Genomic DNA, 56241 nt, shown 5'->3' with positions numbered 1-56241 from the left:
GAAGCGGGAGGCAAAGAGCAGCTCGGCCGGCGGGGTGAACTCCGGGTCGAGCTCGTCGGCCCAGGCGAGGGTGGCCGGCCGCAGGTCCTGCTCGATCCACTGGTGCCACTCGACCGGGATCGTCCAGTCCTGCTCGTAGCCGATGCCCATCTGGTGGTCGACGAGGACGTCGACGATCTCCTCGCGGGTGCTCGCCTGGATGGGCCGGCGTACGGGTGCGAAGCGGGCCAGGTCGTTCTGCGGCTCCTCGCCGAGGATCCGGGCGGCGAAGTCGTGGGCGAGCAGCGGCGAGAGGTGCAGGCCGTCGCGGTAGGTGCCGGTCATGACCCACAGGCCCTGCATGCCGCCCTCGCCGAGCAGCGGGAAGGCGTCCATGGAGACGGGGCGGTTGCCGACCTGCACCTTGGCGACGTCGCTGTTCCACAGGTTGCGGCGGACCTGGCGGTGGGCGCACTGGAGGAGGAAGACCAGGTCGCGCATCTCGGCGGTGTCGCGGGGCTCGACCGAGATGACGTTGGTGGCGCCGACGTAGACGTGACCGTCGCCGCGCGGGACGACGTGCAGTCCGCAGGCGAAGGAGCGGTTGGGAGTGCGGACGACGCTGTCGGGAGTGGTGCCGTCGGCGGTCCTGATGAGCGAGGACACGCCGTAGCCGCTGACCAGGCGCGGGATGCGCGGGCCGACGGGCAGGCTGTCGAGGAGTTCCTGGGTGCGCGCGCCGGCGGCGAGCGTCACGTGGTCGGCGGCGAGGGTGCGCCCGGATTCCAGGACGACTCCGGTGACGCGCTCGCCGCGGTGTGCGACGCGGGTGGCGAACTCGGGGACGAGGGTGACGCCGGCCCGGACGGCGGCGGACTCGAGCCGCTCCAGGAGCGCGGCGGCGTCGACCGCGTGCTCGCCGGGTATGTGGAAGGCCCTGAGCGGGCGGGAGATGGGCTCGGCGTCCACCCAGTCGAGGTCGGTGGGCTCGAGGTCCTCGAAGGGCTCCTCGTAGCGTACGAGTTCGGCCCGGATGGCCTGGTAGTTGGCGTCGTCGATCTCGGCGGTGCCGATGGTGTTGAGGACGACGGTGGTGCCCTCGGCGGTCTTGACCGGGGCGCCTTCGGTGCCTTCCTCCAGCTCCGCCAGCCATTCGGGCCACATCCCGGTGGCCTTGATGCCGAGTTCGAGCTTGGCCCGGCCGTGCTCGGTGGCGAGGAGGGAGGTGGTGACCTCGCCGAAACAGCCGAGCATGGCGCCGGCGGCGGCGGAGCCGGCCCAGGGGCGGTGGGGCAGGCCGAGGACGGCGACGCGCTGTCCTCGGCGGGCCAGGACCCAGGCGAGCGAGAGGCCGAGGACTCCGTTTCCGGCGATGACGACGTCGTAGCCGGTACCGTCTGCGTTCCCGTGGGTGTTCGTCGACATTCCCGATCCCAATCTTCGAATCCGGTGGAAGAGCTGGTGCGGTCGGTGCGGGGTGCGGTCGGTGCGGGGTGCGGTCGTACGGAGGGCCGCGCGGGCGGCGCGGGGCGGCCCGGGCGTCAGCGGCGCGTGAAGACGTACATCGTGAAGTCCATGTGGACGGTGCCGTGTTCGTCGGTGTGGGCCCGGACCACCGGCGAGTCGCCGAAGTCCGCGGCGGGGAGCCCGACGCTCTCGCTGCGGTGACGCCGGCCCTCGAAGCCGGCGTCGGCGGCGGCACGCAGCATCTTGTCCGGGTTGCCCATGGCCTCGCTGGTGCCGAGGAAGACCCGCCCGCCGTCCGCCAGATGGCGCACGACGTCCCGGAAGAAGCGGCCGACCAGCTCGTAGCCGGGGTCGAAGACCGCGCGCTCGATCTGCCCGGCGTAGGGACGGTCCTCGGGCGCCTCGATGAACGGCGTGTTCCAGAAGACCACGTCGAACCGTTCGGCCGGGTCCAGGGCGTCGAAGAGGTCACTGGCCAGCGCGGTCACGCGGTCGGCGACACCGTGCCGGGCGGCGTTGCGCCGGGTGTTCTCCACGGCGGCGGGGTTGATGTCGGCGGCGAGCACCCGCGCACAGCCGGCGTCCGCGGCGAGGACCGCGGCGATGCCGGCGCCGCAGCCCATCTCGAGGAACCGGTCGCCCTTCTCGTACGGCACCCAGGAGGCGAAGAGGCCCGGGCCCGGGTCCGTGTAGGGCGGGAAGACCTCGGGCAGCAGCTCCCACTCCCGGTCGAGGAGCGAGAACGTGCTGCGGGCCGGGCGGTCGGGACTCCGGATCTGGTCCACGACCCAGGTGCCGAGTTCGTAACCGAGCTTGTTGTCCATGCGGTTCTCCTTCGGGAGGAGCCGCGGAGCAATTCCGTACGGGAATGCTCCGCGGCTCCGGGCAACGGAACGGCGGATGGAAGAGCAGACGGAACGACCGGGAAGGGCGGCCGGCACGGTGGCCGGGAGAGCGGGCGAAGGGATGAGCGGGCGGAAGGGAGAGCGGGCGGAAGGATGAGCGGGGGCCGGCCGGGATCAGCTGTCGCCGGCCGCCGCGTGCTCGGCGGCGAGGGCGGCGCGCTTGCGGGCCATCGACTTCTCGACGAGGACGACCGGGACGGTGAGGACGGCGATGCCCGCGCCCAGCCAGGGAATGGAGGTCAGTCCGGCTCCGGCGCCGAGGGCCACGCCGGCGAGGACGGGCACGAGGCTGATGCCGAGCTGGAACATGGAGACGGCGGTGGCGCCGGCGAGGGTGGGCGCGCCGGCCGCCACGCTGAACACCCGCCCGTAGATGGCCGGGTTGAGCACGAAGCCGGCCACGCCCAGGATCAGGACCAGGGGAACGACCGCCACGGCGTGCCGGCCGAGCAGGGCGAGCAGGACGGACGCGACGAGGATCCCGCCCGCTCCGACGAGGAGCGCGTGGTGGGGCCGCCCGTCGGAGATCCGGCCGCCGATGGACAGTCCGACGAAGGCGCCGATGCCGAACAGCACGAGGATCGCGGGCACCCAGACGGAGTCGATGCCGGTGACGTCGGTGAGGAAGGCCGCGAGGTAGTTGTACGAGATCATGTACGCGGCGGTGCTGAGCAGCGTCGCGGCGTACACCACCCACAGCTGCGGCTTGCGCATGGTGTGCAGCTCCCGGCGCACGCTGGGCTCCTCGGCCGCGCGGGTCGCGGGCACGGCGACGACGGTGGAGACCGCGCCGAGGACGGTCAGCGCGACCACCGCCCAGAACCCGCCCTGCCAGCCGGTGAAGTGGCTGAGCAGCGCGCCGGCCGGGCCGCCGCCCACCATGGCGATGCTGAGGCCGCTGACGACCACGCCGGAGGCGCGGGCGGTGCGGTCGGGCGTGACGAGGCCGATCGCGGTGACGGCGGCGACCGCCCAGAAACCGGCGTAGGCGAGGCCGCACAGGAAGCGGGTGACGATCAGGACGGTGAAGTCGTCGGTCAGCAGGCCGACGGCCACGCAGAGCGCGAACGTCAGCTGCGAGACGACCAGGGTGGTGCGCCGCGGCCAGCGCAGCGTCAGCACGGCGAGCGGCGGGCCGCCGATCACCACGCCGATCGCGAAGGCGGAGATCAGGGCGCCGGCGGAGGACAGCGAGATGTGCAGGTCGTCGGCGATGTCGGGCAGCACGCCGGCCAGCAGGAACTCGGCGCTGCCCATGGCGAACAGGCTGAAGGCGAGCAGATAGACGGCGAACGGCAGCCGGTCGGAGGTCTTGCGGGGTGCGGCCTCCTGCGCCGCGTTCCGCACGCTCTCAGGCGTGGTCGAAGACATGGGCGGGCTCCTTGTACGGAGAGGGTTCGGACGTGCGGATCGAGGCGGGTGCGCGCCGGTCTGCCGGCCTCGTCGATCCGCTCGGGCAGGGTGATCACCAGTGCCCTCATGCTGGAACCGGGTGCCTCGTGCGGACAACATTTGTTGCCGATACCGGGACGTCGTGGGCCGCTTCCGGACGCCGCCGCGCGGCTCAGTCGTCACCGGGAACGCCCTCGCCCCAGCCCCACTTCTTGATGGTGGTACGGCGTGAAGGCGCGGCGCCCGGCTGCGAGTTGGCCATCGCGCGGCGCGAGCCGAACTCGATGTAGCCGACGAAGGCCGCGCGGAACTCCGCGTCCTCGGGCAGGCCGACCTCGTCCATCGCGGTCAGCATCAGCTCGACCCAGCGGGCGCGCTGCTCGGGCCGGATGGCCCGGCCGCGGTGGCGGGAGAGCATGTGCGGGAAGCCGCCGTGGTGCTCGGTGTAGCGCTCGGGGCCGCCGAGCACCTCGCCGAGGAAGGTCGCGACGTGCTGCGGGTGGTCGTCCGCCATGCGGGCGAAGAGCGGGGCGAGCAGCTCGTCCTTGCGGACGCGGGCGTAGAAGGCCTCGGTGAGCCGTTCCAGCGCCTCGGCGCCGCCGGCCCACTCGTACAGACTGGGTACGTCGTTCGTCACTTCGTCGCCTTTCGTGGGAAGCGCGGGGAAGCGGAGGGGAAGCCGAGGGAAGCGGACCGGCTGCGGGGCCCGATCGGGCCGGAGCCGGGCGGAGCGGGCCGGCGTCAGGCCGCGTACAGGTCGAAGGTCGGTGTCGGCGGGCCGCTCTGGGCGAGGGTGTCGAGCCGCGGGTCGACGGCGAGCATCGCCTGGTGGAGGCGCTGGAGCTGCGGCGCGGGTTCCAGGCCCAGCTTTTCGACGAGGCGCCGGCGCAGGCCGCGGTAGAGCTCCAGGGCCTCCACCTGCCGGCCGGAGCGGTAGAACGCGACCATGGCCTGGGCGTGCAGGCGTTCGTGGCCCGGGTGGGTGCGGGTCAGTTCGGTGAGCTCGGCGAGGAGTTCGCCGTGCAGTCCGAGCCGGAGCTCTGCGTCGATGCGGCGCTCGGTGGCGAGCAGCCGGCTCTCCTCCAAGCGGGCCGCGAGCGCCCGCAGCGCCTTTCCCGCCCGTACGTCCACCAGGGCCGGGCCCCGCCACAGCGCGAGGGCCTCGCGCAGCAGCCGGGCGGCGGCCTCGCTGTCGCCGTCCGCGAAGGCGGCGTGGCCGGTGCGGGCCGCCCGCTCGAAGGCGAGGGCGTCGACGTCCTCCTCGGCGACCCGCAGCAGATAGCCGTCGTGACCGGTGGCGAGCAGTTCCCGCGCCGCGGCGCGGGCAGCCGGTCCGGCCGGGCCGCCGGGAGCGGCGCCGAGGGCCGCGGCCAGGCCGCGGCGCAGCCGCAGGACGTAGGTCTGCAGGGTGGTGTGGGCGCTGCGCGGCGGCACCGGTCCCCACACCTCCTCGCGCAGCGCGCCGACCGGGACGAGCTGCCCCGGGTGGAGCGCGAGGAGGGCGAGGATCTGCCGCTCCTTCGCGGCCGTCGGGACGACCGGAACTCCGTCCGTCTCGGCGTGCAGCGGGCCCAGAATCCGAATCTTCACGCGTCCTCCGTCTCTCACCCGTGCCCGGCCGGATTTCCACTTCTCGCGCCGGAGCGGCTGCCGTGAAGGAACCTAGGAGTGCGGTCGCGGGCCCCTCAATACGGTCGGACCGTAGGGCTGACCGAAGAATCTGCGGGCCGGCGGTCCTACGGTCTTACGGGGACGCCGGAGTACGCCGAAGTACGGGCCCGGTGCCCGGACTCCGGCGGGGGGGAAATCGGCACGGAATCAGCCGGTGCGCGGCCGGCACAGACGGGCGGTGTGCACGGTGACGGCCGTCAGATAGAAGGCGTCGGGGCGCCACAGAATGCTCGTACAGGCGTCGCCGTCGAGAAGTCGCTCCACGGTCAGCCGGTCGACGAGGTCGAGCCGTTCGCCGATCTCGTCGAGCAGCCGCGCGAGCCGGGTGTGCAGGTGCCGGCGGGTGGCCTCGCCGAGCGGGGCGGGCAGCTCCACGAGGAAGGTGCGGGTGCCGGCGGGGACGAGTCCGGCCGAGGCCAGCAGGCAGGGCCAGTCCTCGACGACGGAGGTGGCTCCGGGCAGCGCGGCGCGCCGGTCGGCGTAGTGCTCCTCGAGCGCCGCGTCGAGGCGGGCCTGGAGGCCGGGCCGGCCCATGCCGATGTCGCGGGGCAGGAAGCGGGGCGGCAGTCCGCGTTCGGCGACGGCGAGCAGCCCGCCGGGCCGCAGGGCGCGGGCCAGGCTCCGCAGGGCCGCCTGCTGGTCGCCGAGGTGGCGGCAGACGTTGCCGGTCCAGATCAGGTCGGCCGGGCCGAGACGGCCGAACTCCTCGGGCCGTTCGGCCCGCCGGGTGACGAGCCGTCCGGCGAGTCCGCGCGCGGCGGCCCGGGCCCCGGCCCGGGCCAGATGGGCGGGCGAGCGGTCCACGGCGACCACCTGCGCCCGCGGGAAGGCCCGGGCGAGCGCGCAGGAGGCCGCGCCCGGGCCGCTGCCGACGTCGAGGACCCGGCGGACGGCCGCCGTGACCGTGTCCTCGGGCCCGAGGAGGCCGCGCAGCCAGCGGGCGGCCTCGGTCAGGAAGCCGGTGTGCGGTTCGGCCTCGTGGTCCGGCTCGCCGTCGAGATCGTCGGGTCCGTTGCGGCCGTCGAGGCCGTCGGGTCCGTCACCGCTCGCCCCGGCGCCGAACCCGTTACCGGCGTCGACGTCCGCGTCGGCGTCGGCGTCGAGGCCGTCGTCCCGCACGTCACCTTCAGGGCCGAGGTCCGGGGCGTCGTCGCGCACGTCGCCGTCCGCCCTCCCGGCGGCGCCGAGGTGGTCGTCGAGGCCCGCGGTGCGATGGGTGGGTGTCATACCGTCACCTCCGGCGGCCAGGATGTGGCGCGCCGGAGCGGGCGGGCAACTTCCGTTGCCGAATCCGGGACGGCCGCCCGGGACGGCCGCCCCGGACGGCCCTCGGGCCGACCCGTCGGGCGGCCCCCGGGACCGCCCGCCTGCCCCGCCGGTCAGTACGAGCGCGCCGTCGCCGCCAATGCGCGGCGCACGGCCCGCGGGCGGTCCAGGTCACGGCTGAAGGTGCGCAGGACCTCCCGCCGGGCGGTGAGCGGAAAGTAGTGCCCGCCGGGGAACATGTCCACCCGCAGCGGGCGCCGGGTGCAGCGGCGCCAGCCGGCGAGGTCGGCCGCGGCGACGCCCGGGTCGTCGAGCCCGCCCATCGCCGTGACCGGGCAGTGCACGACATGGCGCGGGTCGCGCCGGTAGGCCTCCAGGACGGCGAGGTCGGCGCGCAGCGCGGGCAGCGTCCGGGCCGCCCGCCGCGGGTCGCGGGCGCCGGGAGGGATCCGGCCCCGCCGGCCGAGCCCGCGCAGCAGCTCCTCGTCCGGCAGGTGGCCGAGGGCCCGGTCCGCGGTGGGCGGCCGGTGCGGCAGGCCGGCGCCCGACACGTACAGCCGCTCGGCGACCGCGTCGTGCTCCCACTCCAGGCGGGCCGCGATCTCGTACGCGAGGAGGGCGCCGAGCCCGTGCCCGTACAGCGCGAACGGCCGGTCGCACATGCGGACCACGTACGGCATGACCTCGGCGAGCAGCGGTTCGAGCCGGCCGCAGGGGCGGGTGCGCGGATGGCGGCCGCGGCCCGGCAGTTCGACGGGCGTGACGACGACGGAGGGACCGGTCTCCTCGCTCCAGGGCAGGTACACGCCGGCCGAGGCGCCTTCGAACGGCAGGCAGAACAGCCGCACGGAGTTGTCGCCGCTCATCGGCCCACCGGACCGGCGAGCCGCCGGCGCACGGCGGCGGCCCGGCGCGGGTCGCCGCCGCGCAGCAGCGTGCGGTACGCCTCGGCGGCCCGGTCCACGGTCCGCAGTCCGGCCCGCCGGTCCATCAGCGCCCGGTCGTAGCGCCAGGCGAAGGTCCAGGTCCGTTCGTCGCGCCGGATGAGCGTGGCGCGCATCCCCGCCGGCCGTCCGGGCGGGAGCCCGTCGGAGGGCTCCCGGCCGCGGAGCCCGCCGGCGGACTCGCGGGCGAGCCGCTCGGCGAGCCGGGCGTCCTGCACCGCCGTGCGGGTCGCCCGCCAGTCCACGACCTCCAGCCGGAAGCGGGTGCCCAGGACGCTCTGCCACGCCTGCTCGTAGACGTAGGGCAGGATTCCGGTCAGGGACAGCACGAACTGTTCGGTGGACACCGCGGACACCGGTCCCTCCATCTGATTTCCGCCAACAGGTCGGTGGTGAAATCGCCGCGGACGCGACGGTGGATTTCCGCGCGGCTCACCGGCCACCACCGCGAAAGCGTGCCGACCGTACCCGTGCGGTCCCCGTGTTCATCAATACGGTGGGACCGAAGCAATGGCCGAAGGAACACGTTCGGAAACCGTCATGCGGAATCGGCTGTACAAATACCGTGGTGGCCCGTGCTAGCGTCGGGATCCATCGGAGGTGTACGCCGTTCAGCGGTGCTCGGGGGTTCTCCGTGGCGGAAGTTGACCATTCCTCCACGTGCTTCGACGAAGCCTTTTCTGCCGTGGCGGCGACGTCATTACTGTTCGGCAGGAGGTCAGGGCGGTGCCCCAGGAACTGTTCGGCAGGACCGAGGAGTCGAAGGTCATCACGCGGATGCTCGACTCGGCGAGGGGAGGGGCGGGCGCGGTCGCGCTGGTGGAGGGGATCATCGGCACGGGCAAGACCTCCCTGCTGCGCTGGGCCGAGGAGACCGCCAGAGAGCAGGGCATGGCCGTACTGTCCGCCACCGCCTCCCCGACCGAACAGGGCTTCGCCCTCGGTGTGGTGCACCAGCTGCTGGGCACGCTGCCCGAGGCCGCGCGAGGCTGGGAACGGGCCTTCGCGACCTATGGCGCCCCGCACGGCGGCCGGCCCGCCGAGCCCGACTATCCGCTCCTCGCGGAGCTGTGCGCCTGCGTGGGCAGGGCCGCCCGGCACACCCCGCTGCTGCTCACGGTCGACGGCGTGCAGCACGCCGACCGTGAATCCCTGCTGTGGCTGGGCTTCCTGAGCCGCCGTCTGGAGAATCTGCCGGTGGTCCTGCTCACCACCAAGCGGTGCGGCGAGCCGGCGAGCGACCAGCACCTGCTGGTGGAGTTCCTGGAGGGACTGCGGCCCGACCGGCACATCCACCTGCGCGATCTCAGCCCCAGCGTGGCCCTCGACCTGGCCGCGGCGATCTGCGGCCACGACCACGGGCACGACCACGCGTCCGTGGACGCCCTGGTCGCCGGCACCGGCGGCAATCCCTACCTCCTGACCGAGCACTTACGCACCGACGTGCTGGCCGGCCGCGCGCCGGCCGAGCCGAAGGACGAGGGCAGGCGCCTCCAGCCGGTCAAGGAGCGCATCCTGTGCATGCTCCGGCGGCTCGACCCGCACGGCCTCGAGGTCGCCAGGGCCGCCAGCATCCTGTGCGCGCCGGTGGACGCGGCGCTGCTCGCGGACCTGTGCGGCGTGCCCACGGAGGACGCCTGCCGATGTCTGGGCCGACTGACCGACTCGGGCCTGCTCTGTCCGCACGACATGAAGTTCCGCCACCCGCTCCTCGCCGGCCTCCTCTACCAGGACATACCGTGCGCCGAGCGCGCGGAACTGCACCGCCTCGCCGCCCGCTGCATGTGGCGCCGCGGCGCGCCCTGCGAGGACATCGCCGGCCATCTGCTGCGCTCCCACCGGCTCGACGAGCCGTGGATGGGCCGGCTGCTGCTCGACGTGGCCCAGGGCATGGTCGGCCGCGATCCGGCCGGGGCGCGCCGGCTGGTCGAGAAGGCGGTGCTGCACGGCGTGCCGGCGGAGCTGGCCGACCGCGCCGAGGGCCTGCGGATCCAGGCGCTCACCGGGCTCGACCTGCCGGCCTCGGCCCGCGCGCTGACCGCGCACGCCGCCGGCGCCGCCGGGCCCGACGAGCGGGTCGGGCAGGCGCTGCGGCTCTCCGACGTGCTGCTGCGGCTCGACCGGCCGGCGTCCGCCCGCGAGGCCTTGGAAAAGGCCCGGCGGGAGGCGGGCGGGCTCGAACCCACGGCGGCGGCCCGGCTGCGCGAGGCGCTGCGGCACGTACGGCTGCACGAGGGCACCTACCGGCCCGCCGACGAGGCGCTCGCCGACGGCGGTGAACGCCTCGAACGGGTGCTGCTGCTGCGGACGGCGGCCGGGGAGTCGGCGCCCGCGGTGCGGCGGATCGCCGACCGTCTCCTGTCCGTGCCGCGTGCCCCGTACGGCTCGCCGACCTGGTACCACGCGCTGCTCGCCCAGCTCTGGGCGGGCGACGTGGCCGAGGCCCAGCGGCACATGGACACCGAGGTGCGGCTCGCCCGCGCCGACGGCGCCGTGACCCGGATCGCCGAGGCCCTCGCCGTACGCGCCCTGGTCCAGCTCCACCGTGGCCTGCTCGGCCCGGCCGAGGACGACGCCCGCGAGGCGACGGACCTGCTCGGGCGGATCGGCGCCGCCGAGCACCACGCCGGGGCGCTGGCCCGCGCCGTGCTCATCGACGTCGTGCTGGAGAAGGACGACATCGCGGCGGCGGGCGCCCTCCTGGACGAGGCGCCGCCGCTGCCCGGCGAGCAGCCCGTGACCTGGTGGCGGCTCCATCTGCTGCACAGCGCCGGGCGGGCGCTCGGACGGCTCGGCCAGGCCCGGCGCGGGCTCGCGCTGATCGACCGGTGCGCGCAGGAGCTGGCCCGCCGTGGTGTCGCCAATCCCGCGATCCTGCCCTGGCGTTCGACCAGGTCGACGCTCCAGCTGGCCCTCGGGAACGTGGCCGCGGCCCGCCGCGGCGCCCAGGAGGAGACCGAGCGGGCCCGCCGTTGGGACGCACCCGCCGCGCTGGGCCGCGCGCTGGTGGCGCAGGCCGCGGCGAGCCCGGGCCGTGAGGCGCTCCGGCTCGCCGAGCGGGCGGTGGAGCTGCTCGAACCGGCCCCGGCACCGCTGCTGTTCGCCCACGCCCTGTACGCGGCGGGGCGCGCCCACCGGCAGCACGGCACGGCCCGGCGCACCCGCGAGCTGCTGCACCGCGCCAACGAGGTGGGCATCTCGCTCGGCGCGGACGCCCTGGTGGAGGCGGTGCAGCGGGAGCTGCGGTTCGCGGGCGGCCGGCCCGATCCGCGCAAGGACTCCACGGAGTCGCTGCTGACCCCGACCGAGCGGCAGGTGTCCGAGTTGGCCGCCCAGGGCATGAGCAACCGGGACATCGCGCGGCTCCTGAAGGTGAGCCTGCGCAACGTGGAGTCCCATCTCACCCACTCGTACCGGAAGTTGCGCATCAGCGGCCGGCACGAGCTGGCCAGGTTCTTCCCGCCGCAGGCGGTACCGGCCGCGGCGGTGGACGCGGCCCCGGGCCCGGCTCCGGCCCCGGTGCTGCTCTACCAGCCGAGGACGCCGCTCGCCGCGCCGCGCCACCTGCGGACCGGCTGACCGGCCGAGCGGCCGAGCGGCCGGGAGCCGGCGGGCTCACTGCCCGTCCGTCAGGGCCAGCAGGTTGTCGAGCAGGCCCGGGAAGCGCCGGTCGAAGTCCGGCCGCAGCCGCAGCAGCATGCCCGTGCCGGAGCTGCGCTGGAGGACCAGGCCGGCCTCGCGGAGCACCTTCCAGTGGTACGAGCGGGTGGACTTGGCGCCCGGCAGGTCGAGCGCCGCGCAGGGCACCTCGGCCTGCGGCGTACGAGCCAGCCGGACGACCGCGGCGCGCCGGTGCCGGTCGGCCAACGCCGCGTACACCGCGTCGAGTTCGACGGCGTCCAGCGGCGGATGGAACAGCTCGACGGGCATCGCGGACCTCCCGGTTGCGCGGACGGATGACAGACATGTGACGGGCGCCCGCGAAAGGTTGCGGGCGCCGTCGCCGCCGTGCCTAAGGTAGCCCGGTACGAAAATTTTCGAACCGCGTGCCTCATCCGCCGCGTCCCTCGAGCCACCTCTCCAGGAGTCCGGACATGACCTCCGCACAGCCGGTCATCGCAGTCCTCGGCACCGGCGTCATCGGCGCCCCCGTCGCCCGCAACCTGGCCGCCGGCGGCCTGACCGTCCGCGCGTGGAACCGCACCCGCGCCAAGGCCGAAGCCCTCGCCGCCGACGGCGTCCAGGTCGCCGGCAGCCCGGCCGAGGCGGTCGACGGCGCCGACGTCGTGCTCACCGTCCTCAGCGACGGGCCGCGCGTCCTCGACGCCGTCCGCGCCGCGGCGCCGAAGCTCGCCCGCGGCACCGTCTGGGTGCAGGTCAGCACCGTCGGCGAGGCCGTCGACGAGCTGGCGGCCTTCGCCGAGGAGGCCGGCCTCGTCTTCGTCGACGCGCCGGTCCAGGGCTCGCGCCAACCGGCCGAGCTGGGCACGCTGGTCGTCCTGGCCGCCGCGCCGCCGAGCGTGCGCCCCACCGTGCAGCCGCTGTTCGACCTCGTCGGCGCGCGCACGGTGTGGGTCGGCGAGGACGGTGCGAGCGGCGCCGCCAGCCGGCTGAAGCTGGTCCTCAACGTCTGGGTCGGCGCCCTCACCCACGGCGTGGGCGAGGCCCTCGCGCTCGCCGGGCGGCTGGGCGTCGACCCGGAGCACTTCGTGGACGTCGTCTCCGGCGGCCCCCTGGACAGCGGCTTCTTCCAGGGCAAGTCCGCCGCGGTCCTGAACCGCGACTGGACGCCCCAGTTCACCGTCGACAACGCGGAGAAGGACGCCCGGCTCGTCCTGGAGGCCGCCGAACGCTCCGGCGTCCGGCTCGACGCCACCGAAGCCGGCCACCGCCGCTTCCGGCGGGCCGCGGCCCAGGGACACGGCGACAAGGACATGGCCGCGGCCTGGTTCGCCGGCTTCGACGCCTGACCGGGATCATTCGACGCCTGAGCGGGATCATTCGACGCCTGAGCGGGATCACCCGCGGAGAACCGCGGGTGATCCCTTCCGAGCCCGTGTCCTAGGGATACGAGACGACGGTCGACGGAACGGTGTCGGAGCCCGAGGTCGGGGCGCCGGTCGTGTTGATCACGTGCTCGTACTGGCCCTTGCCGCCGAGGGACACGACGAGCAGGCTGTGGAACCGCACGCCGGGCCTGACCGGTGCGCGGAAGCCGTGGTCCTGCCGGATCGTCGGGTCGACGTTGTAGTAGCAGTAGCTGCCGAGGCCCCAGCCCTCGTGCGTGGTCACGGAGTCGTCCACGCGGTAGGCGGCGTAGCCCTTGTACGGGCCGTCCTGGACGGCGGCCTGGTTGGGTGCGTCGTACGCCTTCTCGTTCTGGAAGAAGACGGTGCGCCCGCGCTCGCCGAACCACTCCACGTCGTACTTGTTGAAGTGCTCGACGAACAGGCCGGTGGCGAGGACGTCGTCGCCGTACACGCGCACGCCGTAGTCGGCCCGGTTGGTCTCCCAGCCGACGCCGTCGCCGTGGTCGGCGCGCCAGACCCAGGTGTGGTCGACGATCGTGTCGTCGCTGTGGACCGCCAGGGCGGTGGTGGCGCGGCCGGCGCCCGCGCCGCCGACCCGGAGGTAGACGTCCTGGACGGTGATCGGGTCGGCCGCGTGGTCGGCGGCGGCGCCCTGCGGGCCGATCTCCAGGAGGGTGGGCGAGTTCACCGGGCCCGCGTCGATGAGGAGCCCGGCGAGCCGCACGCCGTCGACGTCGCCGACCCGCAGCGCGGTGACGCCGTTGTCGGGGACGAGCGTGGCGAGGCCGAGTCCGAGGACGATGGTGCCGGGCCGGTCGATCACGACGGTGCGGTCGACGTGGTAGACGCCCGGGGTGAACAGCAGGTGCAGTCCCTGCGCCACGGCCTGGTTGAGGGTGGCGGCGGTGGTGCCCGGCCTGACCACGTAGAAGCGGCTGAGCGGGACGGTCTCGCCCTGCGGCGTGCCGGACCAGCTGACGCCGCGGGCGCCGACGCGCTTGGCCGGCGCGAAGACCTTGTACTGCCCGCCCTCGTAGAAGAGGAAGGGCTTCTCGCGGGAGATCGGCGTGGTGTCGAGCGACGTGTACTTCGGCTCGGGGAAGGCGGTGGCCGGGGCGCCTTCGACGCCCGAGAAGACCTGGTTCCACACCGAGTTGGACCAGCCGCCGATCGCGCTGTCGCGGGTGTACCACTGCTGCTGCGAGTAGTTGCCGACCTGGCCGTCGATCCGGCTGTCGGCGATGTAGCCGCCGCTGGCCCAGCCGTAGCCGGTGGGCGCGAGGTTGAGTCCGCCGCGCACGTGCATCCGGCGGAAGGAGGAGGCCTGGGACACGGCCCAGCGGTCGGTGCCGTTCACCGGGTTGAGGGCCAGGTTCTCGGCCGAGCGCCAGAAGTTCTGGGTGGCGTTGCCGTTGAACCAGCCCGCGTCCACGGTGACGTCGCCGTTGATCGTGGTGTCGTCGGGCCGCAGGCCGAGGCCGGCGATCTGGGTGTAGAAGCCGAGTTGGGCGTTGATCCCGTTGTAGGTGCCGGGCTTGAGGAGGAAGGCGTGCCGGCCGGTGCCGAACTGGGCCGACTCCTGCTGCCGGAACACCTCGTCCAGGGTGGCCTGGAGGCCGGGTGTGGACGGGTCGAAGACGTGCACGTTGGGCCCGAGGTCACCGCCGCCGGGCAGCGTCGTGCCGCCGCCGGCCGTGCCGTACACCTGGAACTCCCAGAGCGAGTAGCCCCAGCCGGTGGCGCGGGTCAGGCCGTGCAGGCGTACGTAGCGGGCGGTGCCGGACACCGGCAGGGACTCGGTGCCGCCGGGCCCGGTGGTGGTGGTGTAGGCGGTGGTCCAGGCGGCGCCGTCGGTGGAGGTCTCGATGCGGTACGCCGTCGCGTACGCGGTCTCCCAGCGCAGGTCGACCCGGCTGAGGGCAGCCGGGGCGCCGAGGTCGACCTGGATCCACTGCGGGTCGGCGAAGGCGCTGGACCAACGGGTGCCGAGGTCGCCGTCGACGGCGGCGGCCGCGGGGGTGCCGGCGTTCTCCTGGCTGGAGGCGGTGACGGGCCGGCCCTGCGACAACAGGGCCGGTGCGGCGGCGCCGGCCTGGCCGGCCGTGGCCGGGGCGACGGCCAGCAGTCCGCCGAGCAGGGCGGTGACGAGGGCGAGCATCCGGCCGCGGGAGCGGGGCGGACGGATCCTGGGGCGGTGTGCACGCGTGCGGGAGCGGAACATGACGGCTCCTTCTCGGTGGGGGGAACGTACGAGTCAGCCGGCCTGCGCCCGGTGGGCGCGGATGAGGTCCGCGTACCGCCGGCCGCTGGCCTTGACCGTCCGGCGCTGGGTCGCGTAGTCGACGTGGACCAGGCCGAACCGCTTGTCGTAGCCGTAGGCCCACTCGAAGTTGTCGAGCAGGGACCAGGCGTAGTAGCCGGCCAGCGGTGCGCCCTTGCGCAGGGCGCGGGCGCAGGCGGCCAGGTGCTCCTCCAGGTACCGGGTGCGGTCCGGGTCGTCGACCCGCCCGTCCGGCCGTACGGAGTCGGGGAAGGCCGAGCCGTTCTCGGTGACGTAGAGGCGGCGCACGCCGTACTCCTCGGTCAGCCGCAGCAGGAAGGCCTCGAGGCCGCCGGCGTCGACGGGCCAGTCCATGCCGGTACGGGGCAGGCCGGGCGGCCGTACCTCGCGGGCGTGCGGGACCGGCCCGTCCGGGTCGTCGGCGACGGTGACCGGGAAGTAGTAGTTGAGGCCGTGCCAGTCGAGCGGGGCCGCGATGGTCTCCTCGTCACCGGGACGTTCGGGCAGCTCGACGCCGTACAGCTCGCGCAGGTCGGCCGGGAAGCCGCGCCCGTAGACCGGGTCGAGCCACCAGCGGTTGGTGTGGCCGTCGGCGCGGACGGCGGCGGCGACGTCCTCGGGCCGGGTGGTGGCGGGTTCGACGGTGGAGTGGTTGGTGACCAGGCCGACCCGGGCGCCGGGCGCCTCGGCGCGGACGGCGGCGGTGGCGAGGCCGTGGCCGAGGAGCAGGTGGTAGGAGGCGCGGACGGCCGCCGTGAGGTCGGTGAGGCCGGGTGCCATCCGTCCTTCGAGGTGGCCGATCCAGGCCGAGCAGAGCGGCTCGTTGAGGGTGGCCCACTGGGTGACGCGGTCGCCGAGGCGGGCGGCGACGACGGAGGCGTAGCGGGCGAGGTGTTCGGCGGTGGCGCGTTCGGTCCAGCCGCCCCGGCAGTCCTCGGCGCGGTCCTGCAGGGCCTGCGGGAGGTCCCAGTGGTAGAGGGTGACGGACGGGGTGATGCCGGCCTCGAGGAGGCCGTCGACGAGCCGGTCGTAGAAGTCGAGTCCGGCGGCGTTGACCGGGCCGTCGCCGTCCGGGACGATCCGGGGCCAGGCGACGGACAGCCGGTAGGCGTCGGTGCCCAGCTCCTTCATCAGCGCGATGTCCTCGGGCCAGCGGTGGTAGTGGTCGCAGGCGGTGTCGCCGTGGTGGCCGTTGTCGACGGCGCCCGGGGTGTGGGCGAAGGTGTCCCAGATGGAGGGGCCGCGGCCGTCCTCGGCGACGGCGCCCTCGATCTGGTACGCGGAGGTGGCCGTGCCCCAGGCGAAGCCGGGCGGGAAGGCGCCGAGGTCGAGGGGTGCGGTGCGGTCGTCGGACACGGACTGCCTTTCTCGGATGGGTCGCTGACGGTCTGTCATTTGACGGCGCCCGCGGTGAGGCCGGCGACGAGGTAGCGCTGGAGGAGGAGGAAGCCCGCGACGACGGGGACGCTGACCACGAGGGAGGCGGCCATCACCTGGTTCCAGTACACGTCGTTCTGGCCGGCGTAGCCCTGGAGGCCGACGGCGAGGGTGCGGGTGGTGTCGGTGGTCATGACCGAGGCGAAGAGCACCTCGCCCCAGGCGGTCATGAAGGCGTAGACGGCGACCGCGACGATGCCGGGTACGGCGGCGGGGACGATCACCCGCAGCAGCGCGCCGACGGGTCCACAGCCGTCGACCCGGGCGGCCTCGTCGAGGTCGCGCGGGATCGAGTCGAGGTAGCCGACGAGCATCCAGACGGAGAACGGCAGCGAGAAGGTGAGATAGGTGAGGATCAGTCCGCCGCGCGAGCCGAACAGCGCGATGCCGGTGGCGTTGCCGATGTTGACGTAGAGCAGGAACAGCGGCAGCAGGAAGAGGATGCCGGGGAACATCTGGGTGGACAGGACGGTCACCGTGAAGACCCGCCGGCCGCGGAAGTCGTAGCGGCTGACGGCGTACGCGGCGAAGAGGGCGACGGTGACGGAGCAGACGGTCGCCGCGCCCGCCACGATCGCGGAGTTGACGAAGAAGTCGGCGAGCGGCACGGTCCGCCAGATGTCGGCGTAGGGCCGCAGGGTGAGTCCGGAGGGCAGCCAGCGGAACTCTCCGGAGACGTCCTGGAGCGGTTTGAGGGAGCTGGACACCATCACGTACACCGGCAGCAGGACGAATCCGGTGAGCAGCGTGAGGAAGATCCGCCGGGTCCACAGGAAGGAGCGGGCCGGGGCGGTCGGTGACGGTGGGGCGGTCCGGTTACGCACGGGTCCTCCGTCCGCGTGAGGTGAGCAGCAGATAGCCGCCCGTGACGAGGAGCAGGAAGAGCAGCAGGAGCACGGACATGGCCGAGCCGGTGCCGAAGTTCCAGGTCTGGAAGGACGACTGGTAGATGTGCAGCGAGATCAGGTCCGCCGCTTCGGGCGCCGCCTTGCCGAAGAGCACGAAGGGCGTGTTGAAGTCGTTGAAGGTCCACAGGAACAGCACGAGGACGAGGACCTGGTTGACCGGGCGCAGGGAGGGCAGGGTGACGTGCCGGATCTGCCGCCAGACGCCGGCCCCGTCGAGGGCGGCCGCCTCGTAGGTCTCGCGGGGGATGTTCTGGAGTCCGGCGGTCAGGGTGAGGAAGGCGAAGGGCCAGCCCTTCCAGACGGAGACGGTCAGCAGCGCCCAGAAGCTGTTGTCGCCGATCAGCCAGAACGCGGGTGTGTCGCCGATGCCGAGCTGGTCGTGCAGGACGTGGTTGATCACGCCGTTGTCGTGCTGGAACATGAAGGCCCAGGTGATGACGGCGGCGTAGACGGGCAGTGCGTACGGGACGAGGAAGAGGGTGCGCAGCAGTCCCCGGCCGCGGAAGCCGTCCTGGAGGAGGATCGCGGCGGCGGTGCCGAGCAGCCAGCACAGCGCGACGGACGCGAGGGTGAAGACGCAGGTGGTGCCGAAGGACTTCAGGAGCGCCTGGCCGACGGGCGCGTCGACGTCGACGGACACGGCGTAGTTGTCGAGGCCGGCCCAGGGCGCGGCGGTCCAGTCGCGGATGAAGAACTGGGTGAGCTCCTTCAGGCTCATGACGGCGCCCATGAGCATCGGCACCAGGTGGACGAGGAGTTCGAGGAGCAGGGCGGGCAGCAGCAGGAGGTACGGGAGGGCGAGGCGCCTGCGGGTACGGACGCGGGCGGGCGCGCCGGTGCGGGCGCGGGTGCGGGAGGCCGGGAGGGCGGTCATGTCGGGGACCGCGGCTACTTCCTGGGCATCTGCTGCTGGGCCTTGTCGAGCTTGGCGCGCACCGACTCGGTGGTGACGGGGCGGCCGGCGGCGGCGTCCGCGAACAGCTCCTTGACGGCCGTGCCGACGACGGTCTCGAACTGGGACTCCTCCGGGACCTGCGGCAGGGCGGCGGCGCTCTTGGCGAGGGTGTCGCGGATGACGGCGAGCGCCGGGCCGGCGAAGGCGGGGTCCGCCTGCGCGGTCTTGACCGGCGGGACGGAGCCGTAGGCCTGGTTGAGGGTCTTCTGTTCGGCGTCCGAGGTCATGAACTTCACGAACTTCAGGGCGCCTTCGCGGTTGCCGGTGTTCTTGAAGACGGCGAGGTTGATGCCGGCGACCATGGAGTTGATCCGGGTGCCCTGGCCGGGCGTGCCGGAGGGCACGGGCGCGGGCGCGACGCCCCACTCGTCGGGCTTCATGCCCTGGGCGGCGAAGGTCTGGGCGGGGGTCTGCCACAGGACCATGGCGGTGCGGTTCTTGGCGAAGTCGCTGAGGGACTGGTTCTGGGCGTATTCGGCGTTGCCGGGCGCGACGATCTTGTGGGCGGCCATGAGGTCGACGTACTGCTTGACGGCGGCGACGGCGCCGTCGTTGGTGAAGTCGGCCTTCCCCTCGGGTGTGAAGAAGTCGGCGCCGTGCTGCTTGGCGAGCACGAAGACGTGGTGGATGTTCTCGGCGGGGTTGGCGCCCTCGACGCCGAGGGCGGAGTGTCCGTCCTTGGCGAGCCTGCGGCCGGCCGCGGTGAGTTCGTCCCAGGTGGCCGGCGGTGCGCTGATGCCGGCGTCGGCGAACATCTTCTTGTTGTAGTAGAGCGCGTAGGCCATGGAGTAGAGCGGGACGGCGGCCGGGTCCTGGCCCTGGGCTCCGGTGGAGCCGAGCGCGGACTCGACGAAGCGGTCCTTGCCGCCGATGGCGTCGAAGTTCTTCTCGTCCCAGGGCAGCAGGGCGCCGCTCGCCTGGAGGGAGGCGCTCCAGGTGTTGCCGATGTTGAGGACGTCGGGGCCCTGGCCGGAGGTGGCGGCGGTGAGGATCCGGTTGAGCAGTTCGGACCAGGGCACGACCTCCAGCCTGACCTTGATGCCGGTCTCCTTCTCGAACCGGTCGAGTTCGGGCTGGAGCACCTTCTTGTCGGCCTCGACGCTCGGTCCCTGGTTGGACGCCCAGTAGGTGAGGGTCCTCGGCCCGGAGGCGGAACCGCCCGAGCCGTCGGTGGTGCCGCCGCCGCAGGCGGTCGCGGTGAGGGCGAGCGAGAGGACGGCGACGCCGGTGACCGCGGCTCTGATTCTGCGCATGACTCCTCGGAACCCTTTCGGTGAGGTCGCTTAATTCACGGCGTGAGTTAAGCTCCAAGAGAAGGGCGCGTCAAGGCTTCGCGCCGGGTGTATGTTGCCGAACAGGCCGCGAGAAACGGGGGGTTGAGGTGCGAGCAACGAACGGGCGCACGGTGCGCGACCTGCGAAGGGAGAACCGCACGGCGGTCCTGCAACGGCTGTACTTCGACGGCCCGACGAGCCGGCTCTCGCTCGCGCCCGCCACCGGTCTCAGCTCCGGCTCGGTCAGCAACGTCGTCGCCGAACTGGTCGCCGAGGGCCTGGTCGAGGAGGCCGGCAGCGTCGACTCCGCGGGCGGACGCCCGCGCACGCTGCTGCGGATCAGTCCCGGCAGCGGCTGCATGATCGGCGTCGACGTGGGCGAGACCCGGATCAGGATCGAGCTGTTCGACCTCACCCTGACCGAACTCGCCCGCACCGAGCGGGCGTTGGCCGTCGACAGTCCCGAACCGCACGACCGCTACGAGGTCGGGCTCGTCGTCGGCCACATCCGCGACGGCATCGCCGAGGTGCTGCGCGCGGCGGACATGGACGCCGGCCGGCTGCTCGGCGTCGGTGTCGGCGTCCCGGGCATCGTCGCCCACGGCCCCACGGACGGCGGCTCGGAGCGGGGTGAGGGCGGCGGCTCGGGCGGCGCCGTCGTGCACGGGCAGACCATCGGCTGGGACGCCGTGCCGCTGGAGCGGATGCTGCGCGAGACGGTCGACCTGCCCGCCTCCGTCCCGTACCGGATCGACAACGGCGCGCGGACGCTCGGCCAGGCCGAGCTGTGGTTCGGCGCCGGTCGCGGCGCCGGCAGCGCGGTCTTCGTGCTCTTCGGCTCGGGCGTCGGGGCCTGTGTCGCCACCGACCCGCTGGGCCCCGGCCGCGCCCTGGAGTGGGGCCATCTGACCGTACGGGTGCGGGGACGCCGCTGCCGTTGCGGGGCCCGCGGCTGCCTGGAGGCGTACGCGGGCGCGGAGGCGCTGCTCGAGCGGTGGCGCGAGGCGGGCGGCCGGCCGCCGGCCGGCGCGGACGAGGAGACGGCGCTCACCGCGATGCTGGCCGCCGCCTACCCGCCGGACGACGCCGGGCGCGCCCCGGACCCGACGGCCCTCGCCGTCCTGGACGAGACCGCCGAGTATCTCGGTGCGGGCTTCGCCGACCTGATCAACCTCTTCCAGCCGGAGCGGATCCTGGTCGGCGGCTGGGCCGGACTCCAGCTCGGCCACCGCTTCCTCGACGGCGTGCGGGAGTACGCGCGGGAGTACGCCCTGCGCTATCCGGCGGCCCGGGTCACCATCGGCCTCGGCACCCTCGGCCCGGAGGCGGTCACCATCGGCGCCGCCATCCTCCCGCTCGCCGACTTCTTCGCCCGCGGCGGCCGCCGGGCCGAGCCGCCGACCGTGGAGAGCCCGCCGCGGGAGCAGCCGCCGTGGACGACGACGGTCCGGGAGCGGGCGTACTAGACCTGGAGGTACGGCCGAGGCGGCGGCACCGCCTCATGAGCAGTCGGCACGTGCCCGTGGCGCGCGGCGGCCGGGTCCGACACGATGGCCCGGTGACGAGACGCCGGCGCCGTGACGACGGTGGCGGCGGTGATGACGGTGAAGTAAGGGGAACGGCATGAGCGGTGTCGCGCGCAGGACGGTCGTCGCGGCGGCGGGCGGGGCGGGTCTGACGGCGGCCCTCGCGGCCTGCGGGACGGAGCAGGGCACGGGCGCGGACGGCGGGGCGGGAGGCGGCACGGGAGGCAAGGACTCGGCCGGCGGTACGGATTCCTCCGGCGGTACGGAGCAGAGCGCGCCGCTCGCGCGGACCGGCGACATCCCGGTCGGCGGCGGCAAGGTGCTCGCCGACCAGGGGCTCGTCATCACCCAGCCGAAGGCGGGCGAGTTCAAGGCGTTCTCCTCGCGCTGCACGCACCAGGGCTGCAGCGTGTCCCGGGTGAGCGACGGCGTCATCGTCTGCCCGTGCCACCAGAGCCACTTCGACTTCTCGGACGGCAGCGTCAAGCAGGGTCCGGCGACCCGGCCGCTGGAGCCGGCACCGATCGAGGTGACCGGGGACGCGATCAGGCTCGGCTGACCGGCCCGGGCGCCTTCCAGCAGGCGAGGACGTCGTCGGTGGTCGTGACGGTGGCGACGAGCGCGAGGCTGTGCCGGAGCACGGCCGGCGTGTAGTCGGCCGGCACTCCGGCGACGGCGTCACCGGGCACGACGACCGTGTAGCCGAGGTTGACGGCGTCGAAGACGGCGTTGGGCACCGCGACGTTCGCGGAGACACCGGTGACGACGAGGGTCCGGCAGCCGAGGTTGCGCAGCAGGGCGTCGACGTCGGTGCCGGCGATCGGCGACAGGCCGTGCAGGCGCCGGACGACGAGGTCCTGCTCGGCCGGCTCGATGGGTTCGGCGATCCGCACGGCGTCGCTGCCGCTGAGCTGCTGGACGGGAAGCCGGGCGGCGGCACGGAAGAGGCGCGCGTTGCGGTTGGCGCCGCGCCCGTCGGGGCGCCGTTCGGCGACGGCGTGCAGCACCTGGACACCGGCCTCGTGGGCGGCGGCGACGAGCCGGGCGATCCGCTCCAGTGCGCCCGAGGAGCGGGCGACGGCGGCGAGTTCGGGCAGGGCGCCGTCCTCGCCGACGACGCCGCGCTGGCACTCGACGGTCAGGAGCACGGTGCCCGCGGGATCGAGCTGCTCCGCGAGCCGTTGCGACGCTTGTGCCGCCAGCCGTTGCGACACTTGTGACGCGGGCCGTTGCGTTGCGAGCCGTTGCGTTGCGAGCCGGTCCTTCTGCTCCACGGTGTCCTCCTGCTTGCACCTCGGCTGCCGAGCCCCCATGATTTCTGACACTCCATCAGAAATCCAGAAGGGTGCGGACGATGACCGTCGCACAGCGCCGTGGACGCCGGATCATGATGAGCCCGGCCGAGCTCGACACCTTCCTCGCCGAACAGCGCACCTGCCGGGTCGCGACCGTCTCGGGCGGCGGACATCCGCACGTGAGCCCGCTCTGGTTCCTCTGGGACGGCACCTCGCTCTGGCTCTACTCGCTGACCCGCAGCCGCCGCTGGGCCGAGCTGCGGGAGCGGCCCCGGGTGGCGGTCGTGGTCGACGACGGCGAGGACTACGGGGAGCTGCGCGGGGTGGAGCTGTCGGGCACGGTGGAGTTCGTGGGCGAGGCTCCGCGCACCGGCGAGCCGTGCGACGAACTCGACGCCGTCGAGCGGCTTTTCGCGGCCAAGAACTTCGGCCTGGACGCCATGCCGCACGACGGCCGGCACGCCTGGCTGCGGCTCACCCCGGACGCGATCGCCTCCTGGGACTTCCGCAAGCTCGGCCTTCCGTAGACCCGGGCTCCCCCGGTCGACCCGTCGGCCCGCGCTCCGGTAGGCGCGGAGCCCCGGGGTCCCGCCGACTCCCGAGGCCACCGCCGGCCCGGCCCGGCACACGCGCGCCGCGGCGGTGGTCAGCCGTCGAGGGGCGCGCCCGCCGCCCGCAGCGCCTCGACGACCGCGCGGATGGACGGCCGGCGGCCCGCGTCGGTGCGCCAGGTCGCGTAGATGTGCCGCCGCACCGGCTGCCGTACGGGCACGAACGCCACACCGTCCCCGACCGGCAGCCGGCCGAGCCGCGGGGCGACACAGACGCCGAGCCCGGCGGCGACCAGGGCGAGCTGGGTGTGGTGGTCGGCCGCGACATGCGCGATCCGCGGCTCGACGCCTTTGGAGCGCAGGGTGAACATCAACCAGTCGTGGCAGAACTCGCCCTGCGGCCAGGACACCCACTCCTCACCGGCGAAGTCCTCCAGGTCCACCGCCTCCCGCCCCGCCAGCGGATGGTCGGCGGGCATGGCCACGTCGGCGGAGTCGTCGAGGAGATGGGCCCGCTCCAGGCCGGGCGGGACGGGGGCCCGCTTGTTGTTCCAGTCGAGCACGACCGACAGGTCGCAGTCCCCGCGCAGCACCTCGCGGACGCCCGGCTCGGGCTCCAGCTCCGTGGTCTGCACCCGCAGCTCCGGGTGGGCGGCGCGCAGCGCGCGGATCGCGGCCGGGAAGAGCCCGCGCATGGCGGTCGGGAAGGCGGCGATGCGCACCTCTCCGACCACCTGGCCGCGCTGCGCCTCGATGTCCGCCTGGGCGAGCTCCACCTGGGAGAGGATCCGGGCCGCGTGCTCCGCCAGGAGCAGCCCGGCGTCGGTGAGCCGGATCCCGCGGCCGTTCTTGGCGAGGAGCCGCTGGCCGATCTCCCGCTCCAGCTTGGACAGCTGCTGCGAGACGGCCGAGGTCGTCACGTGCAGCCCTTCGGCGGCGCCGCTCACCGAGCCGTGCCGGGCGACGGCGTCCAGGGTGCGCAGGCGCTCCAGGTTCAACATGTAAGCGATACTAAGACATCGACTCCAGGAATTCTCGCTTGTGCTACGAGGTGGGCTCGGCGACCCTGAGTCCCATGAGCCGTCCCGCCACCCTTTCCGCTCCCCGCCGGCCGCACGCGGTCGACTGGCGCATCCGCTTCGGCGTCCTCGCCCTGATCTGGGGTTTCAGCTTCCTCTTCATCAAGGTCGGCACGGCGGGCTTCGCCCCGTTCCAGGTGACCTTCGGCCGCCTCCTGTTCGGTACGGCCGTGCTGGCCGTCGCCCTCGTCGTCAAGCGCGACCGGCTGCCGCGCGGCGCCCGCACCTGGGGCCATCTGACGGTGGCGGCCTTCCTGCTCAACGCGCTGCCGTTCTCGCTCTTCTCGTACGCGGAGCTGACGATCCCCTCGACCCTCGCGGGCATCTGCAACGCCACCACGCCGCTGTGGGGCATGGTCCTGTCGCTGGTCGCGCTGTCGGAGGACCGCCCGACGCGGGTGCGGGCGGCGGGTCTGGGCATCGGCTTCGTCGGCGTCCTGACGGTCCTGGGCGCCTGGCAGGGCTTCTCCGGTCTGGACGTCACGGGCACGGCGCTCGCCCTGCTCGCCTCGTTCAGCTACGCGGTCGGCTGGATCTACGTCCGCCGCACCCTGGCCGGCACCGGCGCGTCGAACCTGTCGCTCGCCACCGGCCAGGTGGGTCTCGCGACCCTCCAGCTGGCGGTGGTCACACCACTGTTCACGTCCCTGCCGACCGACGTCGACCTCCTGCCGCTGCTCGCGGTCGTCGCGCTCGGCGCGCTGGGCACGGGCTGGGCGATGCTGCTCCAGTACGGCGTGGTCGCCGAGGTCGGCCCGACGACGGCGTCCATGGTCACGTACTTCATCCCGGTCATCGCCACGGCCGCCGGTGTCGCCCTGCTCGACGAGCACCTCACCTGGAACACACCGGTCGGCGCGATCGTCGTCCTCGCCGGCGCGGCCCTCACCCAGACCCGCACCCCGAGCCGCCGCCGCCCACCGACACCGCAGCCTGCGGCCCCCACCGCCACATCCCCGAAGCAGGTCGCGGCTCCGGCTGCGGCTCCCGCGAGCCGCTCCTAGCGCTGCGACCCGTAACAGCTCGGTCGAGCCCAGGAGGCCGACCGGGGACGACTCCCCGGCCGGCCTCCGCGCGACGTGCGGTGCTCCCGCGCGCGCCGGCTCAGCTCAGCGGGAGGGAGTCGACCACCCGCCGGGGAAGGGTCCACGCTCCGGTGACCACGTCCGTCGCGGTCCGCCGTCCCTGGGTGACCAGCCAGACGGTGGGCGATTCCGGTGACTTGATGCGGGTTCCGTCGGCGATCTTCGTGCTCATGGCGTCCCACACCCGGGCCGGAACGATCTGCAGAGGCTTGTCGCCGTAGCCGGCCGCGTTGCGTTCTTCTGCGGACCAGAAGTCCACCCGCGCCCCACCGACCACAGCCGCCTCGGACGTCGACCCGCTCTTCCCCAGCCGCGTTCCGTCCGCGATCTTCGTGGGCAGCGCCTGCCAGACCCGGTTCGGCACGACCTGCATGGGGTCGTCGGCGTAGCCGCTGGCCGTCAGTTCGTCCATGCTCACGAACGCGATCTTCGCCCCACCGACGATCGCCCCCTGACCCGAAGAACCCGCGTCCTTGATACGCGTTCCGTCCGCGATCTTCGTGGGCAGTGCCTGCCAGACCCGGTTCGGCACCACCTGCATGGGGTCGTCGGCGTAGCCGCTGGCCGTCAGTTCGTCCATGCTCACGAACGCGATCTTCGCCCCACCGACAATCGCCCCCTGACCCGAAGAACCCGCGTCCTTGATACGCGTTCCGTCCGCGATCTTCGTGGACATGGCCTCCCACACCCGGGCCGGCACGATCTGCAGAGGCTTGCTGCCGTAGCCGGCCGCGTTGCGTTCTTCTGCGGACCAGAAGTCCACCCGCGCCCCACCGACCACGGCCGCCTCGGACGTCGACCCGCTCTTCCCCAACCGCGTCCCGTCCGCGATCTTCGTGGACAGCGCGTCCCAGACCCGGGCCGGGACGACGCGCAGGGGCTTGTCGCCGTAACCGGCCTCCTGGAGTTCCTCGATGCTGATGAAGGGGATCTTCGCCCCGCCGACGATCGCTCCCTGCGAGGTACTGCCCGTCCTGCCGACCAGTGTCCCGTCGGCGATCCTGGTGGTCATGGCGTCCCACACACGGGCCGGGACGGTCTGCAGAGGCTTGCTGCCGTAGCCGGCCGCATTACGCTCCTCCTCGGACCAGAAGTCGACCCGCGCCCCACCGACCACGGCCGCCTCGGACGTCGACCCGCTCTTCCCCAGCCGCGTCCCGTCCGCGATCTTCGTGGTCATGGCGTCCCAGACACGGGCCGGGATCATCTGCAGAGGCCTGTCGCCGTAGCCGGCCGCGTTGCGCTCCTCCGCGGACCAGAAGTCCACCCGCGCCCCACCGACCACGGCCGCCTCGGACGTCGACCCGCTCTTCCCCAGCCGCGTCCCGTCCATGATCTGCGTCGGCAGCGCGCTGAACGCGCGAGCCGGCACGGCCCGCACCTTCGCGCCCCAGTCGGTGCCGAAGCCGGCGTCGACCACTTCCTGCGGACTCGCGAAGTTCACCCGTCCCCCGCCCACGATGGCGGCGACAGGCGTGGAGCCCGAAGAGCTTTGGAGGAGGGTTCCGTCCTGCGGGACAGGAGGAAGCAGATCGAAGTGGCGTGAGGGGATGCCACGCACCTTCGCGCCCCAGTCGGGGCCGTACCCGGCGTCGATCACTTCCTGCGGGCTGGCGAACGGGATGGCAGCACCGCCGAGAATCATCGCGACGGGAGTGGACGTGCCGCCAGAAGCACCCTGGACGAGGGTTCCGTCTTCGGGGATGGTGCCGATGCCGTGGTAACTGCCGGGAGAGATCGCCACGACGCGGCTGGCCCAGTCGGTGCCGTACCCGGCGTCGATCACTTCCTGCGGGGTCGCGAACGGGATCCGGGCGCCGCCGACCGTGACCGACACGGGCAGGTCCGTGGATCCGGACTTCGCCTGGACGAGTTGTCCGTCCGCCGGCCGGGCGTTCATGTGGTCACGGGCGTCGACGGACCACGACGACACCTTGACCGGCGTGCCGCAGGTGACGGGGGCGTCGCAGCTCTCCTGCCACAGCGGGGCACCGCCCACGAACAGGTAGACGCGGCCCTGCTGGTCGACGGCGGAGACGCCGTTGCGCGGAGTACGCGGCCCGGCGTCGATGACCGCCTGGGTGGTGGGTCGCAGAGCCGTGTCGCAGATGTCGTCGGCGCAGGTCGCCTGCCACACCGGAGCACCGCCGACCATCTTGTAGACGCGCCCGGTGTCACCGGTCGACAGGAGCGTGCCGTCGGCAAGGCCGTACACCGACGTCACGGGCTGAGGGCCGGTGGGCGGCGCCGGCGTCCCACCGGGCTGGCCGCCGCCGCCCCTGCCGCCACGGCCCTCGCGAGGACATTCCCCGTCTTCCGGCGAACCGGTGAAGATGCACACCCACGACTTCACCGGAATGACGGCCCAGGCCTTGGTGACGTCGGGACTGCGCTTGCACCAGTACGTCCCTCCGAAGTAGGCCATCTCCGGCGGGCCGAACCTGCTGTAGTTGATCTCCAGGAACCTGACGTACGGCTGGGCGTAGAGACCCGAGTGCGGTGGCACCGTGTAGGTCTCCTCGTTGAGCGTCACCGTCTTGTCTATGACGGTCTGGGTCCAGCCTGCCTCGAGGGTCGCCGCGATGACGGAGCTCACCTCGATGGAGCCCGACACGGATGTCGCCGTCTCGACGGCGTACTCCTTCGTGTAGGAGATCTTGTGGGTGCCGGTTTGATCCGTCGTGTTGAAGACGCCCGTGGAGGGTCCGACAGGACGCGTCACGTACTTCCGGCTCAAGAGGTTCACATCGACGTGAGGCAGGTCCTGACACACGTACCAGCCGAAGATATCGGCGCGGGCCGGTGAGCTGCCTGCCAGCAACCCGCTCACCGCCAGCGCCAGAATCACCGCCACGTTCAGAACCGCGGCAGGCACCCGATGTCTCGCCCGTTTCATGTTCCCCCCGAACTCGTACTGCCTTCAGCGGCCGGTACGACGCATTCCGATGCCCCCTCATGGACATGAGGGGGCGAGGCGAAGGCGATCCTCGCCGGGACGTCGCACGAGGGGCAAAGCATTCGAATATCTTCGACATGTCGTCAGCCACCACCCAGGAACGGTGCGCTCCCCCTCTACGTCTCCTGCGGTCGCATCAGGTGGAGATCCTCTCCCCACGCGTCCAGCACCGCGCCGTGTCCGGCCTGTCGGGCCGCCGTCTCGACGAGAGCGAAGAGGCGGCGCTGTGCGGATACGTCTCCGGTGGCCGAGATGAGGCCCACCGTGTCCAGCAGAGGTGAGCTGTCCCAGCCGGGCAGCGGGAATCGGGCAAGCTCCCACTCCAGGTACTTGTTGTAGGGGCGGGGCCGGCGGTCCAGGGCGAAGAGCAACTCAAGCAGGAACCGGACGCTGTCCGCGGCGTCGAGCCGGGCCGCGAGGGCATGTCCGTCACGCGCGTTCTTCACCGAGCGGTAAAGGGAGTTGGCATAGGCGTCCAGCCACTCGGCCGCCTCCCGGAATGCCTGATCGGCGTCCAGACGGGCTTTGCGGGCCAGGATGTGCGCTATCCCTCCGTCGAGCCGGTCGAGCACGATGCGTGAGCGGGAGAGTGCGTACCTCTCGAAGCCGGGCATGCCGAGGGCACGGAACTCCTCCAGGGAGAGGATGACGAGATCGAGCTCGGGGCTGCGGTGCCCGGTGAAACGGACGAGGTCGGTCGTCGCGTCATCCGCGAGGACCACGTAGAGATCGTGGTCGGAGTGCTCGGTGGTCATGCCCTCATGGGCCTGGGAGCCCTTGAGGACGAGGCCGACCACGGCCGGGTCGGCCGTGGCGAGGTCGATGAACGCGTCATAGGTCATGAGCTGGGTCATGGTGCTGTCTCCGGCGAGAGGTGACGGGCATGGCAGCCGGGCATCCCCCGCGTGGCGGGGTCGCCTTCACCGTCCGCGGTGGCGCGTGGCCACCGCCCGGATCTTCAACGCACGTACGGACTCTACCGACTTGCTCGTCGCGCGGTCCTGCCTTTGGGTCGGGTCACGGTCGGCGGCTCGTGCGGGCGGTCGTTCCCCGCCGCTCACCCGTCGGGCCACGCCCACCGGTGCCGGCACCGCTAAGGCCGGCCCCGGCGGGCGCGGCCCCGGGCCCTACCCGTAGCTGCGGGCGGGCGCCGGGCCCGCCGCGTAGGCGACCGCGTCGGCGAGCGGCTCCAGGTCCTCCTGCGTGAGCGTGGAGACGGTGAGGCGGACGGCCGGGCCCGCCTCCATCCGGAAGCGGGCGCCGGGCGCGACCGCCCAGCCCCGGGCGAGCAGCCGGGCGACCGCGCCGGTCTCGTCGGCGACCGGCACCCAGACGTTCATGCCGCTGCACCCGTGCGACTCGACGCCGCGCCGGGCGAGCGCACGGACCAGGCCGTCGCGCCGCGCCCCGTACGAGCCCGCCACGACCGCCGGATCGACCGCGCCGGCGGCCCACAGGTGGACGACCGCGCGCTGGAGCAGCCGGCTGACCCAGCCGGGCCCGAGGCGCTGGCGGCCGAGGACCCGGTCGACCGTCTCGGCGTCGCCGGTGAAGGCGGCGATCCTCAGGTCCGGTCCCCACGCCTTGGCCACCGACCGCACGAACACCCATCGGCCCTCTCCTCGGGTGAGCGGGTGCAGCGGCTGGGAGACGATCCCGTGTCCGTGGTCGTCCTCGATCAGCAGCACGTCGGGGTGCGCGTCGAGGACCGCGCGCAGCGCGGCGGCGCGCCGTTCGCTCACGCAGGCGCCCGTCGGGTTCTGCGCCCGGTCGGTGACGATCACCGCTCGCGCGCCGGCCCGCAGTGCCCGCGCCACCGCGTCCGGCAGCGGCCCTTCGTCGTCCACGGCGACCGGCACGGGGCGCAGCCCGAGCGCCGGTACGAGATCGAGGAGGCTGCCCCAGCCGGGGTCCTCGACGGCCACGGCGTCTCCCGGCCGCAGGTGGACGGCGAGGACCCGTTCGATCGCGTCGAGCGAGCCGGACGCGACGCCGACCGGCCCGGCCGGTACGCCGCCCTCGTCGAAGGCGGCCCGGGCGAGCCGTGCGAAGTCCTCGTCGACCGGCGCCTCGCCGTACATCGGCGGCCGCTCGGCGTACTCGCGCGTGACCTCGGCGAAGACGGCGCCGAGCGGTGGCAGCAGTGCGGGATCCGGGCTGCCCTCGCTCACGTCGCGGACGCCCTCGGGCGCCTCGACCCGGATCGATCCGCGCGCCGTCGTGGCCGGCGCCGACCGCACGCGGCTGCCGCGCCGCCCGTCGGTCTCGATCACTCCGCGCTCGCGCAGGGTGCGGTAGGCGGCGGCGACGGTGTTCGGGTTCACGCCCAGCGTGACCGCCAACTCCCGCATGGGCGGCAGGGATTGGCCGGGCGCGAGCTGCCCGGAGCCGACGCCCCGCTCCACGCTGGCGGCGATCTCCGATGCGCGACGGCCTTCGATCCGATACTCTCCTAGCACAAAGCTAAGTATGCACTAGTGCAATGGAGTACGCAATGGCGGACGCGACGACCGACACGATCACGGAGACGGCGACGGGCGCGGCCCCGGAGACAGCGGGGACGACGACCGGGTCCTACGAGCCCACCGAGCGCACCGTCCCCACCCGCTCCCGCGAACGCGCCTCGTACGACCGCGCCCTGGTCCACTCGATACTCGACGAGACCTACCTCTGCCACCTCGGCTTCGTCCGCGACGGCGCGCCCGTCGTGCTGCCCACGCTCTACGCCCGGGTCGGCGAGCACCTGTACGTGCACGGCTCGACCGGCTCGCGGCCGCTGCGCATGGCGGGCAGCGGCGAGGCGGCGCCCGGTCTGCCGGTCTGCCTCACCGTGACCCACGTCGACGGCCTGGTCCTCGCCAAGTCCGCCTTCCACCACTCCATCAACTACCGCTCGGTCGTCGTCCACGGCACCGCCCACCAGGTCACCGATCCCGAGGAGCTGCGCACCGCGCTCGACGCGCTGGTCGACCACGTGGTCCCGGGCCGCTCCGCCGACTCCCGCCCGGGCAACGCCAAGGAGCTCGCCGCCACCGCCGTCCTGCGCCTCGACCTCGCCGAGGTCTCCGCGAAGGTGCGCGCCGGCGGCCCCAACGACGAGCCGGAGGACGCCGCGCTCCCCCACTGGTCCGGCGTGGTCCCGGTCCTGCGCGGCTACGGCACTCCGGTCCCGGCCGCCGACCTCGACCCGGCGCTCGCCCTGCCCGACTACCTCGCCGCTCTCTGAGGACGCGGAGGACACCGCCATGCTGATCCATCCCTGGGACGCGCCCCACGACGAGCACGAGTGGCGGAGCTGGCTCGCCGCCCACGACTTCGGCCAGCTGGCGGTCAACGGATCCGCCGGCGAGCCGCCGTGGGTGCAGCCGGCGCACTTCCGCTACGAGCCCGAGCCCGGCCCGTACGGACAGGTGATCACCCACCTCGCCCGCCCGAACCCGCTCTGGCGCGACCTGGAGCGCAATCCCGTCGTGCTGCTCGGCGTCGTCGACGACTACGCCTTCGTACCGGGCCACTGGACCGCGCCCGACGGCGCTCCGAGCGAGCACGGCACACCCACCTCGTACTACGCGGCCGTCCAGCTGCGCTGCCTCGCGCACGTCGTCGACGACCCGGCCGAGAAGGCGGTCCTGCTCAACCGGCAGGTCGCCCACTTCCAGCCGGAGGGCGGCACGGCGCCGGTGGTTCCCGGTGAGGCGCCGTTCGGCCGCATGCTGCCGGGCATCCGGGTGCTGCGGCTCGAGGTGACCGACGTCCGGGCGAAGTTCAAGTACGCGGGCAACAAGCCGCAGGAGGTCCAGGACCGCGTCGGGGCGCACCTGGCCGCCCGCCGGGGCCCCGGCGACGCGGCGGCCCTGGCCCACCAGGCCCGCCGCCGCGCCGCCGGAACCGCCCGCTGACCAGACCCTGGCCCGCGGCGGGGCGCTCCCTCTCCCAGGAGCTGCCTCGGACCAGGCGCTACACCGTCACCGTCTCCGTACGGCGGCGGCGTTCCGCCGCCGTACGGGCCTCGGCGAAGGCGAGGCCGGTGACGGCACACAGCAGGAGCAGGGTGCCGGCCACGGTGGCGGCGGTGAGCCGTTCGCCGAGCAGCGTGACCGCGACGACCGCCGCGCTGACCGGCTCCAGGAGCATGATCACGGAGACGGTCGCGGCGCGGACCACGGCCGCGCCGGCGAAGTACAGGGCGTAGGCGAGGGCGGTGGGCACGGCCGCGACGTAGACGAGCAGCGCGAGCACCTGCCCGGGCGCGTCCGTGTGCGGGACCAGGCCTTCGGCGGCGGCCATCGGCAGCAGGCCGACCGCGCCGACGGCGAAGGCCCAGGTGGTGGTCGACAGTGCGTCGCCGCCGCCGGCGTCCCGGCCGAGCCACCGGGTGAGCAGGGTGATCGCCGCGTAGCCGGCGGCGGACACGACGGCGAGGAGGACGCCGAGCGGCCGGACCTCGGCTCCGCCGCCGCCGAGCACGAGGACACCGAGCCCGGCGAGCGCTCCGGCGACGGCGGTGGCGCCGCCGGCGCCGATCCGTTCGCCCATCAGCAGCCGGGCGCCGACGGCGATGAGCACGGGTCCGGCGCCGAGCGTGACGACGGTGCCGACGGCGAGGCCGGTGGCCTGGACGGCGGCGAAGTAGGCGCTCTGGAAGACGGTGAGGCCGATCCCGGTGCCGAGGACGCGGACGAGCCGCCGCCCGCGCGGTTCCGGTGTGCCCGGCGCCTTGGGTCCGCGCCGCAGCGCGAGCGCGCCGAGCAGCAGCACGAGCCCGCCGACGCAGCGCCAGAAGGACAGGGCGAGCGGGCCCATGTCGCTGGTCCGGAACACCAGCGAGGCCGCGGCGCCGGCCGTGCCCCAGGCGATTCCGGCGACGATCAGATAGGTGAGGCTCCGCCCGGTGGACAGGGCGGAGGCGGAAGTGTTCGACACGTACGTTCTCCACGGGGAAGACGAGGGGTTTCGGTGGTCGCTCGGCTCCGCGGGCGGGCGGCGACGAACCGCTCGGGGGCCTGGAAACGGCCCGCCCGAGCCCGGTCTTCGTCAGCGGATGGTGCCGCCCGCGCTAGGCGGCGGGAGGCGGAAGAACGGTCGCGTGCATGATCGGCACCCTACGAGGCGTCGCGCTCGCCGGGCAACCCGGCCCGCTCGCCCCGCGCCGCCGCCGACCCCTTCCCGACCAGCGCCTCCGCCGACGCCTCCGCGCCCGCGTCCGCCGGACCCTTCCCTGCCAGGGCCTCACCCGCCTCCGCCGACGCCTCCGCGGCCCACCCCGCGACCGGCTCGGCCGCCGCCGTCTTCGGCGCCGACGACTGGGCGATGAAGGCACCGACGAGGACGACCGCGCCGCCCACGATCTGCGGGGCGGCCAGGTGCTCGCCGAGCAGCACCCAGGCGAGGACGGTCGCGACGACGGCCTCCAGGCAGGCCACCACGCCGGCGACCTGCGGGGAGAGCCGGCGCACCGAGACGACGCCGGTGACGTACGCGAGGACGGTGGCGATCAGCACGATCCAGCCGAGCAGCAGCCAGGCGGGCGCCCGGGTGCCGTCCAGGTCGGCGGTGCCGCCGAGGACCGACCAGTCCATGCCCCACGGGCGGGCGACGGCGGTGAGCACGAGCGCGCCGCCGAGGAGTCCGTACGCGATGACGCCGAGCGGGTCGGCGGGCTCGGCCTCGTCGCTGCCCTGGTCGGACAGCACGAAGTAGCCGACCTGGCAGCCGGCTGCGGCGAGCGCGAGGAGCAGGCCGAGCAGATCGAAGCTGAGGCCGGACCAGACCTGGACGACGCAGGCGAGTCCGCCGACCGCGAGGACGACGCCGAAGGCGGCGGCGCGGGTCACGGGGCGCCGCTGGACGAAGCGGACCCAGCCGAGGACGAGGGCCGGGGCGAGGTACTCCACGAGCAGCGCGACGCCGACCGGGATGCGGGAGATGGCCGCGAAGTAGAAGGCCTGGACGCCGGCGACGGCGAGCAGGCCGAAGCCGGCGAGCAGGGCGGGCTTGCGGCGCAGCAGGTCACGGTGGCGCCAGGCCACGGGCAGTATGACGAGGGCGGCGCCGGTCACCCGGAGCCACACCACATGGAGCGGGTCGAGTCCCGCCTCGATGAGCGGCTTGGCCGCCACTCCCGAACCACCGAATGCGAAGGCCGAGGCCAGGGCGATTCCCAGGCCGGCGCTTCTCCCCTGAGACGCGTGCATCGGGCCATCATGACAGGACCCGGTCAGCAGCGTAAGGACCGTTACACCTGTTGAGACGGCTCCTCGATCCGGGCGGCCAGGGCGACCGGGTCGACGCCGGCCCGGCGCAGCACTTCGGCGGCCCGGCCGGCCGGGTCGGCGGCCAGCGCGGCGAGCAGGTCGAGGCCGCGGACCCGGCCCTCGCCGCGCCGCGCCGCCCGCTCGAAGGCGCCCGCGAGGGCGGTGGCGGCGGCCGGCGACCAGCCGGCCGCGGTGGTCTCGGTGCCGCGCAGGACGGGCAGCGCGGAGCCGGTGTCCTCGACCGAGCGCTGCCAGCGCAGCCCGTATCCGATGGACCGCTGGACGAGGTAGCCGAGGATCCGGGCGAGCTGGTGGCCGCTGTCGAAGGCGGCGGCGACCTCCGGGTCGGTCTCGACCAGCGAGTGCAGCAGGTGCGCGGTGTCGATCTGCCGGTCGCCGTCGCGCAGGGCGCGGCGCCGGGCGGCCGTCAGGGCCGTCAGGAGCTGCGGGCTCAGTCCGTCCTCGAGCTCGGCGCGGCGCGCGGCGGGCCGCGGCCGGGGCAGCCGCGGGACGGGAGCGAGGCCGGACGGGGCGGCCGGGTGGCCGGGTCCGGGGCCGGGCGGGACGGGGGCCGGAGGGACGGGAGGGTGCACCCTTCCACCTCATCAGCCGCCGGGGCGCCGGACATCCCCGGCGAGGAGCATGTGCGCATCCCACCGGGGTTGGGCACGGGCGAGCGGTTCCTCCTCCTTACGGATGAGATCGCGCGACTTCCCGCCCAGGGGCGCGCGCCGCCTTGCTTTGCGCCCCGTACGCAACCACAGGCCCGTCCCGTGTCGTCCTTCAGACATGTTCTGGATGGTGGCCCTGCTCGCGCTCGACGGGCGGCAGTACGTCTACCGCGTGTACGCGCCGCGGGAGGCGCTGCCGGCCGATCTCTTCTGGGCCGCGTTCCACTGCCACGAGGACACCGGAGGTCCGCGCGCCTCGGACTGGTTCGACTCGGCGCAGATCTGGTGGATCGGCGGCGAGCCCGCAGAACTGACGGTTCATCAGTATTGAATGTTCACGCCGCTGCGGCTACGTTCCGCGACACCTGAAGCCGACTGGTACGCGTGAAGGGGTGGACCCATGGCCGAAGTCAGCGCGGAGGCACGGATCGAGGCACCGGCGGAGAAGGTGTGGGCACGGCTCACCGACTTCGGCTCGTACGGCGAGTGGAACGCCACCCACACGAACTTCCCCCACGGCGGCCCCGAGACCCTGGAGACGGGCGCGACCTTCGCGGAGAACATGAAGCTGATGGGCTTCCCCGCCGAGGTGACCTGGACGGTGGAGGAGCTGGAGACCGGCCGCGTCCTCGCCATCCGGGGCAAGGGTCCGATGGGCGTCAACGTGGGCACGCGCTACTCGCTCGCACCCGACGGCCAGGCCACGACCGTACGGATCGACGGGGAGTTCACGGGTGCGGCCGTGTCCCTGATGGCGGGCAAGCTCAAGGACTCGGCGACGGCGGCGCTGACCGAGTCGCTGCGCAAGCTCGCCGGTCTGGTCGGCTGACCGGCCGGCCGCTCCGTACGGCGAAGGGCCCCGCGGCGATCTGCCGCGGGGCCCTTCGTCGTACGGCTCGACGACCGCTCAGTGCTCGTCGGCCAGGATCAGGTACAGCTTCTTGCGGGCCTCGTTGATGACCTCGACGGCCTTCTGCCGCTGCTCCGCGCTGCCGGTCTTCCAGACCTGCCCGAAGGCCTCCATCAGGCCGAAGCCGGCCTGCCGGATCTCGTTCACGGCGTCCCAGTCGACGCCGCGCCCGGCCTCCTCCCACGGGGCGTCCGGCCCCGCGTCGGCCTCCGCGCGCCCGGCGTCGGTGAGCGTGAACAGCTTCTTGCCGCCCTCGCTCTCGCTGCCGATCAGACCCTCGTCCTCCAGCATCTGCAGGGTCGGGTAGACCGAGCCGGGGCTCGGCTTCCACGCCCCGCCGCTGCGCTCGACGATCTCCTGGATCATCTCGTAGCCGTGCATCGGGCGGTCCTTCAGGAGGGCCAGGATCGAGGCGCGCACATCGCCGCGCCGCGCCCGGCCGCGACCGCCGCCGCGGCCCCGTCCGCCGAAGCCGCCGCCCCAGGGCCCGCCGCCGAAGCCCGGCCCGAAGGGGCCGAAAGCGGCCCGCCGTCCCTCGAAGTCTCCGCGAGGGCCGGGTCCGCAGTTCCCGCGTCCGGCACCCGGGCCGTGGCCGTGTCCGAATTCGTGTCCGTAGGTACGCATCGCAACGCTCCTTCCATCGGGTTCCATCGTTGAACTGTCGCGATGCTTCAACGATATATCGGGACAGTTCGTTGAGCAAGGGCGACCGAACACGGACCCGGGTGGCTGCGGCCCGGCCCGGCCCGCGCCGCAGCCCGCCAGAGGGATCAGCGACCGGATCATTCGGCGGCGGGCCGGATCGGTCCAGTCGCGCCGAATTGGCCTTGGCCTGCGGTTTTCCCGGTCCGGTACGTTGCGGACCATGCGGATTCGAATCGTCGACGCCTTCACCGACCGGCCCTTCGCCGGCAACCCGGCCGGAGTCCTGCTCCTCGACGCCTTCCCGGAGGACGCCTGGCTCCAGCGGGTCGCCGCCGAGGTCAACCTCTCCGAGACCGCCTTCGCCCACCCGCTGCCGCCCGGTGGCGAGGCGGACTGGGCGCTGCGCTGGTTCACGCCGGCCACCGAGGTCGACATGTGCGGCCACGCGACCCTGGCCACCGCCCATGTGCTGCACAGCACCGGCATCGCGACCGGCACCGTCCGGTTCGCCGCCCGCTGCGGCGTCCTGATCGCCACCGCCGAGGCGGACGGCACGATCACCCTGGACTTCCCGACCTCCTCCCTCACCCCCGTGCCCGCGCCCGAGGGCCTCGCGAAGGCGCTGGGCGCCGAACCCGTCGCCGTCCTCGACACGGCCGCCCACATCGGCGACCTGGTGGTGGAACTCGCCGACGAGGCCACCGTGCGCGGCCTCACCCCGGATTTCGCGGCCCTGGCCGCCCTCTCCGAGCGCGGGATCATCGCCACCGCCGTCGCCGAGCGTCCCGACGGCGACTACCAGTTCGTCTCGCGCGGCTTCTTCCCCGCCGTCGGCATCGACGAGGACCCGGTCACCGGCAGCGCCCACACCGCCCTCGCCCCGTACTGGTCCGCCCGCTTCGGCCGCGACGAGCTGACCGGCTTCCAGGGCGGCGCGCGCACCGGCCTCGTGCGCACCCGGCTGCGCGGCGACCGCACCCTGCTGAACGGCCACGCGGTCACCGTCATCGACGGCGAACTCCACGCCTGAGCACGGCCCCGGCACACGCGAGGGGCGTACGGCCGATGCCGTACGCCCCTTTCTGAAGGTCCCGTGCTCACACGGTGGGCAGCCAGTCCACCTTCCCGGCGAGCAGCCCGTAGCCGACGAAGGCCACGATGTCGAGCAGCGCGTGCGCCACCACCAGCGGCCCGACCCGGCCCCAGCGCCGGTACAGCCACACGAACACCACGCCCATGACCATGTTGCCGACGAAGCCGCCGACGCCCTGATAGAGGTGGTACGAGCCGCGCAACACGGAGCTGGCCGCGAGCGAGGCCTTCGGCGACCAGCCCAGCCCGTCGAGCCGGCGCAGCAGATAGCCGACGACGATCACCTCCTCGACCACCGCGTTCTGGATCGCCGAGAGGATCAGCACCGGATACTTCCACCACACGTCCGGCAGCGACTCCGGCACCACGGTGAGGTTGAACCCGGACGCCCGCGCCGCCAGATAGAAGGCCAGGCCCGCGCTGCCGATGCCGGCCGCCACCAGGGCGCCGCGCCCGAGGTCGGGCCACGGCCTGCCGCGGTCGAAGCCGATCACGCGAAGGCCGCGCGCCGCCGGCAGCGCCCGCGCCGCCAGGCCCTCGCGCAGCAGCAGGTGCGCGACGAGGGCGACCGGCACGAGCGCGGTGGCGATGCCGAAGAGCTGCCAGGCCAGGTCGAGCCAGGGCCGCCCCGGCGCGTACGAGCCGTTGAGCGTGGCGGCCTGCTCCTTCAGGGAGCCGGGCTTGGTCAGCGAGCCGATGAAGCTGATGAGCGCGGAGAGCGCGCTCGCGCCGAGCGAGAGCGCGAGCACGAGCAGCATCTCGGAGCGCAGGATCCGGCGCGGCAGGCCGTCCGGAGGCAGGGAAGCGTCCACCACTCGTTGCTCCGACACCACACCTGTCTCCCGTTCCCCATCGTCGTGCGGGTACGGGAACCCTACCTACCGGGCCGGCACCCCGCTCTCGACCCCCACGGGCCAGGTGTGCACCGGCTCGCCGGTGTGCATCAGCTCGCGGTAGCGCAGCGTGGTCGCGGCGAGCGCGGCGGAGCGGTCCAGGCCGGACTCCAGGGCCTGGTGGAAGGTGTCGGCCTGCCAGGAGGCGCCGTTCACGCGCCGCCGGCAGCGCTCCTCGATCACACCGAGGTAGAAGTCCCGGTCGCGCGGCTCGATGTGCCAGGCGTCCAGGCCCGCCGCGGCCAGCGGAAGCAGTTCGTCGAGGACGAGCCGTACCGCCGGCACGGCCGCGACTCCGCCGCCCCGGCCCGGCCGGGGCCAGCGCAGCTCCGCCTCGATGCCGTGGCGGCACGCGGTGTCGAAGTTGTGCTCGGCGTCGGCGAAGTCCATCCGCCTCCACACCGGCCGGGACTCCTCGGCGAGCGCCCGTACGAGCCCGTAGTAGAAGACGGCGTTGGCGATGACGTCGGTCACGGTCGGCCCGGCCGGCAGCACCCGGTTCTCCACCCGCAGGTGCGGAACGCCGTCGACCCAGCCGTAGACGGGGCGGTTCCAGCGGTAGACGGTGCCGTTGTGGAGCACCAGCTCGCCCAGCCTCGGCACGCCGCCCTCGTCCAGGACGCGCAGCGGGTCCTCGTCCTCGCAGATCGGCAGCAGGGCCGGGAAGTAGCGCAGGTTCTCCTCGAACAGGTCGTAGACCGAGTCCACCCACCGCTCGCCGAACCAGGTGCGCGGGCGCACGCCCTGGGCCTGGAGCTCGGGCGGGCGGGTGTCGGTGGCCTGGGTGAACAGCGGCGGCCGGGACTCCCGCCACAGCTCCCGGCCGAAGAGGAAGGGCGCGTTGGCGCCGACGGCTATCTGCACGCCGGCGATCGCCTGTGCCGCGTTCCACACCGCGGCGAAGCGCGGCGGGGTCACCTGGAGGTGCAGCTGCACCGACGTACAGGCGGCCTCGGGCACGATCGAGGACGAGGTGCAGTGCAGCCGCTCGACGCCCTGGATGTCGAGGGTGAAGTCCTCGCCGCGCACGGCCAGGATCTGGTCGTTGAGGAGCGTGTAGCGGTCGGCGGCGGAGAGGTTGGCGAGGACCGCGTCGTCCTGGGTGAGGGTCGGCAGTATTCCGATCATCACCACGCCGGCGCCGACTTCCGCGGCCTTGCGGTCGGCATATCCCAGTCCGGTACGGAGTTCCTCCGCGAGCCGGTCGAAAACGTGACCGTCGAGCCGGTGCGGCGCGATGTTCACTTCCAGGTTGAACATTCCGAGTTCGGTCTGGAAATCGGGGCTGGCGATACGGTCGAGCACCGGCGCGTTCAGCATCCTGGGCAGGCCGTCGTCACCCGCGAGATTGAGTTCGATCTCCAGGCCCATGAGATTGCGCGGCCGGTCGAACCGCTTCTCCGCGAGCAGCCGCGCGAGAGCGGCCAGACATTGCTGGAGTTTCCTGCGGTAGCGCTGACGGTCGGACGGGCCGAACCCGTCGGCCACGACCTTCTCCCCCATCGAAGCGTCCCTCCCGAGTGGGCAGCCGCCACGACGGCCGCGAGCGTCTCGGACCATGATGCCCCACCGACTGATCGACAACGCCTGCGGGAGTGAGGTGTTGCCGGATACTCTGGTGCGCGTTCCGCGGGGCAGTCTCCGCGGGCACGAGGCAATCGACATATACCAATGTCATATTGTTCCGTACGTGTTCTCGAGGTACGGGAGTGGCCGGGGTCAAGATTCGGCCGACCGCTCCGGCACGGAAACCGCAGGCGAGAGTTCCGCCGGACGCACGCATTCCATGGAATCAGCCTGGGAATACGTCTGAATGACGCCTTGTCAGGAATATCGGCGGCGCCTACCGGAAACACTGTGTGAACACGTGTCGTATAAACTCCGCGCACGAGGCAGAGTGTTGGCGTACGGCCATGCCACCCATGGCCCCCCTCTCTGGCCCCGTCGCTGACAGCGCCGTCGTACCCGCCCAGCATCACCGTGTCTCCTGAGTGAGAGGCGACCCACCATGCTCCGACCCTCCCCGGCCCCTGCGCCGGCCCTCCGCAGTGTTCTCGCGGCCCTCGGATCGCCCACCGCGGTCCGCGAGCCCCGAACACCTGCCCTGCGGGCCGCACAGGGACCGCTGAGCCCCGAACTCCCGCTGCCCGTCCATGTTCTCGGCGTGACCGGGGCGCCCGGAGCGGCCGGCGTACCCGGCGTGACCGGTGACGTCACCGGCGTGGCCGGACAGCATCAGCCGCCGCGCACCCGGCTGGCCGGCTGGCGCTTCCTGATCAGGAACGGGGACCGGGCGATCGCCGCCGCCGACACCATGCTCACGCCCGACGGCTGGTCCTTCTCCCACTTCTTCGAGGGGCCCTACGTCTCGGCCACCGAGCGGGCCCTGATCCAGGCCGAGGCGCTGCCCACCGCGTACCAGCCGCGGCTGCTCTCCGTCCCGGGCCTCTACATGCTGACCCTGTGGCTGCACACCGACACCGAGGCGGACGGCGCCACCACCGAGCCCGGGCCGGACGACCTGCTCGTGCCGCTCGCGCCCGCGCCGCCCGGCATCGCCGCCAACCGTCCCTACCGGGTCGCCGATCTGCTGCCCGTGATCGTGCCGCGCCTCTCGCCGCCGCCGCTCTTCGGCTCCGCGGCCCTCGGCGAGCCGACACCCGCCTGATCCACGCGACGGGCCGCCGCGAGCGTACGGACACCCGTCCACCGCCACCGTACGGACACCGGTCCACCGCACATCCGTCCGCGCCCCGGGGCCTTCCGGTCCCGGGGCGCACGGCCGTCCGAGGCCGCTCCCGATCGGACTAGCCCACCTGGGCCACCCCGAACCCCCCGAAGGGACAGGGAGGTTGACCTGAACCGCCCCTGCGGGTGATGCGTCTTCCCAGGAGAGGACGAGCTGACGCGAAATCCCTGCGGAAGCCCGTCCATGGGGCAAGACTGGGGACCGGAACCGAACCGACCGACGGGGGCGGCCATGCCTACGAAGAGCCGCAGGACATCCACTTCGACGCAGCGAAAGAATCCACCCATGTGCCAGCACCAGCCTGCCTGTCCCACCGCCGACTCCGCCGACCGGGAGGCCGCCCGACCCGTGGCGCACCACCCGGAGCAGGGCTGGAGCCTGCTGTGCAACGGGGTCTTGCTGTTCGAGGACACCGGTGAGCTGCTGCCGGACGGGCAGGTCATCGCGCCGCACCGGCCGCTGACGCCGGCCGGTGTGACCACGGCGGCCTGAGCGCCGCTCACGAGGGAACGGCCGAGGGCCGGCCCGGAGAAGTTCTCCGGACCGGCCCTCATCGCGCCGTGGCCGTCGCCGGCCGAAGGCGTCAGTTGTCGTACTCGTCCAGCGGCGGGCAGGAGCAGACCAGGTTGCGGTCGCCGAAGGCGCCGTCGATGCGGCGGACCGGCGGCCAGTACTTGTCCGCGGTCGACACACCGGCCGGGAAGACCGCCTCGTCACGGCTGTACGCGTGGTTCCACTCGCCGCCCAGCGCCGCGGCGGTGTGCGGGGCGTTGCGCAGCGGGTTGTCGTCGGCCGGCCACTCGCCGGACGCGACCTTCTCGATCTCGGCCCGGATCGCGATCATCGTGTCGCAGAAGCGGTCGAGCTCGGCCAGGTCCTCGGACTCGGTGGGCTCGATCATCAGCGTGCCGGCCACCGGGAACGACATGGTCGGCGCGTGGAAGCCGTAGTCGATCAGACGCTTGGCGATGTCGTCGACGCTGACGCCGGTCGACTTCGACAGCGGGCGCAGGTCGACGATGCACTCGTGGGCGACCAGGCCGGCCGGTCCGGTGTAGAGCACCGGGTAGTGCGGCTCCAGGCGCTTGGCGATGTAGTTCGCCGCGAGTACGGCCACCTGGGTGGCGCGCTTGAGGCCCTCGCCGCCCATCAGGCGCACGTACGACCAGGAGATCGGCAGGATGCCCGCGGAGCCCCACGGGGCGGCCGAGATCGGGCCGACGCCGGTCTCCGGGCCCGCGGTGGGCTGGAGCGGGTGGTTCGGCAGGTACGGGGCGAGGTGCGCGCGGACCGCGACCGGGCCGACGCCGGGGCCGCCGCCGCCGTGCGGGATGCAGAAGGTCTTGTGCAGGTTCAGGTGCGAGACGTCGCCGCCGAAGTGGCCCGGCTTGGCGAGGCCGACCAGGGCGTTGAGGTTGGCACCGTCGACGTACACCTGGCCGCCGGCCTCGTGCACCAGGCCGCAGATCTCGGAGACGTGCTCCTCGAACACACCGTGGGTGGACGGGTAGGTGATCATCAGCACGGCGAGCTCGTCGCGGTGCTGCTCGATCTTGGCCCGCAGGTCGGTGACGTCGACCTCGCCGTCCTCGGCCGTCTTGACGACGACGACCTTCATGCCGGCCATCACCGCGGAGGCGGCGTTGGTGCCGTGCGCGGAGGACGGGATGAGGCAGACCGTGCGCTGCAGGTCGCCGTTGGCGCGGTGGTAGGCGCGGACGGCCAGCAGACCGGCCAGCTCGCCCTGGGAGCCGGCGTTCGGCTGGATCGACACCTTGTCGTAGCCGGTGACCTCGGCGAGGCGCTCCTCGAGCTCGGTGATGAGCGTGACGTAGCCCTGCGCCTGGTCGACCGGGGCGAAGGGGTGCATCTGGCCGAACTCGGGCCAGGTCACCGACTCCATCTCGGTGGTCGCGTTCAGCTTCATGGTGCAGGAGCCGAGCGGGATCATGCCGCGGTCGAGCGCGTAGTCGCGGTCGGCCAGCTTGCGCAGGTAGCGCAGCATCGAGGTCTCGGAGCGGTGCGCGTGGAAGACCGGGTGGGTCAGGTACGCGTCGGTGCGCAGCGCGTCGGCGGGCAGCGCGTCCTCGGTGGCGGCGTCCAGGGCCTCGACGTCGGCGGTGACGCCGAAGGCGGTCCAGACGGCGGCGAGCTGGGCGCGCGTGGTGGTCTCGTCGCAGGAGATCGAGACGTGGTCGGCGTCGGCGCGGTAGAGGTTGACACCGGCCTCGCGGGCGGCGGCGACGACCTGGTCGGCCTTGCCCGGGACGCGGGCGGTGATCGTGTCGAAGAACGCGCCCTGGGTGAGCTCCACGCCTCCGGCGCGCAGGCCCGCGGCGAGGATCGCGGCGTAGCGGTGGGTGCGCCGCGCGATGCCCTTGAGGCCCTCGGGGCCGTGGTAGACGGCGTACATGCCGGCCATGACGGCGAGCAGCACCTGGGCCGTACAGATGTTGCTGGTGGCCTTCTCGCGGCGGATGTGCTGCTCGCGGGTCTGCAGGGCCAGGCGGTAGGCCTTGTTGCCGTCGGCGTCGACGGAGACGCCGACGAGGCGGCCGGGCAGCGAGCGGGCGTGCTTGTCCTGGACGGCCATGTAGCCGGCGTGCGGGCCACCGAAGCCCATCGGGACGCCGAAGCGCTGGGTCGTGCCGACCGCGATGTCGGCGCCGAGCGAGCCGGGCGAGGCGAGCAGCGTGAGGGCGAGCAGGTCGGCGGCGACGGTGACGATCGCGCCGAGCTCGTGGGCCTGGTCGATGACCGGCTTGATGTCCCGGATGGCACCGGAGGCGCCCGGGTACTGCAGGAGGACGCCGAAGACACCGCGCTCCGCGATCTCGGCGGGGATGCCGGCGCTCAGGTCGGCGACGACGACCTCGACACCGGTCGGCTCGGCGCGGGTCTCGATGACGGCGATGGTCTGCGGCAGGGCGTCGGCGTCGATCAGGTAGACACCGCCCTTCACCTTGCCCACGCGGCGGGAGAGCGCCATGGCCTCGGCGGCGGCGGTGCTCTCGTCGAGCAGCGAGGCGCCGGAGGTGGGCAGACCGGTCAGGTCGGCGACCACGGTCTGGAAGTTGAGCAGCGCCTCGAGGCGGCCCTGCGAGATCTCCGGCTGGTACGGCGTGTAGGCCGTGTACCAGGCCGGGTTCTCCATGACGTTGCGCAGGATCACCGGCGGGGTGAAGGTGCCGTAGTAGCCGAGGCCGATCATCGGCGCGAGGACCTGGTTGCGATCGGCGAGCGCGCGCAGCTCGGCCAGCACCTCGGCCTCGGTGCGGGCGCCGGGCAGCTTCAGGGCCTCGGCGTTCTTGATGACGTCCGGCACGGCGGCGGCCGTGAGCTCGTCCAGGGAGCCGTAACCGACCTGGGCGAGCATCTTGGCCCGCGCCTCGGCGTCGGGTCCGATATGCCGCTGCTCGAAGGGAATGCCCTGCTCGAGCTCGGAGAGCGGAGTGCGGTTGGCGGTCATGTACGGGGGCCTCCTGGTCGTCACGACCTGCGAGGGGCACCACGGCGCGGGTGCCCGGACGGCCTCCCCCTCTGTCATCCAAACCTGAGAGCTTCACCGGCCCGCCTTGCGGAGGACCGGCTTTCACCGTCGGTGAGAGCGGATGCCGTCCGACACCCGCTCTGCTTTCCAGAGTGACCTCGTCCACGCGGTACAGGGGCCTGAGAGATTCCGGGGAGGATTTGCTCCTTCGGCGCCTCCGAAAGCTTTCTCCGGAGGACTCTCCCGCGCGGGGTCGACGGCCACAGCCAGCCTACCAGCGCCGTTCCTTCTCTCATCGCTCAAGTGGCCGACATCCCAGATGTGCACTTTCGTAGGGGTTGTAGAGCAGTTGCGACCAGTTGGAGGGACCGTGCAGACCGATATCGATCCGCGCAGCCTGATCGGCCGCAAGGCGTACGACCGGAACGGGAACAAGATCGGCACCGTCGACGAGGTGTACCTGGACGACGCGACGGGCGTCCCCGAATGGGCCGCCGTCCGCACCGGCCTCTTCAGCCGGGACGCGTTCGTCCCGCTGGAGCCGAGCGAACTGGTGGAGGACGGCCTCCACATCCCGTTCGAGCGCTCCTTGATCAAGGACGCTCCCGACTTCGGCGTCGGCCGGCACCTGTCCCCGGAACAGGAACTCCAGCTCTACCGCCACTACAACCTCACCCTCCCTCCGGCGCCCCCGCCCCCGGACCACGACTTCGGCCACCTGGCGGGCCACGAAGAGCCCTGACGCCTCTCCGCCGCGCGGTCCCTCTCACCCACCCGGCCGAGCGCCGACCACCGGCGACCGCGCAGGTCGGTCCACCCGCCCGCAGGGCGGCTACGCGGCGGCGCCCGTCGCGCCGCCCGGGACCAGGGGCAGCGGGTCCGCGGGCTCGAGGTCCGGGTCGTCGACCGGGAAGGTGCGGACGCGGCCCGGTGCGGAGGTCGGTTCCTCGAAGCGGACGGTGACCCGCCCGACCCCGCTGCCCTGCACCCACCCGGGCCCGTGCACCGCGTGCCGCACGTCGTTGCCGGGCGCCCAGCGCCGCTCGGCGGCGGGCTCGGTGGCCGCAGAAGGCGCGCCCGGCACCTCCGCGGCCTCCTCCACCCGGGGCCCCGCCTCCGCCGCCTCCACGACCCCGTCCGGCCCCGCCGCTCCCGCCGCTCCCGCCGCCTCCGCCTGCGCGAACAGATCCTCCTGCGTGTAGTCCGCGAGCCCGCTCACGCCCACGCCCAGCAGCCGCACGCCACCCGTCGTGTCCACGCCCTCCAGCAGCCGCGCCGCCGCCTCCCGCACCACCACCACGTCGTCCGTGGGCCCCCGCAGCGTCTCGGACCGCGTCAGCGTCGAGAAGTCGTACCGCCGCACCTTCAGCACGATCGTCCGCCCCGAGTGCCCGGAGCCCCGCAGCCGGCCCACGCACCGCTCCGCGAGCCGTTCGACCTCCATCCGGATCCGCAGCCGGTCGTGCAGGTCCACGTCGAAGGTGTCCTCCACGGAGACCGACTTGGCGTCCCGCTCGGCCACCACGGGCCTGTCGTCGTACCCGAGGGCCATCCGGTACAGCGAGGCCCCGTGCGCCCGCCCCAGGAGCCGTACGAGCTCGTCCTCGCCCGCCTCGACGACCTCCGCCACGGTGGTGATCCCGGCGCGCCGCAGATGCTCACCGGTCGCCGGGCCGACGCCCGGGATGATCCGTACCGACCGCGGTCCGAGCAGCTCCCGCTCCGTGCCGGGTTCGATCAGCACGAGCCCGTCGGGCTTGGCCTCCTCCGAGGCGATCTTCGCGAGCATCTTGGAGCCGGCCAGGCCGACCGAGCCGGTCAGCCCGGTGGTGGCGAGGATGTCGCGGCGCAGCCGCTCACCCGCCGCCCGCGCGCTCGCGCCGTCGTCGGCCACTCCCCCGGCCTCCAGGTCGACGAAGGCCTCGTCGAGGCTGAGCGGCTCCACGAGCGGCGAGAGGCGGCCCAGGAGTTCCATGACCTGGCCGCTGATGGCCCGGTAGAAGGCGAAGCGGGGCACCAGATAGGCGGCGTTCGGCGCGAGCCGGCGCGCCTGGGCCATCGGCATCGCGGAGTGCACCCCGAAGCGCCGCGCCTCGTACGAGGCGGTGGCGACCACGCCGCGCGGCCCGAGCCCGCCCACGACCACGGGTTTTCCGCGCAGGCTGGGCTTCGACGCCTGTTCGGCGGCGGCGAAGAAGGCATCCATGTCGAGATGCAGGATCGTGGGCGCGGCTCTCACGGTTCCGATGCTGCCCTACGCCACTGACAATCGGCTCGCACACCCGTGCCACCGCCCGTACGCGCCCGAATCCGGCCCAGGCCGCCGCCTCGCCCACGAGCCGCCCCGCATACCCTTCCGGTCCCCACGCGTACGGCTCAGACGGCCCTGTCCCGGCGCCTGCGCGCCAGCTCGTCGGCCGGGTTGTGCCCGATCAGCGTCTCGCCGGTGTCGACGCGCTCGCCGTGCAGCTGCGACAGCGCCGCCTCCACGTCCCGCCACACCACGCCCACCGCGATGCCGAAGACGCCCTGCCCGCCCTGGAGCAGGTCGACGACCTCGTCGGGCGAGGAGCACTCGTAGACGGTCGCGCCGTCGCTCATCAGCGTCATGCGCTCGAGGTCGCGGAAGCCACGGGCCCTCAGGTGCTGCACCGCGGCGCGGATGTTCTGGAGCGCGACGCCGGTGTCGAGGAAACGCTTGACGATCTTGAGGACGACGACGTCCCGAAAGCTGTAGAGCCGCTGCGTCCCGGAGCCGTACGCGGGCCGCACGCTCGGCTCGACGAGACCGGTGCGCGCCCAGTAGTCCAGTTGGCGGTACGTGATGCCGGCGGCCGCGCAGGCGGTCGGGCCGCGGTAGCCCACGGCCTCCGTGGCCACGTCCGCGGCGGGTCCCGGGCCCGCGCTCACGTCCGTAGCGGAGTCGCCCACACTGCCGTGAAGCGGATACGGGCCCTTCTCCCCGGAGGCACGCCCCAGGAAGCCCCCTGCCGTACCGTCGCCGCTGCTCATCACGCCGACCCTCCGTCCTTGACCTGCCCACACGAAGGTAGGCAGTCACTCGGGGTGCGTCAACGATCGCCACACTCGGCACGCCGAGTGATAATCACCCTGAGAGTGGTTTCACGTGCCCCTCTCCGGGGAAAGGCTACTGGTTCCGCGGTGCCGGTTACGCCTACTGGTTACCGGTCCCGAAGTCCTCCGGCGAGATCTGGTCGAGGAACTCGCGGAACTTCTCCACCTCGTCCTCCTGCTCGTCCGGAATCGCGATGCCCGCGTCGTCCAGCACGCCGTCACTGCCGTAGATCGGCGTGCCGGTGCGCAGGGCGAGCGCTATCGCGTCGGACGGCCGGGCACTCACCTCGACACCGCTGGCGAAGACCAGCTCGGCGTAGAAGACCCCGTCGCGCAGGTCCGTGATGCGGACTTCGGTCAGCTCCTGCCCCACGGCCTCGAGGACGTCCTTGAAGAGGTCGTGCGTCAGCGGCCTGGCCGGGGCCATGCCCTGCTGGGCGAAGGCGATCGCGGTCGCCTCCCCCGGTCCGATCCAGATGGGAAGGTAGCGGTCGCCTCCCACTTCCCGCAGGAGCACGATCGGCTGGTTGGAGGGCATTTCCACCCGGACACCCACAACGTCGAGCTCGTTCACACAGCAACCCTAGGACGTGCCCGACCGGTTTGGGTAGTCGGGCCGGCCGGAGATCACTGCAGACGGAGTCCGAGCGCGGTCTGGACCAGTGCCGCGTGCAGCCGTACGGAGAGCCCGGCGAGCTCCTTGGCGGTGGCCTCCGCATGGGCCCGGGTCTGCGGATTACGGTGCCGGCGCAGCGGCGCCACCACCTGCTCGACCAGCCCGGCCTCCCGGTCCGCGGCGGCCTTGACGGACCGCAGGTGCCGCGGCTCCAGACCGAATCGACCCAGGTCCGCCACCAGTTTGGCCACGGTGACGGTCTCGGCGTCGTAGCCGCCGCCGTCGGCCTCGCCGACCAGGCCGTACGACTCCCATTCGGCCAGCTCGGCCTCGCTCACCTCCGCCGCCGCGAGCAGCTCGGCCCGGCCGACCCGCGACGCCGTCGGACGGTCGGCCTCCTCCTCCAGGGCCCCGTCGAGCAGGTCGCGCTGGGGGCTGGGCGAGGGAAGTCTGATCTGCTCGCCCCGGGCGAGGGCGTCCAGATGCTCGCGGATGACCTTGAGCGGCAGGTAGTGGTCCCGCTGCATCCGCAGGATCTGCGCGAGGCGCTCCACGTCCTGCGGACTGAACTTGCGGTAGCCGGAGGCCGTCCGCCGGGGCTCGACGAGCCCCTCGGCCTCCAGGAACCGGATCTTGGAGATGGTCACTTCGGGAAACTCGTCGCGCAGCTGGCTCAGCACCGAACCGATGCTCACCAGCCGGTCGTCCGCGGCGGCGGTGCCGAGACCGGCACCGCCCGTCGGTGTACGCAGCATGGACCTTCCCTGAAGGTGCTTTGGAGCGTCACACGCCCCGCTGGCTCGCGAAGAACACGAGCCTGTACTTGCCGATCTGCACCTCGTCACCGTTGGAGAGCACGACCGAGTCGATCGGCTCCCGGTTGACGTAGGTGCCGTTGAGGCTGCCGACGTCCGACACCGTGAAGGTGCCGTCCGGCTGGCGGCGGAACTCCACGTGACGGCGCGACACGGTCACGTCGTCCAGGAAGATGTCGCTCTGCGGGTGCCGGCCGGCCGTGGTGAGCTCGCCGTCCAGCAGGAAGCGGCTGCCCGAGTTCGGGCCGCGGCGCACGATCAGCAGCGCCGAACCGGACGGGAGCGCCTCGACGGCCGCGAGGGCCTCCGCCGACAGCGAGGGCAGCGCGGTCTGGCCGGTGACCTCCGAGTCGTACGCCTCGAGCCCCGAGATGGAGATCGTGGACGTCGTCTCGGAAGCGCGCTCCGGCGCCACACCACCGCGCAGCGGAGCGCCGCAGTGGGAGCAGAAACGGCTGTCCGCCGTGTTGCGGTGACCGCACCTCGTACACACCGGCATGCCAGCGTCCTCCTGTCGCGGCTGACCCGCGGAGGTCTGGGTCGCGTACGGGTCGGAGGCAAACCCTCCACCCGCACCTGAGGTTGATGGTTCTCCGAAACCTATGCGCGCGGCACCGGCAGGGTCAACAGACGACGCGCCCGGTGCGCCCGGAATGTCGCCTCCCTGGCCACCGACCTCGTCGCGGAAGAGCGGGCGCTCCGCGCCCTGTTCCTCACTCTGGGTGTGACGCGGCGCGCGGTGTCGGGCGTTGCCGCCGTCCTCGCGTCCGCTCTTGCCGAACAACTTCGCAAACAACTTCACGGGCGATTCCCCTTGACCGAAACAGACCCGCCCGTGGGGCAGGACGAACCCTGACTGAACACACCTGCCGACCCGGACATCTTCACAACGTCCGTAGCCACTCGACAGTTTCCACCACGCACCACCGTTGTGGTGCGCCGACCCCCCGCAAGGTCATGCCCTTGCCGCGCGACGGTCACCGTGGCCCGCCTCACTGCGAGGACGACTGAGCGTAGTCAGGCCGCTTCGCAGGTCGCAAGGCGTCGACCACGATCTTCCCGGAACGCTCCACCCTGGCCGTGGCCTGCTCCTTCTCCAGTGTCTGGACGATGCCGCCGGGGATGTTGAGCGCGGGCTCGAGATCCTCCGGCTTGCCGATGACCTTGAAGACGTACGGAGCGGCCACCTCCGTTCCATCGATCCGCATGTCGCGCCCGCTGCCGGAGAAATAGCTGTCCGCGACCACGCGCACGTCGTTGACCTGGATCGCCTCCGCGCCCGCGGCCCGCAACTCCTGGATGGCGTCGAGCAGCATGTCGGACTCGACGGCGCCGGTGGAGTCCGTGATCGTCAGCGTGATGCCCGGGCCCTCGGCGGCGACCGTGCCGGCCAGGATGCCGAGCTGCCGCTCCTTCTCCTGGGTCTGCTTACGGGCCTCCTCGGCCTGGTCCGAGCTGGACTCCAGCTCGGAGCGCTGGTTCTCCAGACGCGTCTTCTCGTCCTCCAGGCGCTGCGTGCGGTCGTCGAGCTCGTCGAGGATCCGCACCAGGTCCTCCTGGCGCGCGCCGCGCAGCGAGCTGTTGTCGCTGGTCGACCGCACCTGGATGGCGAGCCCGAGGCCGAGCACGAACAGCAGCAGGGCGACGACGAGTTGGGCACGGCTCACCCGCGGCGGCCACAGGCTGGCGGCCAGCCGCTGCCGCCCGGTCACTCCGCCCCCGGCCCCGGCTCCCGCACCGGCCCCCGCACCGGCCTGCGGCGCAGGCGGCACCTGCGGCTGCGGCTGCGGCTGCGGCTGCGGCTGCGGCTGCGGCTGCGGCTGCGGGCCAGGCTGACCCTGGGGTACGGGACGCGGCTGGGGCCCTGGCTGCGGGCGCTGCAGCGGGTGAGGCCGGGCGCCCGGCTGCGGCTGCGGCCGGTGCGCGGGCTGCGGCGTCGGCCGCGGACCCGCGGGCGGCTGCGCCTGCGGCCGGGGCTGCGGCCCGGCCGGCGGTCCGGTCTGCGGCCGCGGCTGCGGACCCGCGGGCGGTCCGGTCTGTGGCCGGGGCTGCGGACCCGCGGGCGGTCCGGTCTGCGGCCGGGGCTGCGGCTCCGGACGCGGTGCGGGCCTGGGCGCCGGCTGCTGCTCGGGACGGGGGCCCGGCTGCTGCTCGGGGCGGGGCGCCGGCTGCTGCTCGGGGCGCGGTTCGGGTGCGGGGCGCTGCTGCCCGGCGCCCTCCTCCGGCTCCGGCCGCCGGTTCCTGTCCTCGTTCTCGCTCATCGGCCTCACGCCCGGAAGACGTGCCGCCGGATGGCGGCGGCGTTGGAGAAGATCCGGATACCGAGGACGACGACCACACCGGTCGACAACTGCGCGCCCACACCCAGCTTGTCGCCGAGGAAGACGATCAGCGCGGCCACGACCACGTTCGACAGGAACGACACCACGAAGACCTTGTCGACGAAGATCCCGTCGAGCATGGCGCGCAGGCCGCCGAAGACCGCGTCGAGGGCGGCGACCACGGCGATCGGAAGATAGGGCTCGACCACCGCCGGAACCTCGGGCCGGACCAACAGTCCGACCACGACTCCCACGATCAGGCCCAGTACGGCGATCAAGATGTGCCCTTCCCTGTGTCGGCCGTGGCCTGCCCGGTGGCCTTCGCCGCCCCGGCTCCCCTCGGCTCTGCTGTACGTACGATCAGGCTCGGCGCGGCCGGCAGACGCACGTCGCCCTCGGCCGAGATACTGGTACGGATCCCGAAGTTCTCCTGCAGCGCGTGCAGATACTGACCGTCGGCGCTGTCCTGGAAGGCGGTGCTCAGCCGCTGCCCGTCGCCGATCGCGAGGATCGTGTACGGCGGCACCAGCGGCTTGTTGTCGACCAGTATGGCGTCACCCGCCGCGCGGATCGCCGAGAGCGCCGTCAGCCGCTGCCCGTTGATCGCGACCGCCTCGGCGCCGGACTCCCACAGACCGTTCACGACCCGCTGCATGTCGCGGTCGCGCACCCGCCCGGTGTCGGAGAAGCCGCTGCTCTCCCGCGGACCGCCGCCACCCGAGTCGGTGCCCTTCGCGTCGTCCACGACGAGCTTCACGCCGGGACCGTGCACCGGCGTCGCACCGGACAGGAGCGCCACCAGCTCGGCCTGGTCGCCGCCGTGCTGCTCCAGCGCCTTGCGCTGCCGCTCGCCGACCTCGTCGCGGATCCGCTCGACGTCCTGCTCCAGCTTGTCGGCCGTCGAGGTCTCCGACTCGATCCGGTTGATCAGGTCCTGCCGCTCCTTGGCCACGACCGGCGCGGACACCCGCGCCTCGGCCGCGCCCAGCGTCACCACGGCGGCGGCGAGCACCAGGCCGGCCGCGAGTCCGAGCTTCGCCCGGATCGTACGGGGCAGCCTGCCGCCCTCCTCGGCGCGCCGGGCCGAGGCCTCCGCGTACCCGTCGTCCAGCGCGTGGTCGATCACGTTGTTCAGCAGCGACATGGACGCGTCCGGGCGCGGAGGAGGCGTTCCTGTGCTCCGAACGGGGGGCTGCTGCGACATGCCGCACATCGTCGCACGTCGCACGGCCTACCGCCGAATGGCCCCACCGGAGAGCCGGGAGGCGGCGACCCGCACCTCCCGGCTCTCCGGCCTCATCCGTGGGCCGTCCGCTCAGTGACCTGCGCTGTCCACCACCGCCGACCACTCGTCGAGCAGCGCCTGCGCGGAGGTGTCGTCGGGGCCCTCCGCCCACAGATGGGTGACGGCCTCCGCCGGGTCGGGCAGCACCATCACCCAGCGGCCGTCGGCCTCCACCACGCGCACGCCGTCGGTGGTGTCCACGGACCGGTCACCGGCCGCCTCCACCACGCGGCGCATGACGAGCCCCTTCACGGCCCATGGCGTCGCGATGTCCCGCTTGAGCACATGGGCCCGCGGGATCCGGGCGTCGATCTGGCTCAGGGTGAGCTGGGTCCGCGCCACCAGACCGATCAGCCGGACGAACGCGGCCGCCCCGTCGAAGACGCTGCTGAACTCCGGCACGATGAAGCCACCGCGGCCGTCGCCGCCGAAGATCGTCGACTCCTCCCGGCCGACCCGGGTCAGGTCGTCGGGCGAGGTCGTCGTCCACTCCACCTGGGTGCCGTGGTACGCCGCCACCTGCTCGGCGATCCTCGTGGTGGTCACCGGCAGCGCCACCCGGCCCGAGCGCCGCTCGGCCGCCACCAGGTCGAGCAGGACCAGCAGGGCCCGGTCGTCCTCGATGATCCGGCCCCGCTCGTCGACGAGCGACAGACGCTCGCCCACGGGGTCGAAGCGCACGCCGAACGCGGCCCGCGCCGAGGCCACGATCTCGCCGAGCCGTACGAGCCCGGCCCGCCGGCTCTCGGCGGACTCGGTCGGCCGCGACTCGTCCAGACCCGGGTTGATCGTCAGCGAGTCCACCTGGAGCCGTCCGAGCAGGCTCGGCAGAACGAGGCCCGCGCTGCCGTTGGACGCGTCGACGACCACCTTCAGACCCGCCTCGGCGATCCCGGACGTGTCCACGGTCCGCAGCAGCGAGCCCGTGTACGAGTCGAAGACGCTGGACGGGAAGGACAGGTCACCGATCTCACCGGGGAACGCCCTGCGGTACTCCTGCCGCGCGAACACCCGGTCGAGCTTGCGCTGCCCGGCCTGCGACAGGTCCGCGCCGCGCTCGTCGAAGAACATGATGTCCACGGAGTCCGGCACACCCGGCGAGGTACGCACCATGATCCCGCCCGCGCTGCCGCGCGCCGTCTGCTGACGCGCGACCGGCAGCGGCACGTTCTCCAGGTCGCGTACGTCGATGGCGCTGGCCTGCAGCGCCGAGATGACGGCCCGCTTGAGCGCCCGCGCGCCACGGGAGTGGTCACGCGCCGTGGTGACGGTGGAGCCCTTCTTCAGCGTGGTCGCGTACGCGCCGGCGAGCCGTACGGCCAGCTCGGGCGTGATCTCCACGTTGAGGATGCCGGACACACCGCGCGCACCGAAGAGGTGCGCCTGTCCGCGGGACTCCCAGATCACGGAGGTGTTGACGAACGCGCCGGCCTCGATCGTCTTGAACGGGTAGACCCGCACGTTGCCCTGAACGATCGATTCCTCACCGATGAGGCACTCGTCGCCGATGACGGCGCCGTCCTCGATCCGGGCCGCCCGCATCACATCGGTGTTCTTGCCGATGACGCAGCCGCGCAGATTGCTCTGCTGCCCGATGTAGACGTTGTCGTGGATCACGGCCTTGTGAAGGAAGGCGCCGCTCTTGACGACGACGTTGGAGCCGACGACGGTGTGCTCCCGCACCTCGGCGCCGGCCTCCACCTTGGCGTAGTCGCCGATGTAGAGCGGCCCGCGCAGCACGGCGTCGGGATGGACCTCGGCGCCTTCGGCGACCCAGACGCCCGGGGAGATCTCGAAGCCGTCGATGTCGACCTGGACCTTGCCCTCCAGGACGTCGGCCTGGGCCTTCACATAGCTCTCGTGGGTGCCCACGTCCTCCCAGTAGCCCTCGGCGACATAGCCGTAGATCGGCTTGCCGTCCTTCATCAGCTGCGGGAAGACGTCACCGGACCAGTCGACCGGCACGTCGGCCTCGACGTAGTCGAAGACCTCGGGCTCCATGACGTAGATGCCGGTGTTCACCGTGTCGGAGAAGACCTGGCCCCAGGTCGGTTTCTCCAGGAAGCGTTCGACCTTCCCTTCCTCGTCGACGATCGTGATGCCGAATTCCAGCGGATTGGGCACCCGGGTCAGGCAGACCGTGACGAGGGCGCCCTTCTCCTTGTGGAAGCGGATCAGATCGGTGAGGTCGAAGTCGGTGAGCGCATCCCCGGAGATGACGAGAAAGGCGTCGTCCTTCAACGCCTCCTCGGCATTCTTCACGCTCCCCGCGGTGCCGAGCGGCTTCTCCTCGTTGGCGTAGGTGAGCTCCATTCCGAGCTCTTCGCCGTCGCCGAAGTAATTACGGACGAGAGAGGCGAGAAACTGCACGGTGACGACGGTCTCGTTGAGACCGTGCCTCTTGAGCAGCCGCAGGACATGCTCCATGATCGGCCGGTTGGCGACCGGCAGAAGAGGCTTGGGCATGCTCGAGGTCATGGGGCGAAGACGGGTGCCTTCGCCGCCGGCCATCACGACGGCCTTCATGTCGGAAGCGTCCTCCTTGAAGAGACGACGGTCCTGCCGACTTTGCCTGTCCGTTCGATGGCCACGGGGCGTCCTCGTTCCTGCCGGCGTCGTTGCTCGGCACGGACGGACGGGCTCAGTCGGCCGCGGTATCCGCCTTCACGAGTCGACGGACCTGGACCACGTAGAGGATCCCTGCCCACCAATACAGAGTTGTACCCCATCCGGCGAAGGCCCACCCGAAAACTTCAGCGAGTGACGCCACCCATGTGTTTCCGTCACTGAGGAGGAGCAGCGGGAAGGCGTACATCAGGTTGAAAGTGGCAGCTTTCCCGAGGAAGTTCACCTGCGGCGGCGGATAGCCGTGCCGGCGGAGGATTCCCACCATGACGAGGAGCATGAGCTCCCGCGCCAAAAGGGCTGCGGTCAGCCACAGTGGCAGGATCTCTCGCCAGGTGAGGCCCACGAGCGTGGAAAGGATGTACAGCCGGTCGGCGGCCGGGTCGAGGAGCCGGCCGAGGCTGCTGATCTGGTTCCAGCGCCGGGCGAGCTTCCCGTCGAGATAGTCGCTGACACCGCTGAGCGCGAGCACGAGCAACGCCCAGCCGTCACTGTTGGGCCCACCGAACTCGGGCCGGAGGATCAACCACAGGAACAGCGGTACGCCGGCGAGGCGAGCCATGCTGAGGATGTTGGGGATGGTGAGCACCCGGTTCGTCTGAACGCGAGTCTCCTGGACCTCCACCCGGGGGCCTCCTGTGGGAACGGGCTGACGATGCCCCCTGACCTTACCCTCAGCCTCTGACGTGTTCCGCACAGGGGTCCGGCAGAACGCAAAAATGCCTCAACCCCCGGACCAGGTCCAGGGGTTGAGGCTAAAAATTGTTCGGCGGCGTCCTACTCTCCCACAGGGTCCCCC

At 72.8% G+C, this 56241-nt stretch carries 50 protein-coding genes and 1 riboswitch (1 of these 51 only partly in view); of the genes, 14 read left to right on the top strand and 36 right to left on the bottom strand.

Annotated elements, in window-relative coordinates:
* The 8 genes from ACIGO8_RS32870 to ACIGO8_RS32835 form a co-directional block, all read right to left on the bottom strand.
* Positions 1-1404: the 5' portion of an NAD(P)/FAD-dependent oxidoreductase gene (locus ACIGO8_RS32870; RefSeq protein WP_399738304.1), read on the bottom strand. 60 nt of this gene lie to the left of the window's left edge; the window shows 1404 of its 1464 coding nt (coding positions 1-1404); the start codon lies at positions 1402-1404; the stop codon falls past the left edge of the window.
* Between the two features lie 116 nt (positions 1405-1520).
* Entirely contained in the window at positions 1521-2270 is a 750-nt protein-coding gene (locus ACIGO8_RS32865) for a methyltransferase (protein WP_399738302.1), read from the bottom strand.
* Positions 2271-2465: 195 nt separating this feature from the next.
* Entirely contained in the window at positions 2466-3722 is a 1257-nt protein-coding gene (locus ACIGO8_RS32860; RefSeq protein ID WP_399738300.1) for a Cmx/CmrA family chloramphenicol efflux MFS transporter, read from the bottom strand.
* A 193-nt stretch (positions 3723-3915) separates the two neighbouring features.
* Positions 3916-4380, bottom strand: a complete 465-nt coding sequence (locus ACIGO8_RS32855) for a group II truncated hemoglobin (protein WP_399738298.1) — start codon at positions 4378-4380, stop codon at positions 3916-3918.
* A 104-nt stretch (positions 4381-4484) separates the two neighbouring features.
* A complete protein-coding gene (locus ACIGO8_RS32850) occupies positions 4485-5333 on the bottom strand; it encodes a BTAD domain-containing putative transcriptional regulator (protein WP_399738296.1) in 849 nt (282 codons plus the stop codon).
* Positions 5334-5561: 228 nt separating this feature from the next.
* The gene (locus ACIGO8_RS32845) at positions 5562-6641 is read right to left on the bottom strand and encodes a class I SAM-dependent methyltransferase (protein WP_399738293.1); all 1080 of its coding nucleotides are present in this window, start codon (positions 6639-6641) and stop codon (positions 5562-5564) included.
* 152 nt (positions 6642-6793) lie between these two features.
* Complete coding sequence (locus ACIGO8_RS32840) at positions 6794-7546, bottom strand: thioesterase II family protein (protein ID WP_399738291.1); 753 nt, start codon at positions 7544-7546, stop codon at positions 6794-6796.
* A complete protein-coding gene (locus ACIGO8_RS32835) occupies positions 7543-7980 on the bottom strand; it encodes a hypothetical protein (RefSeq protein ID WP_399738290.1) in 438 nt (145 codons plus the stop codon). The genes ACIGO8_RS32840 and ACIGO8_RS32835 overlap by 4 nt, the downstream gene beginning before the upstream one ends.
* Positions 7981-8350: 370 nt before the next feature.
* On the opposite strand from ACIGO8_RS32835, the gene ACIGO8_RS32830 reads away from it, so the two are divergent.
* Positions 8351-11203 carry an ATP-binding protein gene (locus ACIGO8_RS32830; protein WP_399738288.1) on the top strand — a complete coding sequence of 951 codons (2853 nt, stop codon included), beginning with the start codon at positions 8351-8353 and terminating at the stop codon, positions 11201-11203.
* A gap of 36 nt (positions 11204-11239) precedes the next feature.
* On the opposite strand, the gene ACIGO8_RS32825 is transcribed toward ACIGO8_RS32830, so the two are convergent.
* The gene (locus ACIGO8_RS32825; RefSeq protein ID WP_399738286.1) at positions 11240-11554 is read right to left on the bottom strand and encodes an ArsR/SmtB family transcription factor; all 315 of its coding nucleotides are present in this window, start codon (positions 11552-11554) and stop codon (positions 11240-11242) included.
* Between the two features lie 164 nt (positions 11555-11718).
* On the opposite strand from ACIGO8_RS32825, the gene ACIGO8_RS32820 reads away from it, so the two are divergent.
* Positions 11719-12594: an NAD(P)-dependent oxidoreductase gene (locus tag ACIGO8_RS32820; protein WP_399738284.1), complete on the top strand. Its 876-nt coding sequence runs from the start codon at positions 11719-11721 to the stop codon at positions 12592-12594.
* A gap of 91 nt (positions 12595-12685) precedes the next feature.
* Here the strand turns inward: ACIGO8_RS32820 and ACIGO8_RS32815 are convergent, their stop codons facing one another.
* The 5 genes from ACIGO8_RS32815 to ACIGO8_RS32795 form a co-directional block, all read right to left on the bottom strand.
* Entirely contained in the window at positions 12686-14812 is a 2127-nt protein-coding gene (locus ACIGO8_RS32815) for a discoidin domain-containing protein (protein ID WP_399738346.1), read from the bottom strand.
* A 96-nt stretch (positions 14813-14908) separates the two neighbouring features.
* Entirely contained in the window at positions 14909-16330 is a 1422-nt protein-coding gene (locus ACIGO8_RS32810) for a GH1 family beta-glucosidase (protein WP_399738282.1), read from the bottom strand.
* A complete protein-coding gene (locus tag ACIGO8_RS32805) occupies positions 16327-17196 on the bottom strand; it encodes a carbohydrate ABC transporter permease (RefSeq protein WP_399738279.1) in 870 nt (289 codons plus the stop codon). Before ACIGO8_RS32805 ends, ACIGO8_RS32810 begins: the two co-directional genes overlap by 4 nt.
* Complete coding sequence (locus tag ACIGO8_RS32800; RefSeq protein WP_399738277.1) at positions 17189-18154, bottom strand: carbohydrate ABC transporter permease; 966 nt, start codon at positions 18152-18154, stop codon at positions 17189-17191. Before ACIGO8_RS32800 ends, ACIGO8_RS32805 begins: the two co-directional genes overlap by 8 nt.
* 14 nt (positions 18155-18168) lie before the next feature.
* Complete coding sequence (locus ACIGO8_RS32795; protein ID WP_399738275.1) at positions 18169-19488, bottom strand: ABC transporter substrate-binding protein; 1320 nt, start codon at positions 19486-19488, stop codon at positions 18169-18171.
* Positions 19489-19616: 128 nt separating this feature from the next.
* Here ACIGO8_RS32795 and ACIGO8_RS32790 point away from each other — a divergent pair, with 128 nt between their 5' ends.
* Positions 19617-20975 carry an ROK family protein gene (locus ACIGO8_RS32790; protein ID WP_399738273.1) on the top strand — a complete coding sequence of 453 codons (1359 nt, stop codon included), beginning with the start codon at positions 19617-19619 and terminating at the stop codon, positions 20973-20975.
* Positions 20976-21132: 157 nt separating this feature from the next.
* Positions 21133-21594, top strand: coding sequence for a Rieske (2Fe-2S) protein (locus tag ACIGO8_RS32785; protein ID WP_399738271.1), 462 nt, complete (start codon positions 21133-21135; stop codon positions 21592-21594).
* Here ACIGO8_RS32785 and ACIGO8_RS32780 read toward each other — a convergent pair.
* Entirely contained in the window at positions 21581-22249 is a 669-nt protein-coding gene (locus ACIGO8_RS32780) for a cysteine hydrolase (RefSeq protein ID WP_399738269.1), read from the bottom strand. The genes ACIGO8_RS32785 and ACIGO8_RS32780 overlap by 14 nt on opposite strands.
* Positions 22250-22389: 140 nt before the next feature.
* Here ACIGO8_RS32780 and ACIGO8_RS32775 point away from each other — a divergent pair, with 140 nt between their 5' ends.
* The gene (locus tag ACIGO8_RS32775) at positions 22390-22857 is read left to right on the top strand and encodes a pyridoxamine 5'-phosphate oxidase family protein (RefSeq protein ID WP_399738267.1); all 468 of its coding nucleotides are present in this window, start codon (positions 22390-22392) and stop codon (positions 22855-22857) included.
* 119 nt (positions 22858-22976) lie between these two features.
* On the opposite strand, the gene ACIGO8_RS32770 is transcribed toward ACIGO8_RS32775, so the two are convergent.
* A complete protein-coding gene (locus ACIGO8_RS32770) occupies positions 22977-23882 on the bottom strand; it encodes a LysR family transcriptional regulator (protein ID WP_399738266.1) in 906 nt (301 codons plus the stop codon).
* A gap of 74 nt (positions 23883-23956) precedes the next feature.
* Between ACIGO8_RS32770 and ACIGO8_RS32765 the strand changes: the two genes are divergently transcribed.
* Positions 23957-24964, top strand: coding sequence for a DMT family transporter (locus ACIGO8_RS32765; RefSeq protein ID WP_399738264.1), 1008 nt, complete (start codon positions 23957-23959; stop codon positions 24962-24964).
* 100 nt (positions 24965-25064) lie between these two features.
* Here ACIGO8_RS32765 and ACIGO8_RS32760 read toward each other — a convergent pair whose 3' ends face one another.
* From ACIGO8_RS32760 to ACIGO8_RS32750, 3 genes are all read right to left on the bottom strand, one after another.
* Positions 25065-27767, bottom strand: coding sequence for a hypothetical protein (locus ACIGO8_RS32760; protein WP_399738262.1), 2703 nt, complete (start codon positions 27765-27767; stop codon positions 25065-25067).
* A gap of 350 nt (positions 27768-28117) precedes the next feature.
* Positions 28118-28855 (bottom strand): hypothetical protein, encoded by a 738-nt coding sequence (locus ACIGO8_RS32755; protein ID WP_399738260.1) that lies wholly within the window; start codon positions 28853-28855, stop codon positions 28118-28120.
* Between the two features lie 273 nt (positions 28856-29128).
* Positions 29129-30460 carry an aminotransferase class I/II-fold pyridoxal phosphate-dependent enzyme gene (locus ACIGO8_RS32750; protein WP_399738258.1) on the bottom strand — a complete coding sequence of 444 codons (1332 nt, stop codon included), beginning with the start codon at positions 30458-30460 and terminating at the stop codon, positions 29129-29131.
* A 23-nt stretch (positions 30461-30483) separates the two neighbouring features.
* Between ACIGO8_RS32750 and ACIGO8_RS32745 the strand changes: the two genes are divergently transcribed.
* Positions 30484-31227 (top strand): pyridoxamine 5'-phosphate oxidase family protein, encoded by a 744-nt coding sequence (locus ACIGO8_RS32745; RefSeq protein ID WP_399738256.1) that lies wholly within the window; start codon positions 30484-30486, stop codon positions 31225-31227.
* A gap of 19 nt (positions 31228-31246) precedes the next feature.
* Positions 31247-31900: an FMN-binding negative transcriptional regulator gene (locus ACIGO8_RS32740; RefSeq protein ID WP_399738254.1), complete on the top strand. Its 654-nt coding sequence runs from the start codon at positions 31247-31249 to the stop codon at positions 31898-31900.
* Positions 31901-31958: 58 nt separating this feature from the next.
* Here ACIGO8_RS32740 and ACIGO8_RS32735 read toward each other — a convergent pair whose 3' ends face one another.
* From ACIGO8_RS32735 to ACIGO8_RS32725, 3 genes are all read right to left on the bottom strand, one after another.
* Positions 31959-32924: a DMT family transporter gene (locus tag ACIGO8_RS32735; protein WP_399738252.1), complete on the bottom strand. Its 966-nt coding sequence runs from the start codon at positions 32922-32924 to the stop codon at positions 31959-31961.
* A gap of 179 nt (positions 32925-33103) precedes the next feature.
* Positions 33104-34195 (bottom strand): EamA family transporter, encoded by a 1092-nt coding sequence (locus ACIGO8_RS32730; RefSeq protein ID WP_399738250.1) that lies wholly within the window; start codon positions 34193-34195, stop codon positions 33104-33106.
* A 41-nt stretch (positions 34196-34236) separates the two neighbouring features.
* A complete protein-coding gene (locus tag ACIGO8_RS32725) occupies positions 34237-34758 on the bottom strand; it encodes a Clp protease N-terminal domain-containing protein (RefSeq protein WP_399738343.1) in 522 nt (173 codons plus the stop codon).
* Between the two features lie 286 nt (positions 34759-35044).
* On the opposite strand from ACIGO8_RS32725, the gene ACIGO8_RS32720 reads away from it, so the two are divergent.
* Entirely contained in the window at positions 35045-35257 is a 213-nt protein-coding gene (locus ACIGO8_RS32720; protein ID WP_399738248.1) for a hypothetical protein, read from the top strand.
* A 69-nt stretch (positions 35258-35326) separates the two neighbouring features.
* A complete protein-coding gene (locus ACIGO8_RS32715; protein WP_399738246.1) occupies positions 35327-35755 on the top strand; it encodes an SRPBCC family protein in 429 nt (142 codons plus the stop codon).
* Positions 35756-35833: 78 nt separating this feature from the next.
* Here the strand turns inward: ACIGO8_RS32715 and ACIGO8_RS32710 are convergent, their stop codons facing one another.
* Positions 35834-36460 (bottom strand): PadR family transcriptional regulator, encoded by a 627-nt coding sequence (locus ACIGO8_RS32710; protein ID WP_399738244.1) that lies wholly within the window; start codon positions 36458-36460, stop codon positions 35834-35836.
* A 241-nt stretch (positions 36461-36701) separates the two neighbouring features.
* On the opposite strand from ACIGO8_RS32710, the gene ACIGO8_RS32705 reads away from it, so the two are divergent.
* Positions 36702-37511, top strand: a complete 810-nt coding sequence (locus ACIGO8_RS32705) for a PhzF family phenazine biosynthesis protein (RefSeq protein WP_399738242.1) — start codon at positions 36702-36704, stop codon at positions 37509-37511.
* Positions 37512-37578: 67 nt separating this feature from the next.
* Here ACIGO8_RS32705 and ACIGO8_RS32700 read toward each other — a convergent pair whose 3' ends face one another.
* Together ACIGO8_RS32700 and ACIGO8_RS32695 are read right to left on the bottom strand one after the other, a co-directional pair.
* Positions 37579-38331: a CPBP family intramembrane glutamic endopeptidase gene (locus tag ACIGO8_RS32700; protein WP_399738341.1), complete on the bottom strand. Its 753-nt coding sequence runs from the start codon at positions 38329-38331 to the stop codon at positions 37579-37581.
* A gap of 120 nt (positions 38332-38451) precedes the next feature.
* Entirely contained in the window at positions 38452-39969 is a 1518-nt protein-coding gene (locus ACIGO8_RS32695) for a glutamate--cysteine ligase (protein ID WP_399738240.1), read from the bottom strand.
* 505 nt (positions 39970-40474) lie between these two features.
* Here ACIGO8_RS32695 and ACIGO8_RS32690 point away from each other — a divergent pair.
* Together ACIGO8_RS32690 and ACIGO8_RS32685 are read left to right on the top strand one after the other, a co-directional pair.
* A complete protein-coding gene (locus ACIGO8_RS32690) occupies positions 40475-41134 on the top strand; it encodes a hypothetical protein (RefSeq protein WP_399738238.1) in 660 nt (219 codons plus the stop codon).
* 366 nt (positions 41135-41500) lie between these two features.
* The gene (locus ACIGO8_RS32685) at positions 41501-41707 is read left to right on the top strand and encodes a DUF5999 family protein (RefSeq protein WP_399738236.1); all 207 of its coding nucleotides are present in this window, start codon (positions 41501-41503) and stop codon (positions 41705-41707) included.
* Between the two features lie 91 nt (positions 41708-41798).
* Here ACIGO8_RS32685 and gcvP read toward each other — a convergent pair whose 3' ends face one another.
* Entirely contained in the window at positions 41799-44684 is a 2886-nt protein-coding gene (gene gcvP / locus ACIGO8_RS32680; protein ID WP_399738234.1) for an aminomethyl-transferring glycine dehydrogenase, read from the bottom strand.
* A 178-nt stretch (positions 44685-44862) separates the two neighbouring features.
* Positions 44863-44961, bottom strand: a riboswitch (glycine riboswitch).
* 114 nt (positions 44962-45075) lie between these two features.
* On the opposite strand from gcvP, the gene ACIGO8_RS32675 reads away from it, so the two are divergent.
* Positions 45076-45447: a PRC-barrel domain-containing protein gene (locus tag ACIGO8_RS32675; protein WP_399738232.1), complete on the top strand. Its 372-nt coding sequence runs from the start codon at positions 45076-45078 to the stop codon at positions 45445-45447.
* A gap of 90 nt (positions 45448-45537) precedes the next feature.
* Here ACIGO8_RS32675 and ACIGO8_RS32670 read toward each other — a convergent pair whose 3' ends face one another.
* The 10 genes from ACIGO8_RS32670 to ACIGO8_RS32625 form a co-directional block, all read right to left on the bottom strand.
* The gene (locus tag ACIGO8_RS32670) at positions 45538-46944 is read right to left on the bottom strand and encodes a DNA polymerase IV (RefSeq protein ID WP_399738230.1); all 1407 of its coding nucleotides are present in this window, start codon (positions 46942-46944) and stop codon (positions 45538-45540) included.
* Positions 46945-47081: 137 nt separating this feature from the next.
* Positions 47082-47717 carry a MerR family transcriptional regulator gene (locus ACIGO8_RS32665; protein WP_399738228.1) on the bottom strand — a complete coding sequence of 212 codons (636 nt, stop codon included), beginning with the start codon at positions 47715-47717 and terminating at the stop codon, positions 47082-47084.
* 163 nt (positions 47718-47880) lie between these two features.
* A complete protein-coding gene (locus tag ACIGO8_RS32660; protein ID WP_265866874.1) occupies positions 47881-48354 on the bottom strand; it encodes a bifunctional nuclease family protein in 474 nt (157 codons plus the stop codon).
* A 53-nt stretch (positions 48355-48407) separates the two neighbouring features.
* Positions 48408-49151: a MerR family transcriptional regulator gene (locus ACIGO8_RS32655; protein ID WP_399738225.1), complete on the bottom strand. Its 744-nt coding sequence runs from the start codon at positions 49149-49151 to the stop codon at positions 48408-48410.
* A gap of 28 nt (positions 49152-49179) precedes the next feature.
* Positions 49180-50121: an FHA domain-containing protein gene (locus ACIGO8_RS32650; RefSeq protein ID WP_399738339.1), complete on the bottom strand. Its 942-nt coding sequence runs from the start codon at positions 50119-50121 to the stop codon at positions 49180-49182.
* Between the two features lie 82 nt (positions 50122-50203).
* Positions 50204-50983, bottom strand: a complete 780-nt coding sequence (locus ACIGO8_RS32645; RefSeq protein ID WP_399738337.1) for a DUF881 domain-containing protein — start codon at positions 50981-50983, stop codon at positions 50204-50206.
* Between the two features lie 494 nt (positions 50984-51477).
* Positions 51478-51810: a small basic family protein gene (locus tag ACIGO8_RS32640; RefSeq protein WP_015032176.1), complete on the bottom strand. Its 333-nt coding sequence runs from the start codon at positions 51808-51810 to the stop codon at positions 51478-51480.
* On the bottom strand, positions 51807-52736 hold the full coding sequence (locus ACIGO8_RS32635) for a DUF881 domain-containing protein (protein WP_399738223.1): 930 nt from the start codon (positions 52734-52736) through the stop codon (positions 51807-51809). Before ACIGO8_RS32635 ends, ACIGO8_RS32640 begins: the two co-directional genes overlap by 4 nt.
* A 111-nt stretch (positions 52737-52847) precedes the next feature.
* Entirely contained in the window at positions 52848-55343 is a 2496-nt protein-coding gene (locus ACIGO8_RS32630; RefSeq protein ID WP_399738221.1) for a sugar phosphate nucleotidyltransferase, read from the bottom strand.
* A gap of 115 nt (positions 55344-55458) precedes the next feature.
* The gene (locus tag ACIGO8_RS32625) at positions 55459-56067 is read right to left on the bottom strand and encodes a CDP-alcohol phosphatidyltransferase family protein (RefSeq protein ID WP_399738218.1); all 609 of its coding nucleotides are present in this window, start codon (positions 56065-56067) and stop codon (positions 55459-55461) included.
* Positions 56068-56241: the final 174 nt, after the last annotated feature.

Origin of the sequence: Streptomyces sp. NPDC053493 (genome assembly GCF_044544825.1) — a bacterium.
Classification (GTDB): Bacteria; Actinomycetota; Actinomycetes; order Streptomycetales; family Streptomycetaceae; genus Streptomyces.
This window is presented reverse-complemented; position numbering and strand designations above follow the sequence as displayed.

Bases quoted from the DNA above. Each gene is read 5' to 3' on its own strand.
- ACIGO8_RS32825 (WP_399738286.1), bottom strand. From the start codon at position 11,554: ATGCCCGTCGAGCTGTTCCATCCGCCGCTGGACGCCGTCGAACTCGAC.
- ACIGO8_RS32745 (WP_399738256.1), top strand. From the start codon at position 30,484: ATGGAGTACGCAATGGCGGACGCGACGACCGACACGATCACGGAGACG.
- ACIGO8_RS32765 (WP_399738264.1), top strand. From the start codon at position 23,957: ATGAGCCGTCCCGCCACCCTTTCCGCTCCCCGCCGGCCGCACGCGGTC.
- ACIGO8_RS32820 (WP_399738284.1), top strand. From the start codon at position 11,719: ATGACCTCCGCACAGCCGGTCATCGCAGTCCTCGGCACCGGCGTCATC.
- ACIGO8_RS32715 (WP_399738246.1), top strand. From the start codon at position 35,327: ATGGCCGAAGTCAGCGCGGAGGCACGGATCGAGGCACCGGCGGAGAAG.
- ACIGO8_RS32865 (WP_399738302.1), bottom strand. From the start codon at position 2,270: ATGGACAACAAGCTCGGTTACGAACTCGGCACCTGGGTCGTGGACCAG.
- ACIGO8_RS32665 (WP_399738228.1), bottom strand. From the start codon at position 47,717: ATGAGCAGCGGCGACGGTACGGCAGGGGGCTTCCTGGGGCGTGCCTCC.
- gcvP (WP_399738234.1), bottom strand. From the start codon at position 44,684: ATGACCGCCAACCGCACTCCGCTCTCCGAGCTCGAGCAGGGCATTCCC.
- ACIGO8_RS32840 (WP_399738291.1), bottom strand. From the start codon at position 7,546: ATGAGCGGCGACAACTCCGTGCGGCTGTTCTGCCTGCCGTTCGAAGGC.
- ACIGO8_RS32685 (WP_399738236.1), top strand. From the start codon at position 41,501: ATGTGCCAGCACCAGCCTGCCTGTCCCACCGCCGACTCCGCCGACCGG.
- ACIGO8_RS32755 (WP_399738260.1), bottom strand. From the start codon at position 28,855: ATGACCCAGCTCATGACCTATGACGCGTTCATCGACCTCGCCACGGCC.
- ACIGO8_RS32775 (WP_399738267.1), top strand. From the start codon at position 22,390: ATGACCGTCGCACAGCGCCGTGGACGCCGGATCATGATGAGCCCGGCC.
- ACIGO8_RS32690 (WP_399738238.1), top strand. From the start codon at position 40,475: ATGCTCCGACCCTCCCCGGCCCCTGCGCCGGCCCTCCGCAGTGTTCTC.
- ACIGO8_RS32800 (WP_399738277.1), bottom strand. From the start codon at position 18,154: ATGACCGCCCTCCCGGCCTCCCGCACCCGCGCCCGCACCGGCGCGCCC.
- ACIGO8_RS32720 (WP_399738248.1), top strand. From the start codon at position 35,045: ATGTTCTGGATGGTGGCCCTGCTCGCGCTCGACGGGCGGCAGTACGTC.
- ACIGO8_RS32860 (WP_399738300.1), bottom strand. From the start codon at position 3,722: ATGTCTTCGACCACGCCTGAGAGCGTGCGGAACGCGGCGCAGGAGGCC.
- ACIGO8_RS32740 (WP_399738254.1), top strand. From the start codon at position 31,247: ATGCTGATCCATCCCTGGGACGCGCCCCACGACGAGCACGAGTGGCGG.
- ACIGO8_RS32630 (WP_399738221.1), bottom strand. From the start codon at position 55,343: ATGAAGGCCGTCGTGATGGCCGGCGGCGAAGGCACCCGTCTTCGCCCC.
- ACIGO8_RS32810 (WP_399738282.1), bottom strand. From the start codon at position 16,330: ATGACAGACCGTCAGCGACCCATCCGAGAAAGGCAGTCCGTGTCCGAC.
- ACIGO8_RS32795 (WP_399738275.1), bottom strand. From the start codon at position 19,488: ATGCGCAGAATCAGAGCCGCGGTCACCGGCGTCGCCGTCCTCTCGCTC.
- ACIGO8_RS32635 (WP_399738223.1), bottom strand. From the start codon at position 52,736: ATGTCGCAGCAGCCCCCCGTTCGGAGCACAGGAACGCCTCCTCCGCGC.
- ACIGO8_RS32845 (WP_399738293.1), bottom strand. From the start codon at position 6,641: ATGACACCCACCCATCGCACCGCGGGCCTCGACGACCACCTCGGCGCC.
- ACIGO8_RS32710 (WP_399738244.1), bottom strand. From the start codon at position 36,460: ATGCGTACCTACGGACACGAATTCGGACACGGCCACGGCCCGGGTGCC.
- ACIGO8_RS32700 (WP_399738341.1), bottom strand. From the start codon at position 38,331: ATGCTGCTCGTGCTCGCGCTCTCGCTCGGCGCGAGCGCGCTCTCCGCG.
- ACIGO8_RS32730 (WP_399738250.1), bottom strand. From the start codon at position 34,195: ATGCACGCGTCTCAGGGGAGAAGCGCCGGCCTGGGAATCGCCCTGGCC.
- ACIGO8_RS32770 (WP_399738266.1), bottom strand. From the start codon at position 23,882: ATGTTGAACCTGGAGCGCCTGCGCACCCTGGACGCCGTCGCCCGGCAC.
- ACIGO8_RS32695 (WP_399738240.1), bottom strand. From the start codon at position 39,969: ATGGGGGAGAAGGTCGTGGCCGACGGGTTCGGCCCGTCCGACCGTCAG.
- ACIGO8_RS32785 (WP_399738271.1), top strand. From the start codon at position 21,133: ATGAGCGGTGTCGCGCGCAGGACGGTCGTCGCGGCGGCGGGCGGGGCG.
- ACIGO8_RS32655 (WP_399738225.1), bottom strand. From the start codon at position 49,151: ATGCTGCGTACACCGACGGGCGGTGCCGGTCTCGGCACCGCCGCCGCG.
- ACIGO8_RS32815 (WP_399738346.1), bottom strand. From the start codon at position 14,812: ATGCTCGCCCTCGTCACCGCCCTGCTCGGCGGACTGCTGGCCGTCGCC.
- ACIGO8_RS32705 (WP_399738242.1), top strand. From the start codon at position 36,702: ATGCGGATTCGAATCGTCGACGCCTTCACCGACCGGCCCTTCGCCGGC.